The organism is Pseudomonas sp. LjRoot277, from assembly GCF_964253845.1.
In the GTDB taxonomy this organism is placed as follows: Bacteria; Pseudomonadota; Gammaproteobacteria; order Pseudomonadales; family Pseudomonadaceae; genus Aquipseudomonas.
The window spans coordinates 5,041,337-5,097,065 of sequence record NZ_CAXURI020000001.1 but is presented as its reverse complement, the minus strand read 5'-3'; the positions used below and the strand labels follow the sequence as shown (position 1 = coordinate 5,097,065).

56 protein-coding genes (1 of these 56 only partly in view) are annotated in these 55,729 nt (G+C 59.6%); 43 read left to right on the top strand and 13 right to left on the bottom strand.

What is annotated here, in order from left to right:
- The 20 genes from pabC to ACSQ87_RS23815 form a co-directional block, all read left to right on the top strand.
- Positions 1-110, top strand: partial view of an aminodeoxychorismate lyase gene (gene pabC, locus ACSQ87_RS23910; protein WP_223431900.1) — the final stretch only. The gene continues 706 nt to the left of window position 1, outside the view; only the last 110 of its 816 coding nucleotides appear in the window; the start codon falls outside the window, past its left edge; it ends in the stop codon at positions 108-110.
- A gap of 3 nt (positions 111-113) precedes the next feature.
- A complete protein-coding gene (gene mltG, locus ACSQ87_RS23905; RefSeq protein ID WP_150657052.1) occupies positions 114-1,370 on the top strand; it encodes an endolytic transglycosylase MltG in 1,257 nt (418 codons plus the stop codon).
- 19 nt (positions 1,371-1,389) lie between these two features.
- Positions 1,390-2,022 carry a dTMP kinase gene (tmk, locus tag ACSQ87_RS23900; RefSeq protein WP_123364800.1) on the top strand — a complete coding sequence of 211 codons (633 nt, stop codon included), beginning with the start codon at positions 1,390-1,392 and terminating at the stop codon, positions 2,020-2,022.
- Complete coding sequence (locus ACSQ87_RS23895; protein ID WP_436274516.1) at positions 2,015-3,004, top strand: DNA polymerase III subunit delta'; 990 nt, start codon at positions 2,015-2,017, stop codon at positions 3,002-3,004. The genes tmk and ACSQ87_RS23895 overlap by 8 nt, the downstream gene beginning before the upstream one ends.
- Before the next feature lie 42 nt (positions 3,005-3,046).
- Positions 3,047-3,403: a PilZ domain-containing protein gene (locus tag ACSQ87_RS23890; protein WP_223431898.1), complete on the top strand. Its 357-nt coding sequence runs from the start codon at positions 3,047-3,049 to the stop codon at positions 3,401-3,403.
- A 14-nt stretch (positions 3,404-3,417) separates the two neighbouring features.
- A complete protein-coding gene (locus ACSQ87_RS23885) occupies positions 3,418-4,203 on the top strand; it encodes a TatD family hydrolase (RefSeq protein WP_074878970.1) in 786 nt (261 codons plus the stop codon).
- A gap of 343 nt (positions 4,204-4,546) precedes the next feature.
- Entirely contained in the window at positions 4,547-5,185 is a 639-nt protein-coding gene (locus ACSQ87_RS23880) for a TetR/AcrR family transcriptional regulator (protein WP_008152317.1), read from the top strand.
- A 139-nt stretch (positions 5,186-5,324) separates the two neighbouring features.
- Positions 5,325-6,293: a GTP 3',8-cyclase MoaA gene (locus ACSQ87_RS23875; RefSeq protein WP_436274515.1), complete on the top strand. Its 969-nt coding sequence runs from the start codon at positions 5,325-5,327 to the stop codon at positions 6,291-6,293.
- Between the two features lie 235 nt (positions 6,294-6,528).
- Positions 6,529-7,137, top strand: a complete 609-nt coding sequence (locus ACSQ87_RS23870; protein ID WP_223431897.1) for a DUF4823 domain-containing protein — start codon at positions 6,529-6,531, stop codon at positions 7,135-7,137.
- Positions 7,138-7,154: 17 nt separating this feature from the next.
- Positions 7,155-7,715 carry a DUF1285 domain-containing protein gene (locus ACSQ87_RS23865; RefSeq protein WP_046056103.1) on the top strand — a complete coding sequence of 187 codons (561 nt, stop codon included), beginning with the start codon at positions 7,155-7,157 and terminating at the stop codon, positions 7,713-7,715.
- Between the two features lie 118 nt (positions 7,716-7,833).
- The gene (locus tag ACSQ87_RS23860) at positions 7,834-8,550 is read left to right on the top strand and encodes a FadR/GntR family transcriptional regulator (RefSeq protein WP_046049087.1); all 717 of its coding nucleotides are present in this window, start codon (positions 7,834-7,836) and stop codon (positions 8,548-8,550) included.
- Positions 8,551-8,575: 25 nt separating this feature from the next.
- On the top strand, positions 8,576-9,451 hold the full coding sequence (locus ACSQ87_RS23855; protein ID WP_223431895.1) for an SMP-30/gluconolactonase/LRE family protein: 876 nt from the start codon (positions 8,576-8,578) through the stop codon (positions 9,449-9,451).
- 198 nt (positions 9,452-9,649) lie between these two features.
- Positions 9,650-10,468 (top strand): SDR family oxidoreductase, encoded by an 819-nt coding sequence (locus ACSQ87_RS23850; RefSeq protein WP_008152305.1) that lies wholly within the window; start codon positions 9,650-9,652, stop codon positions 10,466-10,468.
- Between the two features lie 122 nt (positions 10,469-10,590).
- A complete protein-coding gene (locus tag ACSQ87_RS23845) occupies positions 10,591-11,595 on the top strand; it encodes a substrate-binding domain-containing protein (RefSeq protein ID WP_223431894.1) in 1,005 nt (334 codons plus the stop codon).
- A 65-nt stretch (positions 11,596-11,660) separates the two neighbouring features.
- Complete coding sequence (gene araG / locus ACSQ87_RS23840) at positions 11,661-13,205, top strand: L-arabinose ABC transporter ATP-binding protein AraG (protein ID WP_436274514.1); 1,545 nt, start codon at positions 11,661-11,663, stop codon at positions 13,203-13,205.
- A gap of 9 nt (positions 13,206-13,214) precedes the next feature.
- Positions 13,215-14,183, top strand: coding sequence for an L-arabinose ABC transporter permease AraH (gene araH / locus ACSQ87_RS23835; protein ID WP_223431892.1), 969 nt, complete (start codon positions 13,215-13,217; stop codon positions 14,181-14,183).
- Positions 14,184-14,471: 288 nt separating this feature from the next.
- On the top strand, positions 14,472-15,185 hold the full coding sequence (locus ACSQ87_RS23830; protein ID WP_008152295.1) for a GntR family transcriptional regulator: 714 nt from the start codon (positions 14,472-14,474) through the stop codon (positions 15,183-15,185).
- Positions 15,182-16,180 carry an ADP-ribosylglycohydrolase family protein gene (locus ACSQ87_RS23825; RefSeq protein WP_223431891.1) on the top strand — a complete coding sequence of 333 codons (999 nt, stop codon included), beginning with the start codon at positions 15,182-15,184 and terminating at the stop codon, positions 16,178-16,180. The genes ACSQ87_RS23830 and ACSQ87_RS23825 overlap by 4 nt, the downstream gene beginning before the upstream one ends.
- Before the next feature lie 221 nt (positions 16,181-16,401).
- Positions 16,402-17,868: a purine-cytosine permease family protein gene (locus ACSQ87_RS23820; protein ID WP_223431890.1), complete on the top strand. Its 1,467-nt coding sequence runs from the start codon at positions 16,402-16,404 to the stop codon at positions 17,866-17,868.
- Positions 17,861-18,790 carry a PfkB family carbohydrate kinase gene (locus ACSQ87_RS23815; RefSeq protein ID WP_436274513.1) on the top strand — a complete coding sequence of 310 codons (930 nt, stop codon included), beginning with the start codon at positions 17,861-17,863 and terminating at the stop codon, positions 18,788-18,790. Before ACSQ87_RS23820 ends, ACSQ87_RS23815 begins: the two co-directional genes overlap by 8 nt.
- Positions 18,791-18,905: 115 nt before the next feature.
- Here ACSQ87_RS23815 and ACSQ87_RS23810 read toward each other — a convergent pair whose 3' ends face one another.
- From ACSQ87_RS23810 to ACSQ87_RS23800, 3 genes are all read right to left on the bottom strand, one after another.
- Positions 18,906-19,286, bottom strand: a complete 381-nt coding sequence (locus ACSQ87_RS23810; protein WP_150657039.1) for a Rho termination factor N-terminal domain-containing protein — start codon at positions 19,284-19,286, stop codon at positions 18,906-18,908.
- Between the two features lie 114 nt (positions 19,287-19,400).
- A complete protein-coding gene (locus ACSQ87_RS23805; protein WP_223431888.1) occupies positions 19,401-19,655 on the bottom strand; it encodes a hypothetical protein in 255 nt (84 codons plus the stop codon).
- Positions 19,656-19,757: 102 nt separating this feature from the next.
- The gene (locus tag ACSQ87_RS23800; RefSeq protein WP_436274512.1) at positions 19,758-20,963 is read right to left on the bottom strand and encodes an MFS transporter; all 1,206 of its coding nucleotides are present in this window, start codon (positions 20,961-20,963) and stop codon (positions 19,758-19,760) included.
- Positions 20,964-21,170: 207 nt separating this feature from the next.
- Between ACSQ87_RS23800 and ACSQ87_RS23795 the strand changes: the two genes are divergently transcribed.
- Positions 21,171-21,650 (top strand): GNAT family N-acetyltransferase, encoded by a 480-nt coding sequence (locus ACSQ87_RS23795; RefSeq protein ID WP_150657035.1) that lies wholly within the window; start codon positions 21,171-21,173, stop codon positions 21,648-21,650.
- On the opposite strand, the gene ACSQ87_RS23790 is transcribed toward ACSQ87_RS23795, so the two are convergent.
- Entirely contained in the window at positions 21,647-22,090 is a 444-nt protein-coding gene (locus ACSQ87_RS23790; RefSeq protein WP_436274511.1) for a hypothetical protein, read from the bottom strand. The genes ACSQ87_RS23795 and ACSQ87_RS23790 overlap by 4 nt on opposite strands.
- A gap of 180 nt (positions 22,091-22,270) precedes the next feature.
- On the opposite strand from ACSQ87_RS23790, the gene ACSQ87_RS23785 reads away from it, so the two are divergent.
- The 5 genes from ACSQ87_RS23785 (at position 22,271) to ACSQ87_RS23765 (ending at position 27,503) form a co-directional block, all read left to right on the top strand.
- Positions 22,271-23,263 carry a 2-dehydro-3-deoxygalactonokinase gene (locus tag ACSQ87_RS23785; RefSeq protein ID WP_436274510.1) on the top strand — a complete coding sequence of 331 codons (993 nt, stop codon included), beginning with the start codon at positions 22,271-22,273 and terminating at the stop codon, positions 23,261-23,263.
- 19 nt (positions 23,264-23,282) lie between these two features.
- Positions 23,283-23,903 carry a 2-dehydro-3-deoxy-6-phosphogalactonate aldolase gene (locus ACSQ87_RS23780; RefSeq protein ID WP_129437397.1) on the top strand — a complete coding sequence of 207 codons (621 nt, stop codon included), beginning with the start codon at positions 23,283-23,285 and terminating at the stop codon, positions 23,901-23,903.
- A 62-nt stretch (positions 23,904-23,965) separates the two neighbouring features.
- Positions 23,966-25,114: a galactonate dehydratase gene (dgoD, locus tag ACSQ87_RS23775; RefSeq protein ID WP_008152275.1), complete on the top strand. Its 1,149-nt coding sequence runs from the start codon at positions 23,966-23,968 to the stop codon at positions 25,112-25,114.
- 214 nt (positions 25,115-25,328) lie between these two features.
- Positions 25,329-26,639, top strand: a complete 1,311-nt coding sequence (locus ACSQ87_RS23770) for an MFS transporter (protein WP_149629305.1) — start codon at positions 25,329-25,331, stop codon at positions 26,637-26,639.
- A 60-nt stretch (positions 26,640-26,699) separates the two neighbouring features.
- Positions 26,700-27,503, top strand: coding sequence for an IclR family transcriptional regulator (locus tag ACSQ87_RS23765; RefSeq protein WP_008152270.1), 804 nt, complete (start codon positions 26,700-26,702; stop codon positions 27,501-27,503).
- Here ACSQ87_RS23765 and ACSQ87_RS23760 read toward each other — a convergent pair.
- A complete protein-coding gene (locus ACSQ87_RS23760; protein ID WP_436274509.1) occupies positions 27,500-28,552 on the bottom strand; it encodes an NAD(P)-dependent alcohol dehydrogenase in 1,053 nt (350 codons plus the stop codon). The two genes, ACSQ87_RS23765 and ACSQ87_RS23760, sit on opposite strands and share 4 nt — an antisense overlap.
- A gap of 192 nt (positions 28,553-28,744) precedes the next feature.
- Between ACSQ87_RS23760 and ACSQ87_RS23755 the strand changes: the two genes are divergently transcribed.
- Positions 28,745-29,635, top strand: coding sequence for an AraC family transcriptional regulator (locus ACSQ87_RS23755; RefSeq protein WP_046049104.1), 891 nt, complete (start codon positions 28,745-28,747; stop codon positions 29,633-29,635).
- A gap of 60 nt (positions 29,636-29,695) precedes the next feature.
- On the opposite strand, the gene ACSQ87_RS23750 is transcribed toward ACSQ87_RS23755, so the two are convergent.
- A complete protein-coding gene (locus ACSQ87_RS23750) occupies positions 29,696-31,360 on the bottom strand; it encodes an electron transfer flavoprotein-ubiquinone oxidoreductase (RefSeq protein ID WP_436274508.1) in 1,665 nt (554 codons plus the stop codon).
- Between the two features lie 549 nt (positions 31,361-31,909).
- Between ACSQ87_RS23750 and ACSQ87_RS23745 the strand changes: the two genes are divergently transcribed.
- The 11 genes from ACSQ87_RS23745 to ACSQ87_RS23695 all read left to right on the top strand — a co-directional run bounded on the left by ACSQ87_RS23745 (position 31,910) and on the right by ACSQ87_RS23695 (position 42,973).
- Positions 31,910-32,659, top strand: coding sequence for an electron transfer flavoprotein subunit beta/FixA family protein (locus tag ACSQ87_RS23745; RefSeq protein WP_140676162.1), 750 nt, complete (start codon positions 31,910-31,912; stop codon positions 32,657-32,659).
- On the top strand, positions 32,660-33,589 hold the full coding sequence (locus ACSQ87_RS23740; RefSeq protein ID WP_436274507.1) for an electron transfer flavoprotein subunit alpha/FixB family protein: 930 nt from the start codon (positions 32,660-32,662) through the stop codon (positions 33,587-33,589).
- Positions 33,590-33,755: 166 nt separating this feature from the next.
- Positions 33,756-34,592: a substrate-binding periplasmic protein gene (locus ACSQ87_RS23735; RefSeq protein WP_436274506.1), complete on the top strand. Its 837-nt coding sequence runs from the start codon at positions 33,756-33,758 to the stop codon at positions 34,590-34,592.
- Positions 34,593-34,601: 9 nt separating this feature from the next.
- Positions 34,602-34,958: a DUF4398 domain-containing protein gene (locus ACSQ87_RS23730; protein ID WP_008147008.1), complete on the top strand. Its 357-nt coding sequence runs from the start codon at positions 34,602-34,604 to the stop codon at positions 34,956-34,958.
- Positions 34,955-35,767, top strand: a complete 813-nt coding sequence (locus tag ACSQ87_RS23725; protein ID WP_223431878.1) for an OmpA family protein — start codon at positions 34,955-34,957, stop codon at positions 35,765-35,767. Before ACSQ87_RS23730 ends, ACSQ87_RS23725 begins: the two co-directional genes overlap by 4 nt.
- A 201-nt stretch (positions 35,768-35,968) precedes the next feature.
- A complete protein-coding gene (locus ACSQ87_RS23720) occupies positions 35,969-37,408 on the top strand; it encodes a PLP-dependent aminotransferase family protein (RefSeq protein ID WP_150657027.1) in 1,440 nt (479 codons plus the stop codon).
- An 88-nt stretch (positions 37,409-37,496) separates the two neighbouring features.
- Entirely contained in the window at positions 37,497-37,964 is a 468-nt protein-coding gene (locus ACSQ87_RS23715) for a translation initiation factor 2 (protein ID WP_223431941.1), read from the top strand.
- A 163-nt stretch (positions 37,965-38,127) separates the two neighbouring features.
- Positions 38,128-38,382 carry a YkgJ family cysteine cluster protein gene (locus ACSQ87_RS23710; protein ID WP_056745406.1) on the top strand — a complete coding sequence of 85 codons (255 nt, stop codon included), beginning with the start codon at positions 38,128-38,130 and terminating at the stop codon, positions 38,380-38,382.
- A 41-nt stretch (positions 38,383-38,423) separates the two neighbouring features.
- On the top strand, positions 38,424-39,029 hold the full coding sequence (locus ACSQ87_RS23705) for an START domain-containing protein (protein WP_223431877.1): 606 nt from the start codon (positions 38,424-38,426) through the stop codon (positions 39,027-39,029).
- A 238-nt stretch (positions 39,030-39,267) separates the two neighbouring features.
- Entirely contained in the window at positions 39,268-40,572 is a 1,305-nt protein-coding gene (locus tag ACSQ87_RS23700; protein ID WP_436274505.1) for an IS4 family transposase, read from the top strand.
- A 307-nt stretch (positions 40,573-40,879) separates the two neighbouring features.
- Positions 40,880-42,973 carry an LTA synthase family protein gene (locus tag ACSQ87_RS23695; protein WP_223433111.1) on the top strand — a complete coding sequence of 698 codons (2,094 nt, stop codon included), beginning with the start codon at positions 40,880-40,882 and terminating at the stop codon, positions 42,971-42,973.
- 62 nt (positions 42,974-43,035) lie between these two features.
- On the opposite strand, the gene ACSQ87_RS23690 is transcribed toward ACSQ87_RS23695, so the two are convergent.
- Entirely contained in the window at positions 43,036-43,194 is a 159-nt protein-coding gene (locus tag ACSQ87_RS23690; protein ID WP_174602692.1) for a DUF3309 family protein, read from the bottom strand.
- 279 nt (positions 43,195-43,473) lie between these two features.
- Between ACSQ87_RS23690 and ACSQ87_RS23685 the strand changes: the two genes are divergently transcribed.
- The 3 genes from ACSQ87_RS23685 (at position 43,474) to csrA (ending at position 45,025) form a co-directional block, all read left to right on the top strand.
- The gene (locus ACSQ87_RS23685) at positions 43,474-44,289 is read left to right on the top strand and encodes an SDR family oxidoreductase (protein ID WP_046049115.1); all 816 of its coding nucleotides are present in this window, start codon (positions 43,474-43,476) and stop codon (positions 44,287-44,289) included.
- A gap of 64 nt (positions 44,290-44,353) precedes the next feature.
- Positions 44,354-44,686 (top strand): YnfA family protein, encoded by a 333-nt coding sequence (locus ACSQ87_RS23680; protein WP_223433109.1) that lies wholly within the window; start codon positions 44,354-44,356, stop codon positions 44,684-44,686.
- Positions 44,687-44,839: 153 nt separating this feature from the next.
- Entirely contained in the window at positions 44,840-45,025 is a 186-nt protein-coding gene (csrA, locus tag ACSQ87_RS23675) for a carbon storage regulator CsrA (RefSeq protein WP_046049117.1), read from the top strand.
- A 5-nt stretch (positions 45,026-45,030) separates the two neighbouring features.
- Here the strand turns inward: csrA and ACSQ87_RS23670 are convergent, their stop codons facing one another.
- From ACSQ87_RS23670 to mnmC, 5 genes are all read right to left on the bottom strand, one after another.
- Positions 45,031-45,258, bottom strand: coding sequence for a YheU family protein (locus ACSQ87_RS23670; RefSeq protein ID WP_003199186.1), 228 nt, complete (start codon positions 45,256-45,258; stop codon positions 45,031-45,033).
- 160 nt (positions 45,259-45,418) lie between these two features.
- A complete protein-coding gene (locus ACSQ87_RS23665; protein WP_223433108.1) occupies positions 45,419-46,609 on the bottom strand; it encodes an osmoprotectant NAGGN system M42 family peptidase in 1,191 nt (396 codons plus the stop codon).
- A 64-nt stretch (positions 46,610-46,673) separates the two neighbouring features.
- Positions 46,674-48,419, bottom strand: coding sequence for an N-acetylglutaminylglutamine synthetase (ngg, locus tag ACSQ87_RS23660; RefSeq protein WP_223433107.1), 1,746 nt, complete (start codon positions 48,417-48,419; stop codon positions 46,674-46,676).
- A gap of 3 nt (positions 48,420-48,422) precedes the next feature.
- Entirely contained in the window at positions 48,423-50,195 is a 1,773-nt protein-coding gene (locus ACSQ87_RS23655; protein WP_436274504.1) for an N-acetylglutaminylglutamine amidotransferase, read from the bottom strand.
- A gap of 124 nt (positions 50,196-50,319) precedes the next feature.
- A complete protein-coding gene (mnmC, locus tag ACSQ87_RS23650) occupies positions 50,320-52,302 on the bottom strand; it encodes a bifunctional tRNA (5-methylaminomethyl-2-thiouridine)(34)-methyltransferase MnmD/FAD-dependent 5-carboxymethylaminomethyl-2-thiouridine(34) oxidoreductase MnmC (RefSeq protein WP_223433105.1) in 1,983 nt (660 codons plus the stop codon).
- Positions 52,303-52,574: 272 nt separating this feature from the next.
- Between mnmC and pap the strand changes: the two genes are divergently transcribed.
- A complete protein-coding gene (gene pap / locus ACSQ87_RS23645; protein ID WP_436274503.1) occupies positions 52,575-54,098 on the top strand; it encodes a polyphosphate:AMP phosphotransferase in 1,524 nt (507 codons plus the stop codon).
- 101 nt (positions 54,099-54,199) lie between these two features.
- On the top strand, positions 54,200-55,384 hold the full coding sequence (locus ACSQ87_RS23640) for a thiolase family protein (RefSeq protein WP_223433103.1): 1,185 nt from the start codon (positions 54,200-54,202) through the stop codon (positions 55,382-55,384).
- 122 nt (positions 55,385-55,506) lie between these two features.
- Here ACSQ87_RS23640 and ACSQ87_RS23635 read toward each other — a convergent pair whose 3' ends face one another.
- Positions 55,507-55,701, bottom strand: coding sequence for a DUF6316 family protein (locus ACSQ87_RS23635; RefSeq protein WP_223433102.1), 195 nt, complete (start codon positions 55,699-55,701; stop codon positions 55,507-55,509).
- Positions 55,702-55,729: the final 28 nt, after the last annotated feature.

Genomic DNA, 55,729 nt, shown 5'->3' with positions numbered 1-55,729 from the left:
ACAGCGTGTATGGCGTTTGGCCGGTGCGCGCCTATGCCGCACTGAGCTGGCCGGTTGGTCCGCTCACCCGTAAACTCCAAAACATTGCCCGCGCGCTACTGGATGCTTGATACGTGAGACGTAAATTCTTGCTGCTGCTGGAAACCGGATTGGTTCTGGCAGGGCTGTGTCTGGGCACTTGCGCCTGGAAAATCCATTCGGCGCTGGAACAGCCGCTGAACATCACTCAGGAAGAGCTGCTGGAAGTGCCCAAAGGCACGACACCGACCCGCACCTTCTATCGACTCGAAGCCGATGGTGTCATCAAGGATGCTTTCTGGCTGCGGGTGTATTGGCGCTTCAATCTCGCCAAACAACCGTTGCACAAGGGCGAGTACCGCATGCAGCCCGGCATGACCGTCGAAGGCCTGATTGACCTGTGGAAACGCGGGGAAATGGTTCAGTACAGCTTGACCCTGGTCGAGGGCTGGAATTTTCATCAGGTCCGCGCTGCTCTGGCCAAGGATGAAAAACTCGAAAAGACCCTCGACGGTTTGAGTGATAGCGAGGTGATGGACAAACTCGGCCACACCGGGATTTTTCCGGAAGGGCGATTCTTCCCCGACACCTATCGCTTCGTGCGCGGCATGACCGATGTCGAGCTGCTGAAAAAAGCCTACGACCGCCTCGACGAAGTCCTGGCCAAGGAGTGGAGCCAGCGCGCCGCTGATGTGCCGTACACCGAACCCTATCAGGCGCTGATCATGGCCTCGCTGGTGGAGAAGGAAACCGGCGTGCCGCAGGAGCGCGGGCAAATCGCAGGCGTGTTTGTACGGCGCATGGAAATGGGCATGTTGTTGCAGACTGATCCGACCGTGATCTACGGCCTTGGTGATCGTTACAACGGCAAATTGACTCGCGCCCATCTCAAGGAAGCGACGCCGTACAACACCTACATGATTTCGGGACTGCCGCCGACCCCGATTGCCATGGTCGGCCGCGAAGCGATTCATGCAGCGCTGAATCCGGTGGCTGGCAATAGCCTCTATTTTGTTGCTCGGGGTGATGGCAGCCACGTGTTCTCCGATGATCTGGACGCGCACAATAACGCTGTGCGTGAGTTCCAGATCAAGCGCCGTGCTGACTACCGCTCCAGCCCTGCGCCGGCTACGGCACCAGAGGCGACGGATCAGCAGGCACCGATTCCGGCTGCTTCGCCCGACACAGCCCCCGAGGCTTTGCCGCAAGTGTCGCCGCAGGATCCGGTGCAGGAATCGTCGCCGGTGCAGCCTCAAGAGACCCCGCCGGCGCCTGCTCCAGAACCCGCTCAAGAACCCGCAGCCGCACCCGCGCCCGAACCGGATGCAACCGCGCCGCAAAGCCCGCAATGACTCTGACTAAGGACTGCCTGTGACTGGCTTGTTTATTACCCTGGAAGGCCCGGAAGGGGCCGGCAAGAGCACCAATCGCGAATACCTGGCCGAGCGCTTGCGCGCCGCGGGTATCGAGGTCGTGCTGACTCGCGAACCAGGCGGCACGCCCTTGGCCGAGCGGATCCGCGAAGTGCTGCTGGCGCCGGTTGACGAAGTCATGAACCCCGACACCGAGTTGCTGTTGGTGTTCGCCGCGCGAGCCCAGCATCTGGCCGAGGTGATTCGCCCAGCACTGGCCCGCGGTGCGGTGGTCCTGTGTGATCGCTTTACCGATTCGACCTACGCCTATCAGGGTGGCGGTCGCGGCCTGTCGCTGGAGCGCATTGCGACCCTGGAAGCCTTCGTCCAGGGCGATCTGCGCCCGGACCTGACGTTGATTTTCGATCTGCCGGTGGAAGTGGGCCTGGCCCGCGCCAGCGCTCGTGGTCGTCTGGATCGCTTCGAACTCGAAGGCCGAACCTTTTTTGATGCGGTGCGCAGTGCTTTCCTCAAGCGTGCTGAAGCGGATCCTGCGCGTTATGTCCTGGTCGATGCCGCCCAGCCGTTGGCGCAGGTTCAGCAGTCACTGGATGCCTTGTTGCCGCGCCTGCTGGAGTTGACCCGTGGCTGAAGCCTATCCGTGGCAGGACAGTCTCTGGCAGCATTTGGCCGGTCGCAAGCAACATGCTCACGCCTATCTGCTGCATGGCCCGGCCGGGATCGGCAAGCGCGCGCTGGCCGAGCGCTTGATGGCCAGTTTGTTGTGCCAGCGTCCGAGCGCCGCCCACGATGCTTGCGGCGAATGCAAATCCTGTCTGTTGCTCAAGGCTGGTAGTCACCCTGACAACTACATTCTGGAACCGGAAGAAGCCGATAAGGCGATCAAGGTCGATCAGGTTCGTGATCTGGTCAGCTTCGTGGTTCAGACCGCGCAGATGGGCGGCCGCAAAGTGGTGCTGATCGAGCCGGTCGAGTCGATGAACATCAACGCCGCCAACGCCTTGCTCAAAAGCCTGGAAGAACCTTCCGGCGATACCGTTTTGCTGTTGGTCAGCCACCAGACCAGTCGTCTGTTGCCGACCATCAAGAGCCGCTGCGTGCAGCAGGCTTGTCCTTTGCCGAGCGAAGCCATGTGTCTTGCATGGCTGGCGAAGGCTTTGCCGGACTGCGCGGAAGAAGAGCGTATCGAGTTGCTGACCCTGGCCGCCGGTTCGCCACTGGCCGCCGTCAACTTGCAGGCCCAGGGCGTGCGTGAGCAGCGGGCGCTGGTAGTCGATGGCGTGAAGAAGTTGCTCAAGCAGCAACAGTCACCGACGCAACTGGCCGAAGGCTGGAATGCGATTCCGCTGTTGCTGTTGTTCGACTGGTTCTGCGACTGGTCGAGCCTGATCCTGCGCTATCAGTTGACTCAGGACGAAGAAGGCCTGGGGCTGACGGACATGCGCAAGGTGATTCAGTACCTGGCGCAGAAAGCCGGCCAGGACAAAGTCCTGAATATTCAGGACTGGATTCTCGCCCAGCGCCAGAAAGTGATGAGCAAAGCCAACCTCAATCGGGTGTTGTTGCTGGAGGCGCTGTTGGTGCAATGGGTGGGTTTGCCTACCCAGAAGTGAGCGTCTGTGCCTAGACTCTGAGCATCAGCAACGGAGGTCAGCATGAATGAACTCGTCAATCCGGGACCGCGCAACGGCATTTTGTCCCTGACGATCAAGGACAAGTCCGTGCTGTACGCGGCCTACATGCCGTTCATCAAGAACGGTGGCCTGTTTATCCCGACCAACAAGAGCTACAAGTTGGGCGATGAGGTATTCATGCTACTGAACCTGATGGACGAGCCGGAAAAAATTCCGGTCGCCGGCAAAGTCACCTGGATCACCCCCAAAGGTGCGCAGGGCAACCGGGCCGCCGGGGTCGGCGTACAATTCAACGATGGCGATAATACCGCGCGCATTCGAATCGAAACCCATCTGGCCGGAGCCCTGAAGTCCGACCGTCCCACTCATACGATGTAAGTTGCAGCCCTTTTATGCTCGTAGATTCCCATTGCCACCTTGACCGCCTCGACCTCGCCGCCCACGACGGCTCTCTGGATGCTGCACTTGATGCGGCCCGTCTGCGCGGGGTAGGGCACTTTCTGTGTATCGGTGTCAGCGTCGAGAACGCCGCCGACGTCAAAGCCCTGGCCGAACGTTACGACGACGTCGACTGTTCGGTTGGTGTGCATCCGCTGGACGTGCAACCGGGCGCCGCGCCAGCACTTGATTGGCTGTTGCGCGAGCTCAACCACCCGCGCGTTGTGGCGATCGGTGAAACCGGTCTGGATTACCACTACGAGCCGGAAGCCGCGGAGTTGCAGCAGGCGTCGTTTCGCCTGCATCTGCAAGCGGCGCAGCAGACAGGCAAACCGGTGATCATTCATACCCGTGGTGCCCGCGCCGATACGTTGAACCTCCTGCGTGAAGCTGCGCTGCCCCAGGCTGGCGTGTTGCATTGTTTCACCGAAGACTGGGACATGGCCAAAGCGGCGCTGGACATGGGGTATTACATTTCCTTGTCCGGGATTGTCACTTTCCGCAATGCCGACGCTCTGCGTGACGTGGCCAGTAAAGTGCCGGCTGATCGATTGCTGGTGGAAACCGACTCGCCTTACCTGGCGCCGATCCCTCATCGCGGCAAGCCAAACCTGCCGCAGTACGTGCGCGACGTAGCGGAATTTCTGGCAATGTTGCGAGGTGAGCCCTACGAGCGGTTTGCCGAGCAAACCACCGAGAATTTCAAGCGACTGTTTCCTCTGGCGCATGTGAAAGGTTAAATCGCAGGCAAAAAAAACCCGGGTTCTGGGGGGTGAATCCGGGTTAAGACCATTAGGAGTAAAACAAAGGCACGCGGTCCGTTGGTACCTATATCGGCGCAACACTTGGGGGAGATGTCCCGCCGACATTTGAAGTATTGATCAGTATTGCGCCGAGTCCAGTTTACCGGCCCCGGTTTTTAAACAAATTTGGAATACGGGCGCTTCGGTTGAGTTCTCATTAATCTGCGAAGCTGCCGGAATTCATCAAGAAACACATATATGGTCGGATGATCCGTGCATTTTTGCGCAAGTTAGGCATAATACGCGGCTTCGAATTTTGACCCCCAACAGACCTTTTCTTATGCATAAAGAACCTCGTAAGGTCCGTGAGTTTCGTCGCCGCGAGCAAGAAATTCTCGATACCGCGCTCAAGCTGTTCCTCGACCAAGGTGAAGACAGTGTCACCGTCGAGATGATTGCTGATGCCGTCGGTATCGGCAAAGGCACGATCTACAAGCACTTCAAATCCAAGGCCGAGATCTATCTGCGCCTGATGCTCGATTACGAGCGCGATTTGAATGAGCTGTTGCATTCGGCCGATGTCGACAAGGACAAGGAAGCCCTGTCCCGGGCCTACTTCGAATTCCGCATGCGCGACCCTCAACGCTATCGGTTGTTCGATCGCCTGGAAGAGAAGGTGGTCAAGGGCAATCAGGTGCCGGAGATGGTCGAGGAGCTGCACAAGATTCGCGCCTCGAACTTCGAACGCCTGACCCTGCTCATCAAAGGCCGGATCAGCGAAGGCAAGCTTGAAGACGTACCGCCTTATTTCCATTACTGCGCATCCTGGGCGCTGGTGCATGGCGCCGTGGCGCTGTATCACTCGCCGTTCTGGAGCAATGTGCTGGAAGATCAGGAAGGCTTCTTCCAGTTCCTGATGGACATCGGCGTGCGCATGGGCAACAAGCGCAAGCGCGATACCGACACTCCGAGCAGCTGAACCATTCAGTTGCCTTATTGCGCCATTATTTCGCTACGTGGCGCAGTACCGCAGGAATATACTCAGGCATAGGACTTGCTAAAACTTGATTTGTGAGTCAAGTTTTAGCGGTCCGAATATTCTTCCGCCGGAGTAGTCCATGATCGTTGACCGTCAAGGCAGGCGTTTTCGCAATTTGCGAATCAGTCTGACTTCAGCCTGCAATTACGCTTGTACCTACTGCGTGCCCAACGGCAAACGGTTGGTGGCTGCGCAGGATGAATTGTCGGCCGAGGCCATGGCGCGTGGCGTGGCCTATCTGATTGAAGCCGCCGGCATTGAGCGTTTGCGTATCACCGGCGGCGAGCCGCTGGTCAGCCCCAAACTCGAAACCTTCATGACTGCCGTCGGGCAGATGGGCCTGGCGGACATCAGCCTGACCACCAACGGTCAGCTGCTGGCGAAGAAGCTGCCACTGCTGGTGGATGCCGGCATTCGTCGCATCAACGTTTCCCTCGATACCCTGGATGCCAGCGCCTTTCGCGGCATTGCCCGTGGCGGCGATCTGGCGACGGTGCTCGACGGTATGGATCAAGCCAGCGCCGCCGGCCTGAAGATCAAGGTCAATATGGTGCCGTTGCGTGGGCAGAACCTCGATCAAGTGATGCCACTCCTCGATTACTGTCTGGAACGCGGCTATGAGCTTCGCTTCATCGAGTTGATGCGCATGGGTCACCTGGCCAGCGACTCCAATGCTTTCCTGCAACAGTTTGTCAGCCTGCAGCAGTTGCTCAGCCTGATCGGCGAGCGGTACGAATACCTTCAGGCCGATGCGCCGGTAGACGCCACCGCCGTGCGTTACCAGATTCCGGGGCAGGGCTACTTCGGGGTTATCGCCAACGAAAGCGTTCCTTTCTGCCGCACCTGTTCGCGGCTGCGTCTGTCCTCCACGGGCTGGCTGCACGGCTGCCTGTCGTCGAGCAACCGCCACTATGTCGGTGACCTGCTGGACAAGCCCCGCCATCAAGCGTTGCCCGCCTTGCAGAGACTCTTGGTGAAAGCCTTGGGCGATAAACAGGAAGTGGCATTTTCCGGTGGCGCGACCATCATGAAAATCATCGGCGGCTAAACACGATCCCTGTAGCAGCTGCCGAGCCTGCGAGGCTGCGTTCGGCTGCGAAGCAGTCGTGAAATCAGGCGATGCGGTGTTTCAGTAAGACCGCGCGTTCAGGTTTTACGACTGCTGCGCAGCCGAACGCAGCCTTCGGCAGCTGCTACAAAAGCCATGCCTCTCCCGAGCTGGCGCGGAAGCTGCATCCCATGGCCATTCGCCGGTTTTCCGTCACCGGCCTCTGGAGGGTAGGATGCGTAGCCTGGTTTTGCTGCTGGCCGTTTTGGCGCTTGGTGGCTGCATGAATGTCAGCGATCTGGCTGAAGGGACTCGCTACCACATGAGCGACGTGGGGTTGCTCGACCATAGCGACAGCCGCCGTGTGAATAACCTGCGCATTCAACCGGACTCATTCGTCTATATCGCCCAGGGCGCCTTTGTACCGCCAGGCAGTGCTCTCTACCCACGACCTAACGTGATTGCCGAAGTCGCCTTCGATGGTTTTGTCGAATACTTCCCCATGGTCCGCCGCGCCCGTGCCCCGGAAGGTCTTGATCAAGCCATGGGCGAAGCCCGTGCCGCCGGAGCCCATTACCTGCTCTATACCCGGTTCGCCAAGTCTGATGACCGTATCGGCAACTTCGACGAGTGGCTCGATCAGGAAGCCCTGGATCGCCTCGGTATCGATGGCGGCGTGATTCAGATCATGTTGATCGAGACCAGCACCCAGTATTTGATTGATACTGCACGCATCAAGAGTCGTGGCGGTTTACTGACGTTCCACGACAAAAAGCCAGAAGACCTGATGGGCCCGCCGCTGGAACAATACGCGCGCAGCCTGCTGGGGCTCAGCGACCAGTAATTCAAAAGGAGAACGCCATGAGTGGCCCGCAAAAAGCCAACGATCTGTTGGGGCAAATCCCCAAAACCAAAGGCTTGCCGCCGGTTCACTTGTGGAACCCCGACTTCTGCGGCGACATCGACATGCGTATCGCCCGTGACGGTACCTGGTATTACCTGGGCACGCCGATCGGGCGCAAGCCGATGGTCAAGCTGTTCTCCACCATCATTCGTCGCGATGGTGACGATTACTTCCTCATCACCCCGGTCGAGAAGGTTGGCATCAAGGTCGACGATGCACCCTTCGTGGCGATTGCCGTGGAGGTCGAAGGCGAGGGTGAAACCCAGGTCTTGCGCTTTACCACCAATGTTGACGAGACCGCCGAGGCCGGCCCCGAACACCCCATGCGCGTGGTGATCGATCCGGTCACGCAAGAACCTGCGCCCTACGTGCATGTGCGCACCAACCTTGAAGCCCTGATCCACCGCAACGTGTTCTACCAACTGGTGGAGCTGGCCGTCACCCGCGAGATCGACGGGCAGCGCTGGTTAGGCGTGTGGAGCGCTGGCGAGTTCTTTCCCATCGGGCTTGAGCCCTAATCGCTCCCACATTTGTTTTGTGTTGGCTCTAAAAAATCAAATTGACACCCAATCGTATGATGATTAGCGTAGACACCTATCGCGAACGGCTTTGTGCCGTCCCTGAATCGAGGTGTCCATGTCCAGCAGTTTTCATGCATCGACGGTCGATTGGCTGGGTTGCTGGATCGCCACGGGGCAGGTCAAGCCAGGTGAGACGCTCAAGGTCGAAGCCGACCTGGGTGAGCAACTCGGTGTCAGTCGCACCGTTATCCGCGAAGCCATCAAAACCCTGGTCGCCAAGGGCATGCTCGAAGTCGGGCCCAAAGTCGGCACGCGGGTTTTGCCGGTGCGCCGCTGGAACCTCTTCGATCCGCAAGTCGTAGGCTGGCTGTCGCGCAGCGGCTTGCCGGAAAACTTCGTCGACGACTTGCTCGACCTGCGCCGCACCATCGAACCAATGGCCGTACGCTGGGCTTGCGAGCGCGCTACCGTCGAACAGGTTCACGCCATCCTCCAGGCTTACAACGCATTGGAGCGGGCAGTGGACAGCGGCGTCGATTACAACCGCGCCGACCAGTTCTTCCACGAGTGCATCCTCGCTGCCAGCCACAATCAATTCATCGAACAAATGGTGCCGGCCCTCGGCGCGCTGCTGGCGGTGTCGTTCGAAGTGTCCGCCGCCGACCCGGACGAACTGCGCCGCACGCTACCGATTCACAAAGACATGGCCGAGGCCATCGCCGCCCGGGATGCCGCGCGGGGTGTTTGGGCCTGCATGACCCTGATCGATAACGCTGACCTGGCCATCAAGCGCTTCTACCCGCAAGTCATGGCCGACAAGAAGGCCAGCTGACAACAATAAGAAAGCAGGAGGTTTCATGACGTGGACTGCGGTTACCGAGCACCGGGCACGACTGGGTGAAGGCCCGTTCTGGGACGCGCCGACCCAGGCGCTGTACTGGGTTGATATCGCCGGTCAACAGGCGCTGCGGCTGATTGGCGCCAATGTGCAGATCTGGCAGATGCCCGAGCACGTGTCTGCCTTCATTCCTTGCGAAAGCGGCGATGCACTGGTGACGTTGAACAGCGGCGTGTATCGACTCGATCTGGATTCCCCCGGCCTGGAGCCGCGACTGACTTTGCTCTGCGTCGCCGATCCGCAACCCGGCAATCGCGCCAATGAAGCCCGCTGCGATGCTCAGGGCCGGCTCTGGCTCGGCACCATGCAGAACAACATCGGCGAGCAGGGCGAGGACGTGCCCATCGTGCGGCGTTCCGGTGGCTTGTTTCGCATCGATCACGATGCTCGGGTCATGCCGTTGCTTCGCGGGTTGGGCATTCCTAACACGTTGCTGTGGAGCGACGACGCAACCACTGTGTACTTCGCCGACAGCCTCGACAGCACGCTCTACCAGTACTTCATCCGCGCCGACGGCAACCTCGACCCGGCCCGGGTCTGGTTCGGACCGCATGAACGCGGCGGGCCGGATGGCTCGGCGATGGATGCCGAAGGTTACCTCTGGAACGCCCGTTGGGATGGCAGCTGTCTGCTCAGGCTGACCCCGGACGGACAGGTTGATCGCGTGATCGAGCTGCCCATCAGCCGCCCCACCAGTTGCGTATTCGGCGGTGAAGACCTGAAAACCCTTTACATCACCAGCGCCGCGAGCCCGCTCAACCATCCGTTGGACGGCGCGCTGCTGTCGATTCGAGTCGATGTGCCCGGAAAAACCTGTACTCGGTTTGCTGGATAAATCCCAAAATATGGGATGTAAAATTATATATTGAGATTATCTGGTGGTCGGGTTTATAGTCGGCTCCATCAGTTACACGCACTCACACTTAAAAAAACAAAACAGGTGAAGTGATGCAGCGATTTTCCAAAAAGCCTTTTGACCGGACATCGACAGATGCCCGGTTTTTGTCGTGCCTTCGAAAAGGAGTCTTGATCCATGGCTGAACCTCTTTCCTTGCCACCGGTGCCCGAACCGCCGAAGGGTGAGCGCCTGAAAAACAAGGTCGTGCTGCTGACCGGTGCTGCTCAAGGTATCGGCGAGGCGATTGTCGCGACCTTTGCTTCCCAGCAGGCCAAGCTGATCATCAGCGATATCCAGGGTGAGAAAGTCGAAAAAGTCGCAGCCCACTGGCGGGACAAAGGCTTCGACGTTCAGGCAATCAAGGCTGACGTTTCCAACCAGCAAGACCTGCACGCCATGGCCAGACTGGCGATCGAGCTGCACGGTCGTATCGATGTGCTGGTCAACTGCGCCGGGGTCAATGTGTTCCGCGATCCGCTGGAAATGACCGAAGAAGACTGGCGTCGCTGCTTCGCCATCGACCTGGACGGCGCCTGGTATGGCTGCAAAGCGGTGCTGCCGCAGATGATCGAGCAGGGCATCGGCAGCATCATCAACATCGCCTCGACCCACTCCACTCACATCATTCCCGGCTGCTTCCCGTACCCGGTGGCCAAACATGGCCTGCTCGGACTGACCCGCGCTTTGGGCATCGAATATGCGCCGAAGGGCATTCGCGTCAACGCCATCGCGCCGGGCTACATCGAAACCCAGCTGAACGTCGATTACTGGAACGGTTTTGCCGACCCGCATGCCGAACGTCAGCGCGCTTTCGATCTGCACCCGCCACGTCGCATCGGCCAGCCGATCGAAGTGGCCATGACCGCTGTTTTCCTGGCCAGTGATGAAGCGCCGTTCATCAATGCCTCGTGCATCACCATCGATGGCGGTCGCTCGGTCATGTACCACGACTGAGTCAATCGGGTTTCAGGCGCGGAACTACGCCTGAAATCCAATCATCATACGATATGACTATTAGCTGCACAGTTTGATTGGCTTTCAAATAACGCTCAAAAAAAATAACAAGGAGTCAGCTTATGAATCGTCGTCGTGGGATCCGTTCCCTGTGCTGTGCCGCTTTGGCGGTCACCGCGGTCAGCCTGAGCAGTTCGTTGCTGGCGGCCGAGGAAGTGAAGATCGGTTTTCTGGTCAAGCAGGCGGAAGAGCCCTGGTTCCAGACCGAATGGGCATTTGCCGAAAAGGCCGGGAAAGAGAAGGGCTTCACCGTCATCAAGATCGCCGTGCCGGACGGCGAGAAAACCCTCTCGGCCATCGACAGCCTCGCCGCCAACGGCGCCAAGGGCTTCGTGATCTGCCCGCCAGACGTGGCCCTGGGACCTGCGATCATGGCCAAAGCCAAGCTCAACGGTTTGAAAGTCATCGCAGTCGATGACCGCTTCGTCGATGCCAGCGGCCAGTTCATGGAACACGTTCCATACCTCGGCATGGCCGCGTTCGAAGTCGGCCAGAAACAAGGCAGCGCCATGGCCTCCGAAGCGAAGAAACGTGGCTGGGACTGGAAAGACACCTACGCGGTGATCAACACCTTCAACGAACTCGACACCGGCAAGAAACGCACCGACGGTTCCGTCAAAGCGCTGGAAGACGCCGGCATGCCGAAAGACCACATTCTGTTCTCGGCGCTGAAAACCCTCGACGTACCCGGCAGCATGGACGCCACCAACTCGGCGCTGGTGAAACTGCCGAGCGCGGCGAAAAACCTGATCATCGGCGGCATGAACGACAACACCGTGCTGGGCGGCGTGCGCGCCACCGAAAGCGCCGGTTTTGCCGCGGCCAATGTGATCGGCATCGGCATCAACGGCACCGACGCCATCGGCGAGTTGAAGAAGGCCAACAGCGGCTTCTTCGGCTCGATGCTGCCAAGCCCGCACATCGAGGGCTACAACACTGCCAGCATGATGTACGAGTGGGTCACCACCGGCAAAGAACCGCCGAAGTACACCGCGATGGACGACGTAACGCTGATCACTCGCGAGAACTTCAAGCAGGAACTGGAAAAGATCGGCCTCTGGAACTGAGGCACGGTTGATTTCATCGGTGGCCCTGGCGACGGGGCTGCCTGATCTGTGTGAAGAGGTGGGTTATGCACGCGCAAACAACAACACAACAACACACTGCCGGCGGCAGCTTGCGCTTCAACGGGATCGGCAAGACCTTTCCCGGGGTGAAGGCGCTGGATGGCATCAGCTTCGTCGCTCATCCGGGGCAGGTTCACGCCTTGATGGGCGAGAACGGCGCCGGCAAATCGACCCTGCTGAAAATCCTCGGCGGGGCTTACACCCCGAGCAGCGGCGACCTGCAGATCGGCGAGCAGACGAGGGTCTTCAAGTCCACCGCCGACAGCATCGGCAGTGGCGTCGCCGTGATTCATCAAGAGCTGCACCTGGTTCCGGAAATGACCGTGGCAGAGAACCTGTTCCTCGGCCATCTGCCGGCCAGTTTTGGTCTGATCAATCGTGGCGCGTTGCGGCAACAGGCATTGGCCTGCCTCAAAGGCCTGGCCGATGAAATCGATCCGCAAGAGAAAGTCGGGCGCCTGTCCCTCGGTCAGCGGCAATTGGTGGAAATCGCCAAGGCCTTGTCCCGTGGTGCGCATGTGATCGCGTTTGACGAACCGACCAGCAGCCTGTCGGCGCGGGAGATTGATCGTTTGATGGCGATCATCGGTCGCCTGCGCGACGAAGGCAAAGTGGTGCTTTACGTCTCCCACCGCATGGAAGAAGTGTTCCGCATCTGCAACGCGGTGACGGTGTTCAAGGACGGTCGCTTTGTGCGCACGTTCGAGGACATGAGCGAGCTGACTCATGATCAGTTGGTGACCTGCATGGTCGGTCGCGACATTCAGGACATCTACGATTACCGCCACCGTCAGCGTGGCGCGGTGGCGCTCAAGGTCGACGGTTTGCTGGGACCGGGATTGCGTGAGTCGGTGAGTTTCGAGGTGCACAAAGGCGAGATTCTCGGGCTGTTCGGTTTGGTCGGCGCCGGTCGCACCGAGCTGTTCCGCATGCTCAGTGGGCTTGAACGCAATACCGTCGGGCGCCTGGAGTTGCGCGGTCATGAACTGAAGTTGCGTTCACCCCGCGATGCGATTGCCGCCGGGATTCTGCTGTGCCCCGAGGACCGCAAGAAAGAGGGCATCCTGCCGCTCGCCAGCGTCGCCGAGAACATCAACATCAGCGCCCGCGGCGCCCATTCCACCTTCGGTTGCCTGTTGCGTGGCCTGTGGGAGAAGGACAACGCCGACAAGCAGATCAAGGCGCTGAAGGTGAAGACGCCCAACGCGGCGCAGAAAATCATGTACCTGTCCGGCGGTAATCAGCAGAAGGCCATTCTCGGTCGCTGGCTGTCGATGCCGATGAAAGTCCTGTTGCTCGACGAACCGACTCGCGGCATCGACATCGGCGCCAAAGCCGAGATCTACCAGATCATCCACAACCTGGCCGCCAGCGGCATCGCGGTGATCGTGGTCTCCAGCGACCTGATGGAAGTGATGGGTATTTCCGACCGCATCCTGGTGCTCTGCGAAGGCGCGATGCGCGGCGAGTTGTCTCGCGCAGAGGCCAATGAATCCAACCTGCTGCAACTGGCTTTGCCGCGCCAACGCGCTGACGGCGTGGCGAACTGAGAGGTGACTATGACAATCCAAAACAACGCTTTACCCACCCTGCGCAAACCTCTGGACCTGCGGCGCTTTCTCGATGACTGGGTGATGCTGCTGGCGGCCGTCGGGATCTTCGTGCTCTGCACCTTGCTGATCGACAACTTCCTTTCGCCGCTGAACATGCGCGGTCTGGGCCTGGCGATTTCGACGACGGGGATTGCCGCTTGCACCATGTTGTATTGCCTGGCGTCCGGGCACTTCGACTTGTCGGTGGGGTCGGTGATTGCCTGCGCCGGCGTGGTCGCGGCGGTGGTGATGCGCGACACCGACAGCGTGTTTCTCGGTGTGGTGGCGGCGCTGTTCATGGGGCTGATCGTCGGGTTGATCAACGGCATTGTGATCGCGAAGTTGCGGGTCAATGCGTTGATTACCACACTGGCGACCATGCAGATTGTTCGTGGCCTGGCTTACATCTTCGCCAACGGCAAAGCGGTCGGCGTGTCGCAAGAGCAGTTCTTCGTCTTCGGTAATGGCCAGTTGTTGGGTGTGCCGGTGCCGATCCTGATCACCATCGTCTGCTTCCTGTTTTTCGGCTGGTTGCTGAACTACACCACCTACGGGCGCAACACCATGGCCATCGGCGGTAACCAGGAAGCAGCGCTGCTGGCCGGGGTGAACGTTGACCGGACCAAGATCATTATCTTCGCCGTGCACGGGTTGATCGGGGCGTTGGCCGGGGTGATCCTGGCTTCGCGCATGACGTCCGGTCAGCCGATGATTGGCCAGGGTTTTGAGCTGACGGTGATCTCGGCGTGTGTGTTGGGCGGGGTGTCGTTGAGCGGCGGGATCGGCATGATCCGGCATGTGATTGCCGGGGTACTGATTCTGGCGATCATTGAGAATGCGATGAACCTGAAGAATATCGATACGTTTTATCAGTATGTGATTCGGGGTTCGATCTTGTTGCTGGCGGTGGTGATCGACCGACTAAAACAGCGTTGAGATTTAGGGGTGGATTCAAGAACCACCCCTCACCCCAGCCCTCTCCCCATAGGGGAGAGGGGGAAAGGGGGCAGATCTTCAAGCCTTTCAAAACCTGAGTTCGACTTCGACTTCCAGGTCGCAATAAATCCAAAATTCCCCTCGGTCAGCCCCCTCTACCCCTTGGGGAGAGGGTTGGGGTGAGGGGTGGATTCACCTGACACCACACGCCTCCGAACATCCCGCCTCCCGTCACCTACCCAAAATATCCCTTGCCCGCCCAACCCCGTTTCGGTTATCTCTTTGTACATGATTAGACAGGTACGATTTGACAAGAAACAACGGGTGGTCGACGAACTCATCCGGCGCATCGAAAGCGGCCTCATGGAGGACGGCTTTCTGCTGCCGGGCGAGCATCAATTGGCTCAAGAATTCAAAGTCAGCCGCGGCACGCTGCGCGAAGCCCTGGCTGAATTGAAACGGCGCAACTACATCGCGACGCAAAGCGGGGTGGGTTCCATCGTCACCTTCGACGGCGTGGTGCTCGATCAACGCAGCGGCTGGGCCCAGGCCCTGGCCGACAGCGGGGCGCTGATCAATACCGAAGTGCTGCGGCTGGAGGCGGTCACCCGTCCTGACCTGCTGCCACGTTTCGGCACCGACCAATTCATCACCCTCGACCGTCGCCGCCGTTCCAACGAAGGCAAACTGGTCTCCCTTGAACGCTCATTGATGCCCGCCACCGGAGGCCTGGAAAGCCTGCCGCGGGTCGGCCTTATCGACAACTCCCTGACCATCACCCTGGCCGCCTACGGCTATATCGGCGAGCGCGGCGATCAATGGATCGGCGCCGAACCTTTGAACGCCGAAGACGCCGAGCTGCTCGGCCGTCCGGAAGGCACGGTGTTCCTCAAGGCCTTGCGCACCACCTACGACCGGCAAAACCGCTTCATGGAGCAGGTCGAAAGCTTGCTCGATCCGGTGCATTTTCGTCTGCACCTGCAGTTTGGAGAGTCAAAATGACCGCGCTCAACCGTGCTCTTGGCGCGTTCTACGGACTGGCCCTGGGCGATGCTCTGGGCATGCCGACCCAATCCCTGAGCCGTGCCGAGATCAAGGTGCGCTTCGGCGAGATCACTGACCTGGAAGACGCAGGCCCCGATCAACCGATCGCCGCCAACATGCTCAAAGGCTCGATCACCGATGACACCGAACAGGCGATTCTGGTCGGCCAATTGCTGGTTGAAGGCGAGGGCCGGATCGAGCCGTCGGCGCTCGCCCAACGGTTGATCGAATGGGAAGCCGCGATGCAGGCCAAGGGCTCGCAAGACTTGCTCGGCCCTTCGACCAAACGTGCCATCGAGATGATCCTCGCCGGCCACTCGCCGGAAGAAGCGGGGCGCTACGGCACCACCAATGGCGCGGCGATGCGTATCACGCCGATCGGGATCGCGGCGGATGTCGCCAACCCTGAGCGTTTCATCGACGCTGTCGTGCAGGCTTGCCAGGTCACCCACAACACCACGCTGGGCATTTCCAGCGCGGCGGCGGTGGCGGCGGTGGTCTCGGCCGGTATCAACGGCATGGACCTGGGCGACGCGTTGAACCTCGGCCAGCAAATCGCTCAACAAGCTGAAAGCCACGGTTACTGGGTGGCTGGCGGACGCATTGCTTCGCGCATCAGCTGGGCGCGGACCATCAGTGTCGACAGCGACAAGGCGTTGCTGGCGGATTTGATGTACGACGTGATCGGCACTTCGGTGGCTTCACAGGAATCGGTGGTGGTCTCGTTTGCCTTGGCCCAGCAAGTGGCCATTGGTGAAATGAACGCGTTCGAAGCGCTGTGCATGGCCGCGAGCCTTGGCGGCGACACCGACACCATCGCGGCGATTCTTGGCGCCATGCTCGGCGCTTGCCTCGGCCTTGAGAGTTGGCCGGCGGTGATGATCGACAAGGTCAAAACCGTTAACGATCTGGAGCTTGAACCGTTGGTAAAAGGGCTCCTCACCCTGCGCTGACAGCACTGACGCCTTCGCGAGCAAGCCCGCTCCCACAGGTACAGCGTGTACCGTGAGGTTTGCACTATCCCTGTGGGAGCGGGCTTGCTCGCGAAGGGCGCGCCGCGCACTCAAATTCTTTCACTGCAACGGAAAGCACAAACACGGCCAGGATCGCCGGGATGTTATGTCGACTTCCGCAATTGCCCACAACCACAACAAAGGCAACAGGAGCATTTCACATGAGTTCAACAAACGCCGGGCAAAGCGCCGGGCAACTGGAAACCCGTGGCATCGAACCGGTACCGGAAGCGGAGTGCAACGGTCATCCGCTGCAACTGTTCTGGGTCTGGTTTGCTGCCAACATCTCCATCCTCGGCCTGCCGCTGGGCGCGACCCTTGTAGCCTTTCGCGGCTTGGCGATCTGGCAGGCAATCATCGTCGCGATCCTGGGGGCTGCCGGTTCCTTCGCGGTGGTCGGGATCATCTCCATTGCCGGTCGCCGTGGTCGCGCCCCGAGCCTGACGTTGTCGCGAGCGATCTTCGGTGTACGCGGCAACATCGGTCCGACCCTGGTCTCGCTGATGTCGCGTCTGGGCTGGGAAACCGTCAACACCACCACCGCCGCGTTCGTGTTGCTGTCGCTGTGCTCGATCCTGTTCGGCTCGCCGGTGGAAGCCAAAAGCGCACCCGTGCTGACGTTGATCTTCATTGCGATTTTCGTACTGCTGACCCTGTCGGTGTCGGGCCTCGGTCACGCCACCTTGCTGGTGATCCAGAAGTGGGCAACTTACGTATTCGGTGCGCTGAACATCCTGGTCGGCGGCTTCCTCTGCGCCACCATCGACTGGAGCGCGGTGTTCAATGCCACACCGGCACCGCTTAGCGCAATGATCATCGGCGTCGGCACCATGGCCGCTGGCACCGGGATCGGTTGGGCCAACGCTGGTGCCGACATGTCGCGCTACCAGCACCGCAGCGTCAAAGCCGCGCGCCTGGTGGCGTCGGCAGCGTTTGGTGCGGGGATTCCGCTGGTGCTGCTGATCACCCTCGGCGGCCTGCTGTCGGTGGGCAACAATGACCTGGCCTCCGCCACCGACCCGATCATCGCGATCCGCGACATGCTGCCGACCTGGATGGCCGTGCCGTACCTGATCACCGCGTTTGGCGGGTTGCTGCTGTCGAACAACCTGTCGGTGTACTCCGCCGGTTTGACCACGCTGACCCTCGGTTTGAAGGTCAAACGCGTCTACGCGGTGGTGGTGGACATCGTCGCGATCTTCGCCGGTTCGATTTATTTCATGCTGATCGCCGACAGTTTCTACGGCCCGTTCATTACCTTCATTTCGCTGCTGGCCGTGCCGATCACCGCGTGGGTCGGGATCTTTGTCGTCGACTTGATTCACCGTCATTACTACAGCCCCAAAGACCTGCTGGACGTCAGCCCGAGCAGTGCTTACTGGTACAGCGGCGGTGTCGAGTGGCGCGCCTTTGGTGCATGGGCGATGGCGATCGTGCTGGGCTTCAGCTTCACCACCATCGGTACGACCGAACAAACCGTGTGGTTCCGTGGTTTTCTGTCCGACTCCTGGTTGGGCCATAACGGCCTCGGCTGGATCGTGACGTTCCTGGTGGCCGGTGGTATTTATTTTGTACTCGGTGGCGCCAAGGATCGCCGCGCCGCGTTGACCGAGAACGCTCATGCCTAGATTGCTGCACACCGGCCAGGTCATGATCGACCTGGTCATGGCCGTGGATAAACTGCCGCATTCGGGCGGCGACGTGCTGGCGCAATCCGCCAGTTTCGAGGCTGGCGGCGGCTTTAATGTGATGGCTGCCGCCCAGCGTAATGGCTTGCCGGTTGTCTATCTCGGGCGTCACGGAACCGGGCGTTTCGGTGATCTTGCCCGTGAGGCGATGAAGGCTGAAGGCATTCGGATCGGCATCACTCACCGCGCCGAACGGGATACGGGATTGTGCGTCGCGTTGACCGAAGCGTCAGCCGAACGCAGTTTCATTTCCTATATCGGTGCCGAAGGTGAGCTGACTGCCGAGGATCTGGCCAGCGTGCCGGCCGAGGCGGGGGACTATGTCTACGTCAGCGGCTACAGCCTGCTGCATGGCGGCAAGGCCCAGGCGTTGGTGGATTGGGTGCTGGATTTGCCGCGAGGGATCAACGTGGTGTTCGATCCGGGCCCGCTGGTGGATTCGCCGGATGAGCCGTTGATGCAAGCCTTGCTGGCGCGCATCGATCTGTGGACCAGCAACAGTGTCGAGGCGTTGAAGTTTACCGGTGCATCGGACATTGGCGAGGCGTTGAACCGGTTGGCCGATCATCTGCCGGCTGACGTGTTGATGGTGGTTCGTGACGGCCCGCAAGGGTGCTGGATCAGCCAGCGTGGAGACCGCCAGCATGTGCCGGGTTTCAAGGTTGAGGCGGTGGACAGCAATGGTGCGGGGGATGCGCATGCCGGAGTATTTGTGGCCGGGTTGGCGCGAGGACTGTCGGCGAGTGAGGCGGCGCGGCGGGCTAATGCGGCGGCTGCGTTGGCGGTCACTCGATGGGGGCCGGCGACTTCGCCGGGGACTAGCGAGGTGGATGAGTTAATCCGCAAGACCTTTACCGCTTGATCTATCGCCTTCGCGAGCAAGCCCGCTCCCACACTGGATCTGAGTCGTATACAAAACCAATGTGGGAGCGGGCTTGCTCGCGAAGGCGGCATCCAATTCAACACAAATCCTGACCTTACCCAGCCTTGCGCAACGCCTCGATCAACTCCTGCTTGCGCATGCTCGACCGTCCCGGAATCTTCTTCGCCCGGGCTTCTTTCATCAAACTGTCGACGGTCTGGGTCTCGCGCGAAGCCTTGCTGTTTCGCGAATGACCTTCGCGGCTGGCCACCGCACGACGAGCTGATTCCTGGCGATCTTGCGACTTGGCACTCGCCGGTTTCTTGCGTCCGGACCCACCTTTGCGCTCACCGCCACCCGACTGCTTGTTCACAGTCGCCCAGGCTCGGGCTTCGGCTTCTTCTTTCGAGACACCCTTGTGCTCGTAGCTCTCTTCGATGTGTTCGGCCTTGCGTTTCTGCTCGGCGGTGTATTTGTCTTTGCTTCCACGAGGCATGGAATTTCTCCTTGCTTGAGGTGGGTATCCGTAGGAGCTGCCGCAGGCTGTGATCTTTTGATCGTTGAGAAGCCAAAGGCAAAAGATCGCAACCTGCGGCAAGCGCCTACACGGTTAAACGTCCAGCTTGCGCGCCGCCTCCACCCCAGCGGCACTGAGTCTGATCGGCAAACTCAATGAATGCTCACCCGCTTCGTTGCAGATCACATGACCATGCTGGATCAATCCACGATCCTGCAGCGTGGCGAGGGTGCTGGCCACGACTCTCTCCCCCCGGTAATTGTCCAGGACCTCTTTGCCCAAACCGCTTGGATGGGCATGCAGCAGACGGGTCAGGACTTCTTTCTCAAGGTTTTTATCGGCGTTCATGGTTACCTCTTCATGGATGTGGATAGGTCCATTTAATTAGAGTCCTTATCTGATATTGGTCCGCCCCCGATTTGGATTGGTGCCTGATGAACGACGAACGGTTTAGGCCTGCTGCAAGGCTTTGACGGTAACGGCCCGACGCCAGATCAGACGACCGACACTGATCAGCCAATTCAGCACAGCAACCGCCAATACCGTGAGCAACAGCGTTGCCATCCCCTGTTCCACGATGATTTTCCCGGCCAGCAACGGAAAGCCAAACACGCCGATGAAATAGGACAGGCTGAACAGCAGCAAGGATTGCGCGGTGGTGCCGTGCGGTGCCTCGTTGGCCGCCAGGCCGTTGATCACCGAATAGGTCAGACCGTAACCGACCCCGAGCATCACCGCCGCCAGCACGTAGCTGAACCCGTCGTCGACGACAAACCCGAACATCAGGATCGAGCCCATCATCAAGCCCGACAACAGGCAGGACGCCCGGAACGGGTCGCGCTTGACCACGAAACCGACGATCAGCATGCGGCTGCTGATCGCTGCGCTCATGAAGCCGAGGAAGAACAGTGAATAGTCGAGTGAACGCGCGGCGGCGTAGCTGGTTTGAAAACTCGACAGACCGCCGAAAACGCAACCGCCAAGGCCGACCATGATGATCGGAAACACCGCTCTGGACGACAGCACTTGCGCCGCTGCACGCCAGGAAATTCGTGACACCGCTGCCGAGTGGCCCGGCGCTTTTTTCAGCTGCGAATCCAACCGCCAGAACAGCAACACGCCAATCAGGCTGGCCAGCGCCGCGAGGTAAAACGCCGCGGTGATCGGATAGCCGAAGGCACTGGCAGCGCGGCCTAACAAGGGACCGCTGCCGATCCCGGTCATCATGCTGCCCGACAACAGCGCAAAGTTTTTCGCGCGTTGGGCAGGCGTTACCAGACTCGCCACGATGATCGGCCCGAGGGTGTAGAACACGCCCCAACCCAGCCCCAGCAATAGCCCGAAAAATAACAGCAGATTGCCGAACCCTGGCGCCAGGGCGAAGCCCAGGCTGGCGGCCACCAGCAAAATGCCGAACAGCGCAATCGAGCGCGCCGCGCCGAGCAAATCGGACAAGTGCCCGGAGACGATCACCGCTGCAAACGTACTGAGCATCGCCGCCGAAATCACACTGCCGGCATCGTGCTCGTTGCCGCCGCGGGAACCGATCAACAGCGACAGCAAAAAGGTCGAGCCATAGGACAGCGACAGCAAATAGCTGGCCAGGCAAAACAGGCCGAACAACCTGCTTGAGACTTGGGGTGTTGCGCTAGGCATGACGCGGTTCCTTGACCGATAGGAGAGAGCTTCATCTATCTATCACGCAAGGCGTCGATGTCAGGTATGTGGTTATCGATTTCAGGGTTAGTGTTGGCCGGAGTAAAGCCTTCAGCAGACGCCACGGATGACGTTTTGATTTCATATGTGACGAGCGCCGTTTGCCGCCTTAGTATGGCGTTTTCAACTTTTGACGAAGGCACGTCCATGACGATCGAGATCCGCCCGGCGACCCCGAGCGATGCACCGCAAATCCTCGGGTTCATCACTGAACTGGCCGACTACGAACGTGCCCGCCACGAAGTCATCGCCAGCGTCGCCGACATCGAGCGCAGCCTGTTCAGCGAAGGCGCCACCGCCCACGGTCTGATCTGCCTGCGCGACGGCTCGCCGATCGGTTTCGCGGTGTTTTTCTTCAGCTATTCCACGTGGCTCGGCAGCAACTGCCTGTACCTTGAAGACCTCTACATCACCCCTGATCAGCGTGGCGGCGGCGCAGGTAAAACCTTGCTGCGTCACCTGGCAAAAATCGCCTGCGCCAATGATTGCGGTCGCTTTGAGTGGAGCGTGCTGGACTGGAACAAACCGGCGATCGAGTTCTACAAGTCGTTGGGTGCGCAGCCGCAGGAAGAGTGGGTGCGGTATCGGATGGACGGGGCGGTGTTGCGAGAGTTTGCCGAGGGCTAGTCACTGTCCTCCCAGTTACCGTTGATCATGCCGTCGAGTGTTTTGCTGACGCTGATCTTGAAAACCCCGGCCTTCTCTTCATCGAAGGCCGCTCTCCACGCAGCGTATCCCTGATTGAAATCCGGAATTTCTGCAGTTTCCCCTACTCGGTGGGTGATGCTGCGTTCCAGGGCTTTTGCCTGGAAGGGCAGGTGAGGCATGTCGTTGAACTCATTGCCTGTCACCGGATTGATCATCCGAAAGCCGTCGACCCTGATGTGAACGACCTTGCCCAGTTTCGGATAATTTTCGATTTTCAGGATCGTCAGTGTCGATCCATCCTCGCCCGGCCGGTTTTTGTAGGCCCAGATATCACCGACCTTCAAGTCTTTCGATGCGCTGAATGCCGCCATGGACCAGAGCACGCCGCATAACAGCAGAGCCTTTGAAGCAATCTTCATTTTTCTTCCTTGAGTGGGTGTACGGCTGCAATGGCCCGGCATTTTAAAACGTCGCCGTAGAAAAACTTGTCACACTTGTAAATCCCATAATATGGGAGTGATATTTATATATTGAGATTTTCATGCGTCCGGGTTTATAGTCCAGCTCACTCACTGCCAATAAACAAAACAGGTGAAGCGATGCTGGCGCAATTGATCGCGCTCGATTGGGGGACAACCTCATTACGTGCTTACAAACTCGCCGCGGGTGGCCAGGTGCTCGAACAGCGTTCGCTGTCGTCGGGAATCATGCAACTGCCCAGGACGCCGCGAATGATCGCGGGTCAGGAATGTGCCGACGGTTTTGAACTGGCCTTTGACGAGGCCTGCGGTGACTGGCTCGACGCGCAGCCCGATTTGCCGGTGATTGCTTGCGGCATGGTCGGCAGCGCACAAGGTTGGCGTGAAGCGGCTTACCGCGATACGCCGGCGAACGTCGCCAATCTCGGAATCTCCCTACAAACGGTTCGCAGTCTTCGCGGTGTCGATGTGCACATCGTGCCGGGCGTGATTCAGCGGTCTCGTTTGCCAAACGTGATGCGCGGCGAAGAAACCCAAGTGCTCGGCGTGCTGCACAATCTGCCGGGCGAGGCGGGCAACGATCTGTTGATCGGCCTGCCGGGCAGTCATTCGAAGTGGGTGGAAGTGGCCGACGGCTGCATCGTGCATTTCGATACCTTCATGACCGGCGAAGTCTTTGCCGTGCTCAGCGAGCACAGCATTCTGGGGCGCACCCAGCAAAAGGGTGCGTCCTTCGATGGCCACGCCTTTGATCGTGGTGTGCAAGTGGCCTTGTCGGCGGATGGCGAGATCGGGCCGTTGTCGACATTGTTCAGTGCCCGCAGCCTCGGGTTGACTGGCGAACTCAGCGCCACCGCCCAACCGGATTACTTGTCCGGTCTGTTGATCGGCCATGAGCTGTCAGCGTTGGCGAGTGTTCAGCGACGCCGACGCAACAGCGTTCATCTGCCGGCGATCATCCTCATCGGAAACTCCCAACTCTGTGCCCGCTACAGCCGGGCGCTCGACGTCTGTGGTTTTGCCCGGGTGACCCTGGCCGAACAAGCCACCGAACGCGGCTTATGGCAGTTGGCGGTTGCCGCCGGACTGATCAAACCACACTCATCCCGTTAAACCTGACTGGAGGTCTGACATGCTCAAGCAAGCATTGGCGCAAAACGGTCTGATCGCGATTTTGCGTGGCCTGCGCCCGCAAGAAGCGGCAGCCATCGGCGAAGTCCTTTACGCCGCCGGATTTCGCGTCATCGAAGTGCCGCTCAATTCCCCTGAGCCGTACGAAAGTATCCGCATCCTGCGCAGTACTTTGCCCGCCGATTGCCTGATCGGTGCCGGCACGGTGCTGACGCCGGAGCAGGTCGAGCAAGTGAAAGCGGCGGGCGGTCAGGTGATTGTCATGCCGCACAGCGATGCCAAGGTGTTGCGGGCAGCGAAAGCGGCGGGGTTGTTCCTGTCGCCGGGTGTGGCGACGCCGACTGAAGCCTTTGCGGCATTGGCCGAAGGGGCGGACGTGCTGAAGATGTTCCCGGCCGAGCAGATGGGCCCGGCAGTGGTCAAAGCCTGGCTCGCAGTGCTGCCGGCCGGAACGATTCTGGCGCCGGTCGGCGGAATCACGCCGGACAACATGCAGGTGTTTATCGACGCTGGCGTCAAAGGTTTCGGCCTCGGTTCCGGGTTGTTCAAACCGGGCATGACGCCAGATGAAGTGGCGCTTAACGCCAAGGCCTACGTGGCTGCCTGGAAAGCCCTTCGCTAAGACTTTTTGGCGCTGCGAGCGCTACATCTATAAGAGCTGCACTTATAAAAAGAGAGCAAAAGATGAAAATCACCAAACTGACCACCTTCATCGTTCCGCCGCGCTGGTGCTTCCTCAAGGTCGAAACCGACGAGGGCGTGACCGGCTGGGGCGAACCCGTGGTCGAGGGCCGCGCTCACACTGTCGCCGCCGCTGTTGAAGAATTGTCCGACTACCTGATCGGCAAAGACCCACGCAACATCGAAGACATCTGGACCGTGCTTTACCGCGGCGGCTTCTACCGGGGCGGCGCGATCCACATGAGTGCGCTGGCCGGTATCGATCAGGCGTTGTGGGACATCAAGGGCAAGGCCCTGGGGGTGTCGGTCAGCGATCTGCTCGGCGGGCAGGTGCGGGACAAGATTCGCGTCTATTCGTGGATCGGCGGCGACCGGCCGGCGGACACCGCTCGCGCTGCGAAGGAAGCCGTCGAGCGTGGTTTCACTGCAGTCAAAATGAACGGCACCGAAGAGCTGCAATTCCTCGATTCCTTCGAAAAAGTCGACCTGGCCCTGGCCAACGTCGCCGCCGTGCGCGATGCGGTGGGGCCGAACGTCGGCATCGGCGTCGACTTCCATGGCCGGGTGCACAAGCCCATGGCCAAGGTGCTGATGAAGGAACTCGACCCGTACAAACTGATGTTCATCGAAGAGCCGGTGCTCAGCGAAAACTACGAAGCGCTGAAAGAACTGGCGCCGCTGACCAGCACCCCGATTGCCCTCGGTGAGCGGCTGTTCTCGCGCTGGGATTTCAAGCGTGTGCTCAGCGAAGGTTATGTCGACATCATCCAGCCGGACGCGTCTCACGCCGGCGGCATCACCGAAACCCGCAAGATCGCCAACATGGCTGAAGCCTACGACGTGGCGCTGGCGCTGCACTGCCCGTTGGGCCCGATTGCACTGGCGGCGTGTTTGCAGCTGGATGCGGTTTGCTACAACGCGTTCATCCAGGAGCAGAGCCTGGGCATTCATTACAACGAGAGCAATGACCTGCTGGATTACGTCAAGGATCCGCGGGTGTTCGACTACGACAAAGGCTTCGTGAAAATCCCCAACGGCCCGGGCCTTGGGATCGAGATCAACGAGGAATACGTGATCGAACGCGCGGCCGTCGGCCACCGCTGGCGCAACCCGATCTGGCGCCATGCCGATGGCAGTTTTGCTGAGTGGTGATCGATCTTTAATCCACCGCAAATCCCCTGTGGGAGCGGCGGTGCGACGATTCGACTTGCTCGCGAAAGCGGTCTGTCTGTCAGCGAAGATGTTGCCTGTGCCGCCGACTTCGCGAGCAAGCCCGCTCCCACACTAGATCTCCATGGACAGGAAGATTTACGGCAACCCCCCGATTTCACATCGACCTCAATAAACATAAGAAGAGGCATTCCCCATGCAACCGCAAACCCTCACCGGGCAGGCGTCGTTGGTGACGCCCAGTCGCAAGCGTTTTTTCATCATGGTGCTGCTGTTTATCACCGTGGTGATCAACTACCTGGACCGCAGCAACCTGTCCATCGCCGCCCCGGCACTCACCAGCGAACTGGGCATCGATCCAATCCACGTCGGGCTGATTTTCTCGGCATTCGGCTGGACTTACGCCGCCATGCAAATCCCCGGCGGCTGGCTGGTGGATCGCGTCCCACCGAGGATTCTTTATAGCGTCGCATTGCTGCTGTGGTCGATCGCCACGGTGATGCTCGGCTTCGCCGCCAGCTTCATCGCACTGTTCGTATTGCGCATGGCAGTCGGTGCACTGGAAGCACCGGCGTACCCGATCAACAGTCGTGTGGTCACCACCTGGTTCCCCGAGCGTGAACGCGCCACAGCCATCGGTTTCTACACGTCCGGGCAGTTCGTCGGTCTGGCGTTCCTGACGCCGGTATTGGCTTGGCTGCAGCATCAATATGGCTGGCACATGGTGTTTGTCAGCACCGGTGCGGTGGGCATTCTCTGGGCGGTCATCTGGTACGCGGTGTATCGCGAGCCACGGGATTTCAAAGGTGCCAATGACGCCGAAATCGACCTGATCCGCGAAGGTGGCGGGCTGGTGGATATCCAGGCTGAACAAGCCAAGGTCAAAGCCAAGTTCAGCTGGACCGATCTCGGCATCGTGCTGACCAAACGCAAGTTGTGGGGCATCTACCTCGGTCAGTTCTGCCTCAACTCGACGTTGTGGTTTTTTCTGACGTGGTTCCCGACCTACCTGGTGAAATATCGCGGCATGGATTTCATCAAGTCCGGCCTGTTGGCGTCGCTGCCGTTTCTCGCCGCCTTCGTCGGTGTGCTCTGTTCGGGGTTCTTCTCCGACTGGCTGATCCGTCGCGGCTACACCGTGGGTTTCGCCCGCAAGTTGCCGATCATTGGCGGCCTGCTGATCTCCACCTCGATTATCGGCGCCAACTTCGTCGAGTCGACACCGCTGGTGATTGCCTTCCTCGCGTTGGCGTTCTTCGGTAACGGGCTCGCGTCGATCACCTGGTCGCTGGTTTCAACGTTGGCCCCGGCGCGATTGCTCGGGTTGACCGGCGGGGTGTTCAACTTCATCGGCAACCTGTCGGCGATTACCACGCCGATCGTCATCGGTTTCCTCGCCACCGGTGATTCGTTTGCCCCGGCGATCACCTATATCTCGGTTCTGGCGTTGATTGGCGCGCTTTCCTACATCTTGCTGGTCGGCAAAGTCGAGCGTATCAAGTTGTAGTTGCGGCATGCGGGCGACCATAATGCCACCCGTTCACTCGCTCAACGGTAAAGGCTGGATATGCAGGAAGACGCCCCAAAAATCGCCAAGGACGCCGCACCAACCGGCACCCAGACACTGCTTCGTGGCTTGGGTGTGGTTCAGGCCGTGGCCAGTGGTGCCCGCGATCTCAAGGAAATCGCCCGACTGATTGGCACCACGCGCAGCACCACCCATCGTCTGGCCAGTTGCCTGGTGGACGAGCGTTACCTGCGGGTGGTGCCGCAAGTCGGTTATTTGTTGGGACCAAAGCTGATCGAGTTGGGTTTCCAGGCGCGCGAAGAATTGCCGCTGGTCACATTGGCCGGGCCGTATCTGGATGAGTTGTCGGCGTTGACCGGCGACACCATTCACCTGGCGATTCGTGAAGGCGACGAAGTGCTGTACCTGCACAAGAATCCGGGGCGTAATGGCCCGGAAATGCGTTCGCGGGTTGGCCATCGCATGCCGTTGGCGCGTACCGGGATTGGCAAGGCGCTGATGCTCGATGACACGCAGGAAGAATGGCAGCGGCTGTACGAAGTCAGCTTGCCGGCGGGTGGGAAAAATCAGTTTTGGCCGCAGCACCCGGAGCAGTCCTGGGAGCAGTTTCAGCAACGCATGGTCGAGTACGTGGCGGGCGGTTATGCGTTCGATCTGGAAGACAACGAACCGTCGATCCGCTGTGTGGCGGCGCCGATCCGCGATGCCAGCAAGCGCATCGTCGCCGGCATCAGCATCGCCAGCACCGTGCCGTATATGCCGTTGGAGAAAATGGCCGAGCTGATTCCCCTGATCAAAGGGGTCACAGCCCGGCTGTCGGCGGAGCTTGGCGCTAAGGTTTAGACCTTCAGCGTTGCCATGTCGATCACGAAGCGGTACTTCACGTCACCCGCGATCATGCGGGCGTAAGCCTCGTTGATCTGGCGGATGTCGAGCATTTCGATGTCGCAGGTGATGTTGTGCTCGGCGCAGAAATCCAGCACCTCCTGGGTTTCTGCGATACCGCCGATCAGCGACCCGGCCAGCACACGACGGCCCAATACCAGTTTGGCGGCGTGGACCGGTGGATCGACCGGTTCGATCAAGCCCACCAGAATGTGCACGCCGTCGAAACGCAGCGTATCGAGGTAGGGATTGAGGTCGTGCTGCACCGGAATGGTGTCCAGCAGGAAGTCGAAATGTCCTGCCGCGGTCTTCATCTGTTCGGCATCGGTGGACACGATCACGTGGTCCGCACCCTGGTGACGACCTTCTTCAGCCTTGCTCGCCGAGCGGGTGAACAGCGTGACTTCCGCGCCCATCGCCTTGGCGAACTTGATGCCCATGTGGCCGAGGCCGCCCATGCCGAGAATCCCGACCTTGTCGCCTGCCTTCACGCCGTAGTGCTTGAGCGGCGAATAGGTGGTGATGCCGGCACAGAGGATCGGCGCGGCGCTGGCCGGGTCGAGTTTTTCCGGGATGCGCACCACGAAGTGTTCGCTGACCACGATGCTGTCGGAATAACCGCCCATGGTGTTGCTGCCATCGACCCGGTCCGGGGTGGCGTAGGTCATGGTCGGACCTTCGAGGCAGTATTGCTCGAGGTCCGACTGGCAGGCTTCGCAGCTGCGGCAGGAATCAACCATGCAGCCGACACCAACCAGATCGCCGACTTTATGTTGGGTCACGTTCGCACCAATCGCGGTAACTTTGCCTACGATCTCGTGGCCGGGCATCAGTGGGTAAACGGCAATGCCCCACTCGTTGCGTGCCTGATGGATGTCGGAATGGCAGACGCCGCAGTAGAGAATATCGATTGCGACGTCGTCGGCCTGTGGGCTGCGGCGTTCGAATTTCACGGGGGCGAGGGGAGTGGTGGCCGACTGGGCGGCGTATCCGATGGCGGTGTACATGATGAACCTCGCAAAAGCTGTGACGGGTGAGGTGGCGCATTCTGGGCGCCGCACCGGCCACCGGCCATGGCGATTCCTCCGGGTGTCATGCCTAATCCTCCGGCATCAGCCTTCAATGGATCGCATTGGCCATCAGACCTGCGATGATGCTTTCATCCCGATTTTCGCGACTTTTTCTGTGAAGAGCTCCTCATGTTGTTGACCCGTCATCTCGATGCCAATGCCACGCTGGTTTCGCTGATCCAGCCTTTGACTAATCGCGATGGTTTCGCGCCCACGGCGTTGCCGGGTGTGCAGGTTTTGCGGGCCAGTTGTGATGTGGCTCGCGGTCCGCAGATTTACGAGCCGAGTCTGGTCATCATCGCCCAGGGCAGCAAACTGGCGTATCTGGGGCCGCGTACGCTGGAATACGGCGCCGGGCATTATCTGATTCAGGCATTGCCGGTGCCGTTCGAATGCGAGACGTTTTCAGCCCCCGATGGCCCGATGCTGGGCGTTTCCATCGCCATTGACCGGGTGTTGCTCGGTGAGTTGGTCTTGGCCATGGGGCTGGCGCCGGGGCGTAGTATTGCGGCGCAAACGCCAGAGTCCATGACCTCGGCGGTGCTCGACGATGCGATGCGTGGTTGTGTTGAACGGCTGCTGCGTTGCCTGCACGATCCGCTGGAATGCCAGGTTATGGGGCAGGCGCGATTGCGCGAGTTGTTGTTCGTCGCCTTGCGCGGGCCGCAAGCCGATGTGTTGCGTGCGCTGGTTGAACAACAGGGACAATTCGCCCGGATCGCGGCGTCGCTCAGCCATCTGCATGCGCATTACACCGAGCCGCTGAACGTAGAGACCCTGGCCAGTTGCGCGAATATGAGCGCGTCGACCTTTCATGAGCATTTCAAACGCAGCACCTTGTTATCGCCAGTGCAGTACTTGAAGCGCTTGCGTTTGCTCAGGGCCCAGCAGTTACTGCTGGGCGAGGGGTTGGGCGTGGCGCAAGTGGCGCATCGGGTCGGGTATCAAAGCACGTCGCAGTTCAGTCGCGAGTACAAGCGCTACTTCGAGCGTAATCCCGGTGATGAGCGCGCGGCCTGACAGGAATCGCGGGCAACAAAAAGGCCCCCGTTCGGGAGCCTTGATGTTCAGCCGTTCGACTTACATGTTCGGGTAAGTCGGGCCGCCAGAGCCTTCCGGCGCCACCCAGGTGATGTTCTGTGCAGGGTCCTTGATGTCGCAGGTCTTGCAGTGAACGCAGTTCTGGGCGTTGATCTGGAAGCGCTTCTCACCGTTTTCCATGGTCACCACTTCGTACACGCCGGCCGGGCAGTAACGCTGGGCAGGCTCATCGTAGAGTGGCAGGTTCTTGGCGATCGGGATGCTTGGGTCGGTCAACTTCAGGTGGCACGGCTGCTCTTCTTCATGGTTGGTACCGGAGATGAACACCGAGCTGAGTTTGTCGAAGCTGATCTTGCCGTCTGGTTTCGGGTAGTCGATCTTCTTGCAGTCGGCCGCAAGCTTGAGGCAAGCGTAATCCGGCTTGGTGTCGTGCAAGGTGAACGGCAGTTTGCCGCCGAAGATGTTCTGGTCGAGCCAGTTGAAACCGCCGCCGACGATGGCGCCGAACTTGTGGATCGCCGGGCCGAAGTTGCGGCTGGCGAACAGTTCGTCGTAGAGCCAGCTCTTCTTGAACGCGTCGACGTAAGTGGTCAGCTCTTCGGTGCCGTCCTTTTCAGCGAACAGCGCCTCGGCCACGGATTCAGCGGCGAGCATGCCGGACTTCATCGCGGTGTGGCTGCCTTTGATCTTGGCGAAGTTCAGGGTGCCGAGGTCGCAACCGATCAGCGCGCCGCCCTTGAAGACCATTTTCGGCAGCGAGTTCAGGCCGCCTTTGCAGATGGCGCGAGCGCCGTAGCTGATGCGCTTGCCGCCTTCCAGGTGCTGTTTGAGTACCGGGTGATGCTTGAGGCGCTGGAACTCGTCGAATGGCGACAGGTAGGTGTTGCTGTAGGAAAGGTCGACGATCAGACCGACTACGACCTGGTTGTTTTCCAGGTGATAGAGGAACGAGCCGCCGGTGTTCTCGGTGCCCATGATGTCCAGCGGCCAGCCGGCGGTGTGGACCACCAGGCCTGGTTGATGCTTGGCCGGGTCGATTTCCCAGATTTCTTTCAGGCCGATACCGTAGTGCTGGGCGTCGGCATCGCTGTCGAGGTTGAAGCGCTTGATCAGTTGCTTGCCGATGTGGCCACGGCAACCTTCGGCGAACAGCGTGTACTTGCCGCGCAGTTCCATGCCTGGGGTGTACAGGCCTTCTTTCGGGTTGCCTTCGCGGTCAACGCCCAGATCGCCGGTGATGATCCCGCGAACCACGCCGTTCTCGTCGAACAGCGCTTCCTGAGCGGCGAAGCCTGGGTAGATTTCCACGCCCAGGTTTTCGGCCTGCTGGGCCAGCCAGCGGCACAGGTTGCCCAGGGAGATGATGTAGTTGCCTTCGTTGTGCATGGTCTTGGGCACAAAGAGGTCAGGAATCTTCTGCGCGCTGTCGGCGTTCTTGAGAACGAAGATGTCATCGCGTGTGACTGGTGTATTCAGCGGGGCGCCGAGTTCTTTCCAGTCCGGAAACAATTCGTTCAAGGCGCGTGGTTCGAACACGGCACCGGACAGGATGTGAGCACCCACTTCGGAGCCTTTTTCGACCACGCAGACGCTGATTTCCTTACCGGCTTCGGCGGCCTTCTGCTTCAAGCGGCAGGCGGCGGAAAGACCAGCGGGGCCGGCACCGACGATGACCACGTCGAATTCCATGTATTCGCGTTCCACAGGTTATCTCCTACTCAAGGCTCAACAGTTTTTTTTCTAATTGGAGGTTTGGTGTCGCATCCATGAATTCCTGCGCAATGCAGGAAGAGGACAATCGATGAGCCACCTTTCTCTCTAAGGTGGCGCATTATATCTACACCACTCCTAGCGTCCAATACAAACGTTTGTTTGAATCGGCTCAAAGCCAGAGAAATCAAAGTCACGCGGCTTATGACTGGCCATTTTGCCGTATTGACCGGAATAGGCGTTCCGGTCAAGATACGGTCGGTTTTGCGCTCGCCGTAGGCTGACTGTTGGTTTCAAGAGCACCTCTAAAGACAGGGCGATGGCAGTACAAGGTGATGCGTAGCGCAGGTTCTGGCGCGCAGTTTACACGCCGCGATAATGAATGACTCGTCAGTCACCACTGACGAACGGTCATCTTCATCGTGAGCGCTTGTCACTTGACACCTTTGCCAGCGTTTTTAGAGGTGCCCTTGCGCCGATGAGCATCAAACCGCCAGGTTCGCCTAGGCGACTTTCTTTTCACCGGAGAGTAACGAGGAATCCATGAAGGTTCTTGTAGCTGTCAAACGCGTTGTGGATTACAACGTCAAGGTTCGCGTCAAGGCGGACAATTCCGGCGTCGACCTCGCCAACGTCAAGATGTCGATGAACCCGTTCTGCGAAATCGCAGTGGAAGAAGCCGTACGCCTGAAAGAGAAAGGTGTTGCGACTGAAATCGTCGTCGTCTCTGTCGGCCCGTCCACCGCTCAAGAGCAACTGCGCACCGCGCTGGCTCTGGGTGCCGACCGCGCCATCCTCGTCGAATCCGCTGAAGACCTGACTTCGCTGGCCGTTGCCAAGCTGCTCAAGGCTGTTGTCGACAAGGAACAGCCTCAGCTGGTGATCCTTGGCAAACAAGCCATCGACAGCGATAACAACCAGACGGGCCAGATGCTCGCTGCATTGAGCGGCTACGGTCAGGGCACGTTCGCGTCCAAAGTCGAAATCAGCGGCGACACCGTTGCCGTGACTCGCGAAGTCGACGGCGGCGCGCAGACAGTTTCCCTGAAACTGCCGGCCATCGTCACCACCGACCTGCGTTTGAACGAGCCGCGCTACGCGTCCCTGCCAAACATCATGAAAGCCAAGAAGAAGCCTCTCGAAGTGCTGACTCCGGACGCTTTGGGCGTTTCCACCGCCTCCACCAACAAGACCGTGAAAGTCGAAGCGCCAGCTGCACGCAGCGCGGGTATCAAGGTCAAGTCGGTGGCTGAACTGGTCGAGAAACTGAAAAACGAAGCGAAGGTAATCTAAATGACTATCTTGGTTATTGCTGAACACGACAACAAAGTGCTGGCCCCGGCCACGCTGAACACCGTGGCTGCCGCCGTCAAAATCGGTGGTGACATTCACGTTCTGGTTGCAGGCCTGGGCGCTGGCGCCGTGGCTGAAGCCGCTGCGAAAATCGCTGGCGTGGCTAAAGTGCTGGTGGCCGATAACGCCGCCTACACTCACCAACTGCCGGAAAACGTTGCGCCGCTGGTTGCCGAGTTGGGCAAGGGCTACAGCCACATCCTGGCTGCCGCGACTTCCAACGGCAAAAACATCCTGCCGCGCGTTGCCGCTCAGCTGGACGTTGATCAGATCTCCGAGATCATCTCGGTCGAAAGCGCTGACACTTTCAAGCGCCCGATCTACGCCGGTAACGCCATTGCAACCGTTCAATCGAACGCTGCGGTCAAAGTCATCACCGTTCGTGCTACCGGTTTCGACCCGGTGGCGGCTGAAGGTGGTTCGGCGGCTGTTGAAGCCGTTGCCGCTGCTCACGATGCTGGTATTTCCAGTTTCGTCGGCGAAGAACTGGCCAAGTCCGATCGTCCGGAGCTGACCGCTGCCAAGATCGTCGTTTCCGGCGGTCGCGGCATGCAGAACGGCGACAACTTCAAACACCTGTACGCCCTGGCCGACAAGCTGGGCGCTGCTGTCGGTGCTTCCCGCGCCGCGGTCGACGCAGGTTTCGTACCCAACGATATGCAGGTCGGTCAGACCGGCAAGATCGTTGCTCCACAGCTGTACATCGCCGTCGGTATCTCCGGCGCGATCCAGCACCTGGCCGGCATGAAAGACTCCAAAGTGATCGTTGCGATCAACAAGGACGAAGAAGCGCCGATCTTCCAGGTGGCCGATTACGGCCTGGTGGCGGACCTGTTCGAAGCAATCCCTGAGTTCGAGAAGCTGGTCTAATCCAGCGGCCTGACTTATAAAGAGCCCGACCTTTTGGTCGGGCTTTTTTTTGTTCTTCTGTAGGAGCTGTCGAGTGAAACGAGGCTGCGATCAAAAGATCGCAGCCTCGTTTCACTCGACAGCTCCTACAGGCGATATAACCGGGTTTGAGTGGGAGAGTGTCGCCATGGATCTGCGCCGCGTTTACGGCTGGTCATTGCTGCTGGGTCTGACGGTATTGCCGGCGCTGTCCGTCGCCGCAAGCAAGTGCGAGCGCCTGGTGGTGACCGGCAGCCCGGATGCGCCGCCGTACCTGTGGCAAGACCCGCAAAACCCCAAGCACCTGATCGGCGCCAGTGCCGACCTGTTGCAGCAAGTGGCGGGGGAGTTGGGGATCAAGGTCCAACTGCTTTACGCCGGCAAACGCTCTCAGGCCCTGGACGAAGTGCGCAGTGGGCGAATGGACATGCTGGCGGATGCGCCATTGACGGTCAGCGAACTGGATACTCTGGATTACATTCATCCGCCGTTACTGGAAAACGATTACCTGGTCTGGACCCGCAAAGACTCGACGCTGATCTACAACGAAGCGCATGACCTTCACGGTCATCCCGGCGCATTGTCGGAAAAGTCTCGTATGACCCCGGCATTTGGCGTGTTCGCCGAGCAGCAATTGACCCTCGTACGTACACCTAACCTGACCCAGGCCTTTCAGAAATTGCTGCTGGGCGAGGTGGAGTTTGTCCTTGCCGGACGCTACTCGGGCATGGCGGCTGCGCAGACACTTAACCTGGCCAACGACCTGATCGCCCGTCCACAACCGATCGACAAACCCGGCCTGTTCCTCGCGGTTTCCCACAACTCCGCCTGCAACGATCCGTGGTTGCGCGGACAGCTGGCCAAAAAGATGACAGAATTGCCCGCGTCCGGACTGACGGAAGCCGTGCTGCAACGCAATATCGAGCGCTGGAAGGCGCAGCTCTCACAACCGCAGCAACAACCCGTCAGTACCCCAAAACAGTAGGGATTTTTAGTGAGTATTCGACCTCTTTTCGCTGCCCTGGCCGTTCTGGCTCTGGCGGGTTGTGCAGCCGATCCGGCGCCGAATGAACAAATGCGTCTGACCGAACAGGCACTCGAACAGGCCAAGGCCGTGGGCGCCACCGCCGCCGACGTGCCGGAAATGAAACTGGCCGAAGACAAGTTCAACCGCGCCAAGGGCAGCATGAACGACCAATCCTTCAAGAACGCGCGGATGCGGGCCGAGCAGGCCGAGCTGGACGCGCGTCTGGCCGAAGCCCGGGTTCTGACCCTCAAGAGCGAGGAGCAGTTGAACGTGCTTAATACCCGCATCACTCGCCTGCGCAAGCAACTGGGAGATGCCCAATGAGCCTCAAGACCAAAGTCATGGGCGGTTTGATCCTGGCAGGCTACGCCAGCCTTTATGGTTGTGCCGGTCAGCACAGCGAGGCCGCGTTGCAGCAGGCCAGTACTGACTTCCAGAAGGTCAAGGAAGATTCCAACGTGCTGCGAATCGCGCCCAAGGACGTGATTCGCGCCGGTGAGTCGCTGGCCCGTGCCGATCGTCTGTCCAGTTATTGGGGCAGTGGATCGGACGTGCTGCATTACGCTTACCTGAGCGAGCGCTATAGCGAAATCGCGCGCGAACACACCAATCAGGTGCTCAACGAAGAACGTGCGGCGAAGCTCGAACTGGAGCGTCAGCGCCTGCAGCTGGCCCTGCGCGAATCCAAACTGCTCAGCGTGCAGCAGCAGGGCAAGTGGCTCGAAGAACAGATTGTCGCGCTGGCGACCACCCAGACCGACCGTGGCCTGGTGATGACTTTGGGCGACGTGCTGTTCGACACGGGCGAAGCGGAGTTGAAAAACTCGGCGAACCGCGTGGTGTTGAAGATCGTGCAGTTCCTGCAGCTCAACCCCAAGCGCGTGGTACGCATCGAAGGCTACGCCGACAGTACCGGCGGCAAGCAGGAAAACCTCAAGCTGTCCCGTGACCGTGCGCAATCGGTGGCAGACGTGCTGATGGATTTGGGCATCGACGACAAACGTATTCAGGTCGAAGGCTACGGTGATGAATATCCGGTCGACGTGAACGCCTCCGAACGGGGCCGTGCACAGAACCGTCGGGTGGAAATTGTGTTCTCTGACGAAAAAGGCCAGCTCGGCGCTGCCCGCTAAGGGCTGCGTCACTGGAAAACCCGGCCTGCCCGTCAGCGCCGGGTTTTTTTACGCCTGCTAATCAACTCACAAAACAGTACAGTTTTTGCTGACACTGCACTGTACGGTCGACTATTGTGGCAACTGTCCCAGTACACTTCTAAACTGTTCCGGTATTGTTTCACACAAGAATAAAATGCCCGTGAAATCGAGTGCTGCGTCATGACCAATCTCTTGCTCTACCAACGTATTGCTCAGCAACTGGCCGAAGACATCCGCCGTGGCGTCTATCAACCGGGGGAGCGCGTGCCTTCGGTGCGCAAGATGAGCTCGCAGCTCAACGTCAGCCATGCGACGGTGTTGCAGGCTTACGCCAACCTCGAAGATCAAGGGCTGATCCGCGCCCGGCCGCAGTCCGGTTACTACGTGCACCAGACCCCGGCCCTGACCGCGCCGACACCGGACATCGCCCGGGTCGAGCGTCCAGGTCTGGTCACTCGCAGTAGCATCATCCAACAAGTTCTGGTCGAATCCCGCCGCGAGGGTGTGTTTCCCTTGGGGGCAGCCGTACCGAGCGTTGATTATCTGCCGGTACGGGCGCTGCATCAGCAACTGGCCAAAGTCACCCGTTTCCATAGCCCGCGGGCGTTCAGCTACATGTTCAGCCCGGGTTTCGAACCGTTGCGCCGACAAGTGGCGATCCGCATGCGCGATGCCGGCGTGGTGGTCGATCCGTCGGAAGTGGTGATTACCCACGGCTGCGTCGATGCGTTGCAGATGTCCCTGCGTGTGCTGACTCGCCCGGGCGATCTGATCGCCGCCGAGTCGCCGACCTACTACGGTTTGCTGCAACTGGCTGACCTGCTGGGCCTCAAGGTCATCGAGATCCCGAGCGATCCGGCCACCGGTATGAGCCTCGAAGCCCTGCAGCTGGCGGCCAACCAGTGGTCGATCAAGGCGCTGGTGCTGACCACTCGTCTGAGCAATCCATTGGGCGGCACCATGCCCGAAGAGCGGCAGAAGCAACTGCTGCGCCTGGCCTCGGATTTCGATATCCAGATTGTCGAAGACGATATCTACGGCGAACTGATGTTCGAGCAGGGGCGCACCAAATCACTTAAAGCCTACGATCGGCTGGATCGGGTGATCTATTGCTCAAGCTTCTCCAAAACCCTGTCGCCGGGCGTGCGGATCGGCTGGATGATTGCCGGTAAGTACCAGCAGGAAATCCAGCGTTTGCAGACCTTCAGCACCCATTCGGCCTGCAGCGTCACGCAGATGGGCATTGCGGCGTACCTGGAGAACGGCGGCTACGATCGACATTTGCGCTACATCCGCCAGGAATACCGCAAGAACCTCAGCGCCTTCCAGTTGGCAGTCCAGCAATACTTCCCTGAAGGCACGCAGATGACCCGGCCGACCGGCGGCTTCATTCTGTGGGTCAGCCTGCCGGGACGGGTCAACACGCAGGAGCTGCACGTTCGTGCGTTGCAGCAGGGCATCAGCATCGCGCCGGGGCTGATTTTCAGTAACACCGAGCAGTTCAATCACTGCATTCGGCTGAACTGCGGCATACCCTGGAACCGTGAAGCCGAGCGTGCATTGATGACCCTGGGCATGCTTGCCACCCAGCTCTGTCAGGAGATGGTCGGCGGCTTTTGAGGGGGCGGGCAGGATATTCCTGCCCGAGCTTGTCATGTCGCCTGCAACAGGCGAGCATATGGCTCCTGCCGTTTGTACCGTTGGGTCCATGAAGCCGATTTTTTCCGCCGTCTGGCTATCGATCTGCCTGCTGATAACCTTCCAGGCCGAAGGCGTCTTGGCGGCTTCTGTTACAGAAAAACCGGCAGCCAGCGCCACGTCGAAAAAACCGGCACAGATCAAGAAAGCCGCGCCGGTCAAAAAGACAGTGGCCAAGGTTAAAAAGCGACCGCCGATTGCCTCCAAGTCCAAAGCCGCCAGTGAGATCGTGAAAACCAAGCTTCCTTCGGCCGACCTGGATTTAAGCCTGCCCCAAGAAATGGCCGAGGAGCTGAAACCGATCGGCACGGTAGCGTTGCCCCGGCACGATGCACTATTGCCGCAAATGTTTGGTGAGAAGGCTGGTCCGTTTCAGCTCAACGGAAGGCTGATCAGCAACGAAATGAAGTTGCAACTGCGCAACGAAGAGCGCCGTGAAGTTGAAGGCGCAGCCCTGGAATTCGAGTTCAAACGCTAATTTCTTCCCGTCCGTGATCCGCAGGCCAGACGCTTTGTCGGAGACTGGTCAGTCACGCTCGTTTAAGCGAAAAAACCCGGGTCCAGACAATTTTAAACAAGCGTTTTAGCGGTTACTCTGTGCCACGTCCTTTAACACATCGCCCATCGAGGAGCTCGTCGTCATGAAATGCCGTGAAGGCTGTGGCGCCTGTTGCATTGCCCCTTCCATCAGTTCACCGATTCCCGGCATGCCCAATGGCAAGCCCGCCGGAGAACGTTGCGTACAACTCTCTGTCGATAACCTGTGCGGCATTTTTGGCAAACCGGAACGTCCTGCAGTGTGTTCGGCGTTCGAAGCCGACATCGAAGTCTGCGGAAGCAGCAGCGACGAAGCGATCAAATTGCTGGGTTGGTGGGAGCAAATGACGGCGGCGTGATGTGTTCAACGAACGGATCTTCAACAATAAGGAATAAGACTATGGGTTCGCTGCAACGTATGGCTGTGCTGTGTGGTTTGACGGTTTTGCTGGCTTCCACGGCCGCTCAGGCAGAAGACTGGAAAGTTGCCAAGAACGAAGACGGCATCAAGGTTTCCTTGAGTGAAGTGGCTGGCTCCGATTACAAGGCTTACCAGGGCGTCACCCTGATGAAGACTACTATCGCCAAACTGCGCGCTTTGCAGGAAGACGTGTCAGGCGCTTGCGCCTGGATTCACGACTGCAAAACCCAGAAGTTGCTCAAGCACGAAGGCGATCAAAACTGGACCTACACCCAGTTCAATACTCCTTGGCCGGTAACTGCGCGTGACTCCGTGTTGCATGTCACCACCATCGAGGGTGCTGACGGCAGTCTGACTCGCAAGCTCGAAGGCGTACCGAAGTACCTTCCCGAAGAAAAAGGCTTCGTTCGGGTTACCAAGGTCGATGGTTTCTGGAAGTTCGTACCCAAGGGCGATCAGATCGAAGTGACGTATCAGGTGCACACCGAGCCGGGCGGTAGCATACCGCCGATGGTGGCCAACAAGTTTGTGGTTGATGCGCCGTTCAATACCTTGAAAGCCCTGAAAGAACGCGCCGAGAAGTAATCGCTCCGATTTTTTGATAAAGCGCCCTGACTTTGTTCGGGGCGTTTGCTATTTGGCAGGGCGGGTTATTTGATCGGGGGCATATCCGTTTCTTCGGTCATGGCGACTGGTGGTTTCGCTTTTACAGCCAGCCCTTTCAAGGTCTTTGATAAAATCCCCCAAAACTCCAGTCAGGGTGACGAAAGCGATGTGGGCAGAAGTTCTAGCGCGGTTTGAGAAAAAAACACCGGCCAGTGTCATGACAAGAGTGATACTGGAGCAGGCTGTTCCTGCCGAATGGGTCGATCAGGTGTTCGAAGAACATCGTCAGCGGCAATACCCGCGTGAGCTTCTGTTCTCAACCATCGTTGAACTGATGTCCCTTGTTTCATTGGGCTTGCGACCATCGCTACATGCTGCTGCACGGCAGATGGAGGATCTTCCCGTCAGCTTGGCGGCGCTGTATGACAAGGTCAGCCGCACAGAACCTGCGCTGCTGCGCGCCCTGGTCACCGGCAGCGCAGAGCGCTTGGCCCCGACGATAAAAGAGCTGGGGCACTCAGCCATTTTGCCAGGCTGGCAACTGCGGGTCGTCGACGGCAACCACCTGCCTTCCAGCGAAAAACGCCTGGGCGCTTTGCGCCGTGAACGAGGGGCCGCCCGGCCTGGTTTTTCAGTCGTGGTTTACGACCCCGATCTGGATCAGGTCGTCGATCTTCAGCCCTGTGAAGATGCCTATGCCAGTGAGCGCGTCAGCGTTCTGCCGTTGCTGGAAAAAGCCTGTGCGGGGCAGCTGTGGATGGCTGATCGACTCTATTGCACGCTCCCCGTCATGGACGCCTGCGAAGAGTCCGGAGCCTCGTTCATCATTCGCGAACCGAGCAAACATCCACGCCTACTTAAGGAAAGCGACTGGCAGGAGTCTGTCGCGGTCGGGGCAGGCAGCGTGCGCGAGCAAATCATCGAAGTTAAAGGTGGTCGCCAGTGGCGGCGTGTCGAACTGAATCTGCAAACCCCCACCGAATCTGGCGACACCACGCTGTTGTTCTGGAGCAACTTGCCCGACTCCATCAGTGCCGAGCAAATCGCCGATTTGTACCGCCGTCGCTGGAGCATCGAAGGGATGTTCCAGCGCCTGGAATCGGTGCTGGACAGCGAAATCGAAACCTTGGGCAACCCTAAGGCCGCCCTGCTGGGATTTGCGTCGGCCGTGTTGGCTTACAACGTCTTGGCCGTGCTCAAGCGCAGCGTTGAACAAGCTCATCGCCAGACCCTGCCCGACGATTGGGAAGCATCGATTTTCCACCTGACGGTACAGGTACGCAGCGGTTACGAGGGTATGCAAATAGCTCTGCCAGCAGAGTACTCATCCATTCCGATCCCCGCAGGAGGGCTGGCTCAGTACCTGCTTGCACTCGCTCGAAACATCCAGCCCAAAGCGGTCGTCAAGAGCAAACGAGGTCCGAAGGTGCCCAAACCAAAGGAGTGGCTTGAAGGCAAAGCCGCGAATGCCCACGTGTCGACGGATCGGGTGCTCAAGGCCGCTAAAGTCAAAAGACCTTGAAAGGGCTGGCTGTAAGAGCGAAACCGCCAGCCGCCGTTACCGCAAAAACGGATACGCCCCCGAACTAACCGGCATCGGAAGCAGGGCGGACTTTATTTTGTTTCCGAATATACGTTGCACGAAATTTTCACAAAGCCTCCAAGACAATTCGCCCGCGCCAACATGCGGGCAGTAATCAATGGCAATGCCGCGGTTGATCGTGCAACATTTGCGCACCGCGCAAGCCCCGGGGCCGAGTACTGGCCAACAGAGGGCAAGGCGCCGCTGTATTTTTGAAACTTCAACTTCCAATGGGTCCTAAAACGACATGGCAAACCCGGACGCCCTGAGTCAGCAGCGAGCTTCTAGTCGCCTGCTGCAACCGACCGTCAAATCGCATCTGGCCTACACGCTGCTGTGTGCCCTGGTCATGATGGTCATGTTCAGCCTGCTGCGCGTTGCGCTGCTGGTTTACAACCGCGAGATGATCCTCGACACCCCGGCCTCGACCTTTCTCGAAGCGTTCGCCAACGGTCTGCGCTTCGACCTGCGCCTGGTGGTCTACCTCAGCATTCCATTGCTGCTGGCGCTGTTCAGCGCCCGGGCGATGGCCGCACGCGGGTTCTTCCGGTTCTGGCTGACCATTGCCTCGAGCATCGCCCTGTTCCTCGGCCTGATGGAGATGGACTTCTACCGCGAGTTCCACCAGCGTCTCAACGGCCTGGTCTTCCAATATGTAAAGGAAGACCCAAAAACCGTGATGAGCATGCTCTGGTACGGTTTTCCGGTGGTTCGCTACCTGCTGGCCTGGGCCGTGGGCACGTTGATCCTGACCCTGGCGTTCAAGGGCGCCGACCGCGCCACCCGGCCTCGTGGCCCCTTCAGCGGCGGCAGCATCGGCACGCGCAAGGTCGCCCCGTGGTACGCACGCATCGCGGTGTTTGTCGTCTGCCTGCTGGTCTGCGTGGTCGCTGCTCGTGGCACCCTGCGTCAGGGCCCGCCACTGCGTTGGGGTGACGTCTACACCACCGACTCGAACTTCGCCAACCAGTTGGGCCTCAACGGCACCTTGTCGCTGGTCGCAGCGGCCAAGAGCCGTATGTCCGAAGATCGCGACAACATCTGGAAGGCCACCCTGCCACAGCCTGAAGCGCAGAAAATCGTGCGTGACATGTTGGTGATGGCGGACGACAAACTGGTGGATGCCGACATCGCAGCCGTGCGTCGCGACTACACGCCGCCAGCCGACAAGACCCTGCCGATCAAGAACGTCGTCGTAATCCTGATGGAAAGCATGGCCGGTCACTCGGTGGGCGCCTTGGGTGCACCGGGCAACATCACGCCGTACCTCGACAAACTGTCGAAGGAAGGCCTGCTGTTCGACCGCTTCTTCTCCAACGGGACCCATACCCACCAGGGTATGTTCGCCACCATGGCGTGCTTTCCGAACCTGCCAGGTTTCGAATACCTGATGCAGACGCCGGAAGGCAGCCACAAGTTGTCCGGCCTGCCGCAATTGCTCAGCGCCCGTAACTATGGAGACGTGTACGTCTACAACGGCGACTTCGCCTGGGATAACCAGTCGGGTTTCTTCAGCAACCAGGGCATGACCAACTTCATTGGTCGTAACGACTTCGTGAACCCGGTGTTCTCCGATCCGACCTGGGGCGTGTCCGACCAGGACATGTTCGACCGTGGTCTGGTCGAGCTCAAGGCACGGGAAAACGGCAAGCCGTTCTATGCGTTGCTGCAAACCCTGTCCAACCACACGCCATACGCTTTGCCGACCCCGTTGCCGGTCGAACGCGTGACCGATCGCGGTAGCCTGAACGAGCATTTGACCGCCATGCGTTACGCGGACTGGGCGCTGGGCCAGTTCTTTGAAAAGGCCCGCAAGGAGCCGTATTTCAAGGAAACCCTGTTTGTGATCGTCGGCGACCACGGTTTTGGCAACGAGCGTCAGATCACCGAAATGGACCTGGGCCGCTTCAACGTGCCGATGCTGATGATCGCACCGGGCATCCAGGAAAAGTTCGGCGAGCTAGACCATACCGTGGGCACGCAGATCGACATCGTGCCGACCATCATGGGTCGTATTGGTGGCGAAGTGCGTCATCAGTGCTGGGGCCGCGATTTGCTCAATCTGCCTGAAGGCGACACTGGTTTCGGCGTGATCAAGCCGTCGGGTAGCGAGCAGACCACCGCCATCATCACGGCTGATCAGATTCTGGTGCTGCCGAAGGAAAAGGAAATGGCGCCGAAGATGTACCAGTACGAACTGGGCGCGACACCTCACGCCGAGATCGTTCCGGATGCACCGCGTACCGCTGAGCTGAAGCTCAAGCTCGAAGCGTTCCTGCAAACGGCGACCAAGAGCCTGATCGACAACACCGCAGGTGTGGTTGATGGCAAGCCGGACTAAGTGTTGATGCAATAAAAAAGAGGCCCTTGAAAAAGGGCCTCTTTTTTTTGCCTGTTAAACCTTTATATCTTGCCGAGCAACAGCAGGATCAACAGCACCACCAACACCACGCCGATGATACCCGACGGGCCATAACCCCAACTTCTGGAGTGCGGGAAGACCGGTAAACCACCTACCAGCAGGAGGATCAGAATAATGATTAGAATTGTGCCCATGTCTATTTCCTTGTTGGAAGTGTTCTGGAATTACCTGGCGTTTACTGGTCAGCCGGGCTGCTATAAAACCGGGCTGCTTACAAAATCCGACTGTGGCGAATGAAGGAAAATTCCAAGTTTTTTTAATGTTTTTCGAAGAAAGGCTTATTTCTTTTTTATTGCACAAGTTGATTCAGGCGCTGTCACGGTTTGCTCGGGCCATTCAGCAATCTGATGGAGCGTGGGTCGGGCATTGTCCTTCGCTACACTCGATGCATCTTCCCCGGAACAACAAGGCTGTTTGCTATGCAAAATCGCATGATGATCACTGGTGCGGGCTCGGGCTTAGGTCGCGAAATCGCGCTGCGCTGGGCGCGTGAAGGCTGGCAGCTGGCCTTGTCGGATGTCAGCGAACCCGGTCTGCAGGAAACCCTGAAACTGGTTCGCGAAGCCGGCGGCGACGGTTTTATCCAGCGTTGCGACGTGCGCGATTACAGTCAGCTGACCGCTTTCGCCCAAGCCTGCGACGAGAAACTCGGTGGCATCGATGTCATCGTCAACAACGCCGGCGTTGCCTCGGGCGGCTTCTTCAGTGAACTGTCCCTGGAAGACTGGGACTGGCAGATCGCGATCAACCTGATGGGCGTGGTCAAGGGCTGCAAGGCCTTCCTGCCGCTGCTGGAAAAAAGCAAAGGCAAGATCATCAACATCGCGTCGATGGCCGCCCTGATGCAAGGCCCGGCCATGAGCAACTACAACGTGGCCAAGGCTGGCGTGGTGGCGTTGTCCGAAAGCCTGCTGGTCGAACTGGCGCAGCAGGAGATCGGCGTGCATGTGGTGTGCCCGTCGTTCTTCCAGACCAACCTGCTGGACTCGTTCCGTGGTCCGACGCCGGCCATGAAAGCCCAGGTCGGCAAGTTGCTGGAAAGCTCGCCGATCACCGCGACCGACATTGCCGACTACATCTATCAGCACGTTGCCGCTGGCGAATTCATGATTCTGCCTCACGAACAGGGCCGTATGGCCTGGGCGCTCAAGCAGAAGAACCCGCAATTGCTCTACGACGAAATGACCGCCATGGCCGACAAAATGCGCGCCAAGGCCAAACAAACCGCAGGCTGAACTTGCCCGTACGCAACACCGTCGTTAGGGTGGCCGCCATCGGCCATCCTCGCGGGACGTTTGCATGCTCAATTATTTGTGGTTTTTCCTCGCTGCGCTGTTTGAAATCGCCGGCTGCTTTGCCTTCTGGATGTGGCTACGCCAGGGTAAAAGCGCCTGGTGGGTCGTGCCGGCGCTGCTCAGTCTGACCTTGTTCGCGCTGCTGCTGACCCGGATCGAAGCGACCTACGCTGGCCGTGCTTATGCCGCGTACGGTGGCATCTACATCATCGCGTCGATCGGCTGGCTGGCGGTGGTCGAGCGGATTCGTCCGCTGGGCTCGGACTGGATCGGCGTGGGGCTGTGTGTGATCGGGGCCAGCGTCATCCTTTTCGGCCCGCGTTTCTCCGCTTCCTGAAGGATCGGTCCTTCATTCAATGGGTTTGTCGGACGTTTCCATAGGATCTGTTCGGGGTGCGCTGTAGGGCGGGACTGATTTGCTGCTGTCGCATTGTAGGCCCGCTGAGTGCAGGGCATCTTCAGGGTTCGATAACCCTGAAGGACGAATGCCATGCTTGTACTCAGTCGCGTTGTGGGCGAGTTGATTTCCATCGGTGACAACATTTCCGTGCGTATTCTTGCCGTCAACGGAGGCAGTGTGCGCTTCGGTGTCGAAGCGCCGCAAAACGTCAATGTGCACCGGGCCGAGGTCTACGACCGCATCCAGCTCAAACTGGCGAAAAACAAAGGACGCTGAAGGCCTCAGTCGAACAGGTGCTTGGGCACATCGTGCTTGAGCATCAACTGGCATTGCTCGCTTTCCGGGTCGAAGACAATCAGCGCCTGGCCCTTGGTCAATGCCTGGCGAACACGCAGTACACGGGTTTCCAGCGGCGTGTCATCGCCGTTGTCCGTACCGTCACGGGTCACGAAATCCTCGATCAGGCGGGTGAGGGTGTCGACTTCAAGTTGGTCGTGGGGAATCAGCATAGGCACCTCGGCTAAACAATGGCGCGATGCTACGGCGGTTGAACGCACAGGACCAGTAGGAGCTACCGCAGGCTGCGATCTTTTGATCTTTGGCGTCAGTTGCATCGCTGAAAATCAAAAGATCGCAGCCTGCGGCAGCTCCTACGGTTTTGCGTTCGCTTTAGCTCTCCGAGCGCTGTCCCACCAGGCTATCCACCGACGGCACCCGCGTATCGCTTTCCATCTGCGTCTCATGTTCGATCTGATGACTGAACCGGTCCAGCGACCCCTTGGCCGGTTGTGCATCGCTGGCAAACACCGGCGGACTCAGAATGTAGGCGCCGAGCAGGCGACTGAGGGCGGCGAGGCTGTCGATGTGGGTGCGTTCGTAGCCGTGAGTGGCGTCGCAGCCGAAGGCGAGCAGGGCGGTACGAATGTCATGCCCGGCAGTGACCGCCGAATGGGCATCGCTGAAGTAATAGCGGAACAGGTCACGGCGCACCGGCAACTCGTTGTCACTGGCCAGGCGCAGCAGATGGCGCGACAGGTGATAGTCATAAGGTCCGCCGGAATCCTGCATTGCCACGCTCACCGCGTGCTCGCTGGAATGCTGACCCGGCGCGACCGGGGCAATGTCGATGCCGACGAATTCGCTGACGTCCCAAGGTAATGCCGCCGCCGCGCCACTGCCGGTTTCCTCGGTGATGGTGAACAGCGGATGACAGTCGATCATCAGCTCTTCGCCGCTGTCGACAATCGCTTTCAATGCCGCCAGCAATGCGGCAACGCCGGCCTTGTCATCGAGATGACGGGCGCTGATGTGGCCGCTTTCGGTGAACTCCGGCAGGGGGTCGAAGGCGACAAAATCACCGACGCTGACCCCCAGCGAGTCGCAATCGGCACGCGTAGCGCAATAAGCGTCCAGGCGCAATTCGATGTGATCCCAACTGATCGCCATTTCATCCACGGCAGTATTGAACGCATGCCCGGAAGCCATCAGCGGCAGCACGCTGCCACGGATCACACCGTTGTCGGTAAACAGGCTGACCCGACTGCCCTCGGCAAAACGGCTGGACCAGCAACCGACAGGCGCCAGGGTCAAACGGCCGTTGTCTTTGATTGCGCGAACCGCCGCGCCGATGGTGTCGAGGTGGGCGGAGACCGCACGGTCGGGGCTATTCTTCTTGCCCTTGAGGGTGGCGCGGATGGTGCCGCGGCGGGTCATCTCAAAGGGAATGCCCAGCTCTTCAAGCCGCTCGGCGACATAACGCACGATGGTGTCGGTGAACCCGGTCGGGCTGGGAATGGCGAGCATTTCCAGCAGGACTTTTTGCAGGTAGTTCAGATCCGGTTCTGGAATTTTGCTGGTCATGGAAACTCCTGATGAGTTGAGGCCATCGATGGTTTCGATGAAGGGAAAGAATCTGTGGTGCCTGTCAGGCCGCCGGCTGACTGTGCGGAAACAACAAATCCACAAACCGCTCGGCCGTCGGTTGCGGTTCATGGTTGGCCAACCCGGCGCGCTCATTGGCTTCGATAAACACGTACTCCGGTTGATCGGCAGCGGGCACCATCAGGTCGAGCCCGACCATCGGAATGTCCAGCGCCCGCGCCGCCCGCACCGCCGCATCCACCAAGGTCGGATGCAGGATCGCCGTCACATCCTCAAGAATCCCGCCGGTATGAAGATTCGCCGTACGCCGTACGAACAGATGCTCACCGGCCGGCAGAATGCTGCTGTAGTCATAACCCGCTGCGTGCAAGGTGCGCTCGGTCTCATGATCCATAGGGATTTTGCTTTCACCGCTGGTCGCCGCCTGACGACGCCGGCTCTGGGCTTCAATCAGCGCACCAATGGAATGCTGACCATCGCCCACCACTTCAGCCGGACGACGAATCGCCGCGGCGACCACCTCAAAACCGATCACCACAATTCGCAAATCGAGTCCTTCGTGGAAACTCTCCAGCAGCACGCGACTGTCGAACTGGCGAGCAGATTCGATGGCTTGCTGGACCTCTTCGATGGTCTGTAAATCCACCGCGACGCCTTGGCCCTGTTCGCCATCCAGCGGTTTGACCACCACCCGTTCGTGCTCATCAAGAAACGCCAGATTGTCATCGGCGTTGCCGGCCAGTTGCTGCGCTGGCAGGTTCAGGCCGGCGGCCTTGAGCACTTTGTGCGTCAGGCTTTTGTCCTGGCACAACGTCATGCTGATGGCGCTGGTCAGATCGCTGAGGGATTCACGGCAACGTACGCGGCGACTGCCATGGATCAAGGTGAACAGGCCGGCATCGGCGTCATCGACTTGCACTTCGATGCCGCGACGGTGAGCTTCCTCAACGATGATCCGTGCATAAGGATTGAATTCGGCTTCGGGACCTGGACCAAGAAACAGCGGCTGATTGATGCAGTTTTTGCGCTTGATCGCGAAGGTCGACAGGTTGCGAAACCCCAGCTTGGCGTAAAGACTTTTCGCCTGCCGGTTGTCGTGCAGCACGGACAGGTCCAGGTAACTCAGCCCACGGCTCATGAAGTGCTCGATCAAATGCCGCACCAGCACTTCACCGACACCCGGTCGCGAACATTGCGGATCGACCGCCAGGCACCACAGGCTGCTGCCATTTTCTGGATCGTTGAACGCCTTGTGGTGATTGAGGCCCATGACGCTGCCGATGATTGCGCCGCTGTCCTCATCTTCGGCCAGCCAGTACACCGGGCCGCCCTGATGGCGCGGAGTCAGCAGACTCGAGTCGATCGGCAGCATGCCGCGCAACTGATACAGCTGATTGATCGCCTGCCAGTCTGCATCGCTCTGGACCCTGCGGATGCGAAAGCCGCGAAACACCCGAGTGGACTGGCGGTAGTCGCTGAACCACAGGCGCAAGGTGTCGGACGGGTCGAGAAACAGTTGTGCCGGCTCCAGCCCCAGCACTTGCTGAGGCGCAGCCACGTACAAGGCGATGTCGCGCTCACCGGTATGCTCGTTGAGCAGCTCTTGGGCCAGGCTCGCCGCATCCGGGAAGGTGTGGCCGATCAGCAACCGGCCCCAACCGCAATGCACGGCGATCGGTGCGGTGCCGAGTTCACTGCCGTCTTCGGCCAGGCGTGCCTGCAAGCGTTCGTATGAGGGCGCCTGACCGCGCAACAAGCGTTGGCTGTAGGCCGTGGCGTGGGGTTTCATCGATCAGATTCCTTGTTCACTGAGCCACAGGTTCAGGGCCGCCAATTGCCACAGCTTGGAGCCGCGCAACGGGGTCAATTGACCTTGCGGGTCAGTCAGCAGACGGTCGAGCATCGCTGGCTTGAACAGGCCGCGATCCTGACTCGGATCAAGCAGCAGTTCGCGCACCCAGCTCAGCGTATCGCCCTGCAAATGCTTCAGGCCCGGCACCGGGAAGTAGCCTTTCTTGCGATCGATCACTTCACTCGGAATCACCAGCCGCGCAGCTTCTTTCAAGACTTGCTTGCCACCGTCCGGCAGTTTGAATTTGCCCGGCACACGGGCCGACAATTCCACCAGGCGATAGTCGAGAAACGGTGTGCGCGCTTCCAGGCCCCAGGCCATGGTCATGTTGTCGACGCGTTTGACCGGGTCGTCCACCAGCATGATCGTGCTGTCCAGACGCAAGGCTTTGTCCACCGCCGCATCGGCGCCGGGCTGTGCGAAATGTTCCTTCACGAAGTCGCCAGCGGCGTCATTAGCCGTCAGCCATTTCGGTTGCACGGTGGCGGCATAGTCGTCGTAGCTGCGGTCGAAAAACGCATCGCGATAGGCGGCGTACGGATCTTCGGCTCCGTCGACTTGTGGGTACCAGTGATAACCAGCGAACAACTCGTCGGCACCCTGGCCGCTCTGCACCACTTTGCAATGCTTGGCCACTTCGCGGGACAGCAGATAGAAGGCGATGCAGTCATGACTGACCATCGGCTCGCTCATGGCGCGGAACGCTGCGGGCAGTTGCTCGATGATCTCTTTTTCGTCGATGCGCAATTGGTGATGCTGGGTCCCGTAGTGCTTGGCGATCAGGTCCGAATACTGGAACTCGTCGCCGCGCTCGCCGCCGGCATCCTGGAAACCGATGGAGAAGGTCGACAGGTTTTCAACACCGACTTCACGCAACAGTCCGACCAGCAGACTCGAATCGACACCGCCCGAAAGCAGCACACCCACATCGACCGCCGCACGCTGACGGATTGCCACCGCATCACGGGTGCTGTCGAGCACACGGTCACGCCAGTCTTCGAGTGTCAGATTCATCTCGTCGGCGTGTGGGCCGTAGGGCAGGGTCCACCAGGTTTTCTGCTCGGTGGTGCCATCCGCTTCGATGCGCATCCAGGTCGCCGGTGGCAGTTTCTCGATGCCGGCCAGCAAGGTGCGCGGCGCCGGGACCACTGCGTGGAAATTCAGATAATGATTGAGCGCCACCGGATCGAGGATCGGGTTGATGTCGCCGCCCTTGAGCAACGCCGGCAGCGCCGAGGCAAAGCGCAGGCGCTGGCCGGTGCGCGACAGGTACAGCGGCTTCACGCCGAGACGGTCGCGGGCGATGAACAGGCGTTGGGCGTCACGCTCCCAAATGGCGAAGGCGAACATGCCGTTGAGCTTGGGCAGCAAGGCTTCGCCCCAGGCGTGATAGCCCTTGAGCAGCACTTCGGTGTCACCACCGGAATAGAAGGCATAACCGAGGCTTTCAAGCTCGGTGCGCAGTTCCGGGAAGTTGTAGATCGCGCCGTTAAAGGCGAGGGACAAGCCCAGTGGGTTGTCGATCATCGGCTGCGCCGAGCCGTCCGACAGGTCCATGATTTTCAGGCGACGATGGCCCAGGGCAATCGGCCCTTGGGCATGAAAGCCCCATGCGTCAGGGCCGCGAGGGGCCAAGTGATGGGTGATTCGTTCAATGGCTGCAAGGTCTGCAGGTTGATGATCAAAACGTAACTCGCCAGCTAATCCGCACATAAATTCCTTACCGGTTTTTCCGTTGGGGAGGGTCAATCGATACCGCGCCAAAAATGGCGGGTACTCAGAAACTGACCCGGCTGAATCCCCGGAGTTTTAGACCGATAAGTTATAAGGCGCGTCGTCAGACTTTTCCGCGGATCAACTGGCGCACGGCAAAACGGTTGGGATGGCAGGCTTCGGCGACCGTTCTGGGCAGGGGCAGCGGTTCGTTTTCGATCCATGCCGCGAGCAATTCACCCGACAGTGGCGCAGTGATCAGACCGCGAGAACCGTGGCCGCTGTTGACGTAAAAACCCTCAAGCCAGGGGCAGGGAATGTCCGGCACTTGCCGGGCGTCCTTGCTCAGTACGGTGTAGGCATCGGCGAAGGCCACTTGCTCGGCTAACGGGCCAACGATCGGCAGGTAGTCCGGGCTGGTGCAGCGGAATGCAGCGCGCCCTTCGAGCTGCTGCGGGTCCAGTTCCTGAGCATGCAGTCGCGTGGCCAGGTCGGGGGAGATTTCCTCGAGCAAGGCCAGGTTGCCGAGGTGTTCGGTGAGGGTCGGGGCCAGGTCATCGCTCTTGAAGTCGAAGCTGGCGCCGAGGGTGTGTTCGCCCAGTCGTGCCGGCGCCACATAGCCTTCGGCGCAGACGACGGTGGCCAGGCTCTGGCTTTCAGGAGTTTGCGCCAGTCGGGTGATCTGGCCACGAATGCGTTTGAGGGGCAGCTCGGCGCTGTGTGGGAAACGCTTGATCTCGGCGGCGCCGGCCAGGATCACCACGGGGGCACTGGCCAGCAAAGCATCACCGTCCCAGGCCTGCCATTGATCATCAACCTTGCGCAGTTCCAGTACATCGCGATGGGGCAGCCACTGGATGTTCGCCGAAGATGCCTGCCAATGGCACAACGCCGGCGGATGAACCCAGCCACCTTCCGGGAAGAATAATCCGCCGTGTTCCAGGGCAATCCCGGCCTGAGCCTGGGCTTGCGGTTGATCGAGCAAGTGCACCAGGTCAGGCGAAAAGGCCGCGGCCAATTGCGCCTGACGCTCGGCTTCCTTGGCGTTGAAGGCCAGTTGCAAGACCCCGCAATCGTCCCAGTCGACGCCCCGTTGCAGATGTTCGAGCAAGCGTCGGGTGTGACCGAAACCACTGACGATCAGCTGCGACAACGCGGTGCCATGGGCCGAAAGCTTGAGATACAAAACGCCCTGAGGATTGCCCGAGGCTTCCTGCGCCAGCGCGTCGTGACGCTCCAGCAGACTGACGTGCCAGCCCCGCGCCGCGAGACTGGCGGCGCTGGCGCAACCGGCCAGGCCGGCGCCGATCACCATCGCGCGACGCTCGCCGTTCAGTGGCGTCGGGCGCGCGAACCATGGTTTAGCCACGGCGGGCACCGGAACTTCCTCAGGCCAGCCGAGAAACACGCCCCGCAGGATCTCCCATTTGTGGCCAATGCCGGGCGTGCGCTTCATCTTGAAGCCCGCCGCGTTCAGCAGGCGACGCACCCAGCCGGTGCTGGTAAACGTACTGATGGTCGAGCCGGGGGCAGCCAGGCGTGCCAGTTCGGCGAACAGCTCGGCGGTCCACATGTCGGGGTTTTTCGCCGGGGCAAAACCGTCGAGAAACCAGGCGTCGATCTGCGCGTCCAGTTGTGGCAATTGTTCCAGCGCATCCCCGATCAGCAGGGTCAGGGTTACGCGGCCGTTGTCCAGCACCAGGCGCTGGAAGCCTGGGTGGATTGCGATGTATTGCGTCAGCAGTTGATCGGCAAACGGTTTGAGCTCCGGCCACAAGGCCAAGGCACGCTGCAGATCGGGCAGGCTCAGCGGGTACTTTTCGACACTGACAAAATGCAGCCGCGCTCCGGCCACCGCGTGCTGTTCGAACAGCTGCCAGGCGCAAAGGAAATTCAGCCCGGTGCCGAAACCGGTCTCGCCAATCACCAGTCGACCGCTGGCCGGCAACGCGGCAAAGCGTTCACGCAAAGCGTTCTGTTCGAGGAATACGTAGCGGGTTTCGTCCAGCCCCGACAGATCGGAAAAATACACATCATCGAACACCCGCGAACGCGGGAGCCCTTGGTCATCCCAGTCGAGCTGGGCGTGGGGCAATACAGGTTTCATGGCAGGCTCGGCAACGGCAAGGCGGCCATTCTAGCTGATCGCCTGTGGCGAGGGGGCTTGCCCCCGTTCGGCTGCGTAGCAGTCGTGAAATCAGCAAACTCGGTTTACCAGGCAGACTGAGTCGTTTGGCCTCAGGGCCGCTTCGCGACCCAACGGGGCGATGCGGCGTTCCGACAAGCCCCTCGCCACAAAAGCCCAAACCACAGAGAATTTTCTCTGCTGACTATCGGCCCAATCCGCTAGTCTTGCTCAATCCTGGAAGGAGCCGTCCCATGTTCGAATCCGCCGAAATCGGTCACGCCATCGACAAAGAAACCTACGACGCCGAAGAACCGGCCCTGCGTGAAGCCTTGCTCGAAGCGCAGTTCGAACTTCACCAGCAAAGCCGTTTTCCGGTGATCATTCTGATCAATGGCATCGAAGGCGCCGGCAAGGGCGAGACGGTCAAGTTGCTGAACGAATGGATGGACCCACGCCTGATCGAGGTCCGCACGTTCGATCAGCAGACCGACGAAGAGCTGGCGCGGCCACCGGCCTGGCGCTACTGGCGAATGCTCCCGGCCAAGGGCCGCATGGGGATTTTCTTCGGCAACTGGTACAGCCAGATGCTGCAAGGCCGGGTTCATGGGTTGTTCAAGGACCCGGTGCTGGATCAGGTAATCAACCAGTCCGAGCGCTTTGAAAAAATGCTCTGCGACGAAGGCGCATTGATCTTCAAGTTCTGGTTCCACCTCTCCAAGAAGCAAATGAAGGCGCGGCTCAAGGCCTTGGCGGATGACCCGCTGCACAGTTGGCGCATCAGTCCGCTGGACTGGCAACAATCGCAAACCTACGACAAGTTCGTGAAATACGGCGAACGCGTGTTGCGCCGTACCAGCCGCGACTATGCGCCTTGGCATGTGATCGAAGGGGTGGACCCTCATTACCGCAGTCTGGCGGTGGGAAAGATCCTGCTCGAAGGCCTGCAAAATGCCCTGAAGCGACCCAAGGTTCATCCCGACAAGGTCAACGCCGCGCCGTTGCCCATCCATGTCGATCAACTGAACCTGCTCGACAGCCTGGATTTGACCCAGAGTCTGGACAAGGACGATTACGAAGAACAATTGATCACCGAGCAGGCGCGATTCTCCGGCCTGATGCGCGACAAACGCATGCGTCGGCACGCCTTGGTGGCGGTGTTCGAAGGCAATGATGCGGCAGGCAAGGGCGGGGCGATCCGCCGGGTCGCGGCGGCCCTCGATCCACGCCAGTACAGCATCGTGCCGATTGCCGCACCCACCGAAGAGGAACGGGCGCAGCCTTATCTGTGGCGGTTCTGGCGGCACATCCCGGCCAAGGGCAAGTTCACGGTGTTCGATCGTTCTTGGTACGGGCGGGTGCTGGTGGAGCGCGTCGAAGGCTTCTGCCCACCGGCGGACTGGTTGCGGGCCTACAGTGAAATCAATGATTTTGAAGAGCTGATCGCCGAGGCCGGGGTGATCGTGGTCAAGTTCTGGCTGGCCATCGACAAGCAGACGCAACTGGAGCGTTTCCAGGCGCGGGAAGAAATCCCTTTCAAGCGTTTCAAGATCACCGAAGATGACTGGCGCAATCGTGACAAATGGGACGCCTATCGCGCGGCAGTCGGTGACATGGTTGATCGCACCAGCACCGAGATATCGCCCTGGACGCTGGTGGAAGCCAATGACAAGCGCTGGGCGCGGGTCAAAGTCCTGCGCACCATCAATCTGGCGCTGGAAGAGGCGTTCGAAAAGTCCGACAAGCACAACAGGAAATTGAAACAGCACAAGAAGTGAGCGATGGTTACGCATACGCGGGGTGAATGATTGTCGCGGTCGGTAATGCAGTGGACTTATGCTCGGTCCACTCTCAACCGACAACAACAATGAGGTATGCCATGCGTGAAGTGGTGATCGTCGACAGCGTGCGGACCGGCCTGGCCAAATCCTTTCGCGGCAAGTTCAACCTGACCCGTCCGGACGACATGGCGGCCCATTGCGTCAATGCGCTGCTGGCGCGCTCGGGCATCGACCCGGCCAGCGTCGAGGACTGCATCGTCGGTGCCGGTTCCAACGAAGGTGGCCAAGGCTTCAACATCGGTCGCAACATCGCGGTGCTGTCGCGCCTGGGCACCGGCACTGCCGGCATGACCCTCAACCGTTTTTGCTCGTCGGGCTTGCAGGCGATTGCCATCGCCGCCAACCAGATCGCCTCGGGTTGCAGCGACATCATCGTCGCCGGTGGCGTCGAGTCCATCAGCCTGACCATGAAAAGCATCAACACCGACAACCTGATCAACCCGCTGCTGAAAGAGCAGGTGCCCGGCATCTATTTCCCGATGGGCCAGACGGCCGAAATCGTCGCTCGTCGTTACGACGTCAGGCGCGAAGAACAGGATCTGTACGCGCTGCAAAGTCAGCAACGTACCGCTCAGGCTCAGGCCGATAGATTGTTTGACGATGAAATCGTACCAATGGCGGTGAAGTATCGGGTCGAAGACAAGGCTACCGGTGAGGTGCAGATCCTTGACGGCATCGTCGATCACGATGACTGCAATCGCCCGGGCACCACTCTGGAAAGCCTGGCGGGATTGAAACCGGTGTTTGCCGAAGACGGTTCGGTGACGGCGGGCAACTCTTCGCAGCTGTCCGATGGCGCGTCGATGACGCTGGTGATGAGTCTGGAAAAAGCACTGGAACTGGGGTTGAAGCCCAAGGCGTTCTTCCGTGGTTTCACCGTGGCCGGCTGCGAGCCTGATGAAATGGGCATCGGCCCGGTGTTCTCGGTGCCGAAATTACTCAAGGCCAAGGGTTTGCGGATTTCCGACATTGATCTGTGGGAACTCAACGAAGCGTTCGCCTCGCAATGTTTGTACAGCCGCATTCGGCTGGAGATCGATAACGACAAGTACAACGTCAATGGCGGCTCGATTTCCATCGGCCATCCGTTCGGCATGACCGGCTCGCGTCAGGTCGGGCATCTCGTGCGTGAATTGCAGCGCCGCAACGTGCGTTACGGCATCGTCACCATGTGTGTGGGTGGCGGGATGGGCGCGACCGGGCTGTTTGAAGCGGTGCGTTAAATCCGGAAGATTTGTATTGGCTGATTAACCGCCTTCGCGAGCAAGCCCGCTCCCACATTGGATCTATGCCACACACTAGATCCCTGTGGGAGCGAGCCTGCTCGCGATGCAGGCGCCACGGTCTACAGATTCATCCGCAAAAGCAGCATCCGCTCGATGTAAGCCTGTACCTCCCGCGCCAATTTCTCCGGGTTTTCAAACGGTCCCTCCAGAGTGTTTTCCCGGGTGCTGAAATACAATTCCCCATTCACACGACACATCCGGTCACAGCGAAAGTGAGTGGCGGGGGCATTGTCCTGGGCGCGTTTGCCGTACATGGCGATCTCCTGAGGAATGTTCCTGTTG

What these genes read in the sequence shown, in the direction of transcription:
- ACSQ87_RS23705 (WP_223431877.1), top strand. Translation starts at nt 38,424, where the DNA reads ATGGGTTCGCTGCAACGTATGGCTGTGCTGTGTGGTTTGACGGTTTTG.
- ACSQ87_RS23665 (WP_223433108.1), bottom strand. Translation starts at nt 46,609, where the DNA reads ATGACCAGCAAAATTCCAGAACCGGATCTGAACTACCTGCAAAAAGTC.
- ACSQ87_RS23785 (WP_436274510.1), top strand. Translation starts at nt 22,271, where the DNA reads ATGCTGGCGCAATTGATCGCGCTCGATTGGGGGACAACCTCATTACGT.
- ACSQ87_RS23810 (WP_150657039.1), bottom strand. Translation starts at nt 19,286, where the DNA reads ATGCCTCGTGGAAGCAAAGACAAATACACCGCCGAGCAGAAACGCAAG.
- ACSQ87_RS23740 (WP_436274507.1), top strand. Translation starts at nt 32,660, where the DNA reads ATGACTATCTTGGTTATTGCTGAACACGACAACAAAGTGCTGGCCCCG.
- dgoD (WP_008152275.1), top strand. Translation starts at nt 23,966, where the DNA reads ATGAAAATCACCAAACTGACCACCTTCATCGTTCCGCCGCGCTGGTGC.
- ACSQ87_RS23670 (WP_003199186.1), bottom strand. Translation starts at nt 45,258, where the DNA reads ATGCTGATTCCCCACGACCAACTTGAAGTCGACACCCTCACCCGCCTG.
- ACSQ87_RS23695 (WP_223433111.1), top strand. Translation starts at nt 40,880, where the DNA reads ATGGCAAACCCGGACGCCCTGAGTCAGCAGCGAGCTTCTAGTCGCCTG.
- ACSQ87_RS23845 (WP_223431894.1), top strand. Translation starts at nt 10,591, where the DNA reads ATGAATCGTCGTCGTGGGATCCGTTCCCTGTGCTGTGCCGCTTTGGCG.
- ACSQ87_RS23800 (WP_436274512.1), bottom strand. Translation starts at nt 20,963, where the DNA reads ATGCCTAGCGCAACACCCCAAGTCTCAAGCAGGTTGTTCGGCCTGTTT.
- pap (WP_436274503.1), top strand. Translation starts at nt 52,575, where the DNA reads ATGTTCGAATCCGCCGAAATCGGTCACGCCATCGACAAAGAAACCTAC.
- ACSQ87_RS23720 (WP_150657027.1), top strand. Translation starts at nt 35,969, where the DNA reads ATGACCAATCTCTTGCTCTACCAACGTATTGCTCAGCAACTGGCCGAA.
- ACSQ87_RS23860 (WP_046049087.1), top strand. Translation starts at nt 7,834, where the DNA reads ATGTCCAGCAGTTTTCATGCATCGACGGTCGATTGGCTGGGTTGCTGG.
- ACSQ87_RS23635 (WP_223433102.1), bottom strand. Translation starts at nt 55,701, where the DNA reads ATGTACGGCAAACGCGCCCAGGACAATGCCCCCGCCACTCACTTTCGC.
- mnmC (WP_223433105.1), bottom strand. Translation starts at nt 52,302, where the DNA reads ATGAAACCTGTATTGCCCCACGCCCAGCTCGACTGGGATGACCAAGGG.
- ACSQ87_RS23755 (WP_046049104.1), top strand. Translation starts at nt 28,745, where the DNA reads ATGTTGTTGACCCGTCATCTCGATGCCAATGCCACGCTGGTTTCGCTG.
- ACSQ87_RS23780 (WP_129437397.1), top strand. Translation starts at nt 23,283, where the DNA reads ATGCTCAAGCAAGCATTGGCGCAAAACGGTCTGATCGCGATTTTGCGT.
- ACSQ87_RS23865 (WP_046056103.1), top strand. Translation starts at nt 7,155, where the DNA reads ATGAGTGGCCCGCAAAAAGCCAACGATCTGTTGGGGCAAATCCCCAAA.
- ACSQ87_RS23735 (WP_436274506.1), top strand. Translation starts at nt 33,756, where the DNA reads ATGGATCTGCGCCGCGTTTACGGCTGGTCATTGCTGCTGGGTCTGACG.
- ACSQ87_RS23770 (WP_149629305.1), top strand. Translation starts at nt 25,329, where the DNA reads ATGCAACCGCAAACCCTCACCGGGCAGGCGTCGTTGGTGACGCCCAGT.
- ACSQ87_RS23760 (WP_436274509.1), bottom strand. Translation starts at nt 28,552, where the DNA reads ATGTACACCGCCATCGGATACGCCGCCCAGTCGGCCACCACTCCCCTC.
- ACSQ87_RS23745 (WP_140676162.1), top strand. Translation starts at nt 31,910, where the DNA reads ATGAAGGTTCTTGTAGCTGTCAAACGCGTTGTGGATTACAACGTCAAG.
- ACSQ87_RS23725 (WP_223431878.1), top strand. Translation starts at nt 34,955, where the DNA reads ATGAGCCTCAAGACCAAAGTCATGGGCGGTTTGATCCTGGCAGGCTAC.
- ACSQ87_RS23795 (WP_150657035.1), top strand. Translation starts at nt 21,171, where the DNA reads ATGACGATCGAGATCCGCCCGGCGACCCCGAGCGATGCACCGCAAATC.
- ACSQ87_RS23870 (WP_223431897.1), top strand. Translation starts at nt 6,529, where the DNA reads ATGCGTAGCCTGGTTTTGCTGCTGGCCGTTTTGGCGCTTGGTGGCTGC.
- ACSQ87_RS23685 (WP_046049115.1), top strand. Translation starts at nt 43,474, where the DNA reads ATGCAAAATCGCATGATGATCACTGGTGCGGGCTCGGGCTTAGGTCGC.
- ACSQ87_RS23790 (WP_436274511.1), bottom strand. Translation starts at nt 22,090, where the DNA reads ATGAAGATTGCTTCAAAGGCTCTGCTGTTATGCGGCGTGCTCTGGTCC.
- ACSQ87_RS23655 (WP_436274504.1), bottom strand. Translation starts at nt 50,195, where the DNA reads ATGTGCGGATTAGCTGGCGAGTTACGTTTTGATCATCAACCTGCAGAC.
- ACSQ87_RS23820 (WP_223431890.1), top strand. Translation starts at nt 16,402, where the DNA reads ATGAGTTCAACAAACGCCGGGCAAAGCGCCGGGCAACTGGAAACCCGT.
- ACSQ87_RS23890 (WP_223431898.1), top strand. Translation starts at nt 3,047, where the DNA reads ATGAATGAACTCGTCAATCCGGGACCGCGCAACGGCATTTTGTCCCTG.
- ACSQ87_RS23855 (WP_223431895.1), top strand. Translation starts at nt 8,576, where the DNA reads ATGACGTGGACTGCGGTTACCGAGCACCGGGCACGACTGGGTGAAGGC.
- ACSQ87_RS23825 (WP_223431891.1), top strand. Translation starts at nt 15,182, where the DNA reads ATGACCGCGCTCAACCGTGCTCTTGGCGCGTTCTACGGACTGGCCCTG.
- ACSQ87_RS23850 (WP_008152305.1), top strand. Translation starts at nt 9,650, where the DNA reads ATGGCTGAACCTCTTTCCTTGCCACCGGTGCCCGAACCGCCGAAGGGT.
- ACSQ87_RS23880 (WP_008152317.1), top strand. Translation starts at nt 4,547, where the DNA reads ATGCATAAAGAACCTCGTAAGGTCCGTGAGTTTCGTCGCCGCGAGCAA.
- ACSQ87_RS23715 (WP_223431941.1), top strand. Translation starts at nt 37,497, where the DNA reads ATGAAGCCGATTTTTTCCGCCGTCTGGCTATCGATCTGCCTGCTGATA.
- ACSQ87_RS23680 (WP_223433109.1), top strand. Translation starts at nt 44,354, where the DNA reads ATGCTCAATTATTTGTGGTTTTTCCTCGCTGCGCTGTTTGAAATCGCC.
- ACSQ87_RS23875 (WP_436274515.1), top strand. Translation starts at nt 5,325, where the DNA reads ATGATCGTTGACCGTCAAGGCAGGCGTTTTCGCAATTTGCGAATCAGT.
- araG (WP_436274514.1), top strand. Translation starts at nt 11,661, where the DNA reads ATGCACGCGCAAACAACAACACAACAACACACTGCCGGCGGCAGCTTG.
- ACSQ87_RS23710 (WP_056745406.1), top strand. Translation starts at nt 38,128, where the DNA reads ATGAAATGCCGTGAAGGCTGTGGCGCCTGTTGCATTGCCCCTTCCATC.
- ACSQ87_RS23885 (WP_074878970.1), top strand. Translation starts at nt 3,418, where the DNA reads ATGCTCGTAGATTCCCATTGCCACCTTGACCGCCTCGACCTCGCCGCC.
- ACSQ87_RS23640 (WP_223433103.1), top strand. Translation starts at nt 54,200, where the DNA reads ATGCGTGAAGTGGTGATCGTCGACAGCGTGCGGACCGGCCTGGCCAAA.
- ngg (WP_223433107.1), bottom strand. Translation starts at nt 48,419, where the DNA reads ATGAAACCCCACGCCACGGCCTACAGCCAACGCTTGTTGCGCGGTCAG.
- ACSQ87_RS23830 (WP_008152295.1), top strand. Translation starts at nt 14,472, where the DNA reads ATGATTAGACAGGTACGATTTGACAAGAAACAACGGGTGGTCGACGAA.
- ACSQ87_RS23805 (WP_223431888.1), bottom strand. Translation starts at nt 19,655, where the DNA reads ATGAACGCCGATAAAAACCTTGAGAAAGAAGTCCTGACCCGTCTGCTG.
- araH (WP_223431892.1), top strand. Translation starts at nt 13,215, where the DNA reads ATGACAATCCAAAACAACGCTTTACCCACCCTGCGCAAACCTCTGGAC.
- ACSQ87_RS23765 (WP_008152270.1), top strand. Translation starts at nt 26,700, where the DNA reads ATGCAGGAAGACGCCCCAAAAATCGCCAAGGACGCCGCACCAACCGGC.
- ACSQ87_RS23815 (WP_436274513.1), top strand. Translation starts at nt 17,861, where the DNA reads ATGCCTAGATTGCTGCACACCGGCCAGGTCATGATCGACCTGGTCATG.
- csrA (WP_046049117.1), top strand. Translation starts at nt 44,840, where the DNA reads ATGCTTGTACTCAGTCGCGTTGTGGGCGAGTTGATTTCCATCGGTGAC.
- ACSQ87_RS23700 (WP_436274505.1), top strand. Translation starts at nt 39,268, where the DNA reads ATGACAAGAGTGATACTGGAGCAGGCTGTTCCTGCCGAATGGGTCGAT.